The sequence below is a fragment of the Pseudoflavonifractor sp. genome (assembly GCF_050943825.1).
Classification (GTDB): Bacteria; Bacillota; Clostridia; order Oscillospirales; family Oscillospiraceae; genus Pseudoflavonifractor.
This window is the reverse complement of the sequence record NZ_JBMNPX010000021.1, coordinates 1-48,401: the sequence shown is the minus strand read 5'-3', so window position 1 is coordinate 48,401 and position 48,401 is coordinate 1. Positions and strand designations below refer to the sequence as shown.

The 48,401-nt window shown below is 58.6% G+C and carries 44 protein-coding genes, 1 tRNA gene, 1 other RNA gene and 2 riboswitches; of the genes, 13 read left to right on the top strand and 33 right to left on the bottom strand.

Going from position 1 to position 48,401, the window contains the following annotated elements; all coding sequences use genetic code 11:
• Positions 1–329: 329 nt before the first annotated feature.
• Positions 330–602 (bottom strand): translation initiation factor 2, encoded by a 273-nt coding sequence (locus ACOX7T_RS13230; protein WP_433443554.1) that lies wholly within the window; start codon positions 600–602, stop codon positions 330–332.
• Between the two features lie 175 nt (positions 603–777).
• On the opposite strand from ACOX7T_RS13230, the gene sleB reads away from it, so the two are divergent.
• Positions 778–1,452: a spore cortex-lytic enzyme gene (gene sleB, locus ACOX7T_RS13225; protein ID WP_433443551.1), complete on the top strand. Its 675-nt coding sequence runs from the start codon at positions 778–780 to the stop codon at positions 1,450–1,452.
• Between the two features lie 76 nt (positions 1,453–1,528).
• Positions 1,529–1,625: riboswitch (purine riboswitch) on the top strand.
• 95 nt (positions 1,626–1,720) lie between these two features.
• Positions 1,721–2,998, top strand: a complete 1,278-nt coding sequence (locus ACOX7T_RS13220; protein ID WP_433443549.1) for an amidohydrolase family protein — start codon at positions 1,721–1,723, stop codon at positions 2,996–2,998.
• A gap of 47 nt (positions 2,999–3,045) precedes the next feature.
• Here ACOX7T_RS13220 and ACOX7T_RS13215 read toward each other — a convergent pair whose 3' ends face one another.
• The 10 genes from ACOX7T_RS13215 to ACOX7T_RS13170 form a co-directional block, all read right to left on the bottom strand.
• Entirely contained in the window at positions 3,046–4,470 is a 1,425-nt protein-coding gene (locus tag ACOX7T_RS13215; protein WP_433443547.1) for a hypothetical protein, read from the bottom strand.
• Between the two features lie 172 nt (positions 4,471–4,642).
• Entirely contained in the window at positions 4,643–6,808 is a 2,166-nt protein-coding gene (locus ACOX7T_RS13210) for a 5'-nucleotidase C-terminal domain-containing protein (protein ID WP_433443545.1), read from the bottom strand.
• 121 nt (positions 6,809–6,929) lie between these two features.
• Positions 6,930–8,234 (bottom strand): beta-N-acetylhexosaminidase, encoded by a 1,305-nt coding sequence (nagZ, locus tag ACOX7T_RS13205; protein WP_433443543.1) that lies wholly within the window; start codon positions 8,232–8,234, stop codon positions 6,930–6,932.
• 5 nt (positions 8,235–8,239) lie between these two features.
• On the bottom strand, positions 8,240–8,701 hold the full coding sequence (locus ACOX7T_RS13200; protein ID WP_433443540.1) for a PaaI family thioesterase: 462 nt from the start codon (positions 8,699–8,701) through the stop codon (positions 8,240–8,242).
• A 201-nt stretch (positions 8,702–8,902) separates the two neighbouring features.
• Positions 8,903–9,076 carry a DUF4250 domain-containing protein gene (locus tag ACOX7T_RS13195; protein ID WP_433443537.1) on the bottom strand — a complete coding sequence of 58 codons (174 nt, stop codon included), beginning with the start codon at positions 9,074–9,076 and terminating at the stop codon, positions 8,903–8,905.
• Between the two features lie 55 nt (positions 9,077–9,131).
• Positions 9,132–11,804, bottom strand: a complete 2,673-nt coding sequence (alaS, locus tag ACOX7T_RS13190; protein WP_433443536.1) for an alanine--tRNA ligase — start codon at positions 11,802–11,804, stop codon at positions 9,132–9,134.
• A 456-nt stretch (positions 11,805–12,260) separates the two neighbouring features.
• A complete protein-coding gene (locus ACOX7T_RS13185) occupies positions 12,261–13,352 on the bottom strand; it encodes a DUF4340 domain-containing protein (protein ID WP_433443534.1) in 1,092 nt (363 codons plus the stop codon).
• The gene (locus tag ACOX7T_RS13180) at positions 13,352–14,755 is read right to left on the bottom strand and encodes a Gldg family protein (protein WP_433443532.1); all 1,404 of its coding nucleotides are present in this window, start codon (positions 14,753–14,755) and stop codon (positions 13,352–13,354) included. The genes ACOX7T_RS13185 and ACOX7T_RS13180 overlap by 1 nt, the downstream gene beginning before the upstream one ends.
• A 4-nt stretch (positions 14,756–14,759) precedes the next feature.
• Positions 14,760–15,464, bottom strand: a complete 705-nt coding sequence (locus ACOX7T_RS13175) for an ABC transporter permease (protein WP_433443530.1) — start codon at positions 15,462–15,464, stop codon at positions 14,760–14,762.
• Entirely contained in the window at positions 15,461–16,486 is a 1,026-nt protein-coding gene (locus tag ACOX7T_RS13170; protein ID WP_433443528.1) for an ABC transporter ATP-binding protein, read from the bottom strand. The genes ACOX7T_RS13175 and ACOX7T_RS13170 overlap by 4 nt, the downstream gene beginning before the upstream one ends.
• A gap of 374 nt (positions 16,487–16,860) precedes the next feature.
• Here ACOX7T_RS13170 and ACOX7T_RS13165 point away from each other — a divergent pair, with 374 nt between their 5' ends.
• Positions 16,861–19,722 (top strand): S-layer homology domain-containing protein, encoded by a 2,862-nt coding sequence (locus ACOX7T_RS13165; protein WP_433443525.1) that lies wholly within the window; start codon positions 16,861–16,863, stop codon positions 19,720–19,722.
• 79 nt (positions 19,723–19,801) lie between these two features.
• Here ACOX7T_RS13165 and pepT read toward each other — a convergent pair whose 3' ends face one another.
• Complete coding sequence (gene pepT, locus ACOX7T_RS13160; RefSeq protein ID WP_433443559.1) at positions 19,802–21,022, bottom strand: peptidase T; 1,221 nt, start codon at positions 21,020–21,022, stop codon at positions 19,802–19,804.
• A 178-nt stretch (positions 21,023–21,200) separates the two neighbouring features.
• Between pepT and ACOX7T_RS13155 the strand changes: the two genes are divergently transcribed.
• Positions 21,201–22,142, top strand: coding sequence for an alpha/beta hydrolase (locus tag ACOX7T_RS13155; RefSeq protein ID WP_433443522.1), 942 nt, complete (start codon positions 21,201–21,203; stop codon positions 22,140–22,142).
• Between the two features lie 51 nt (positions 22,143–22,193).
• Here ACOX7T_RS13155 and ACOX7T_RS13150 read toward each other — a convergent pair whose 3' ends face one another.
• Entirely contained in the window at positions 22,194–22,475 is a 282-nt protein-coding gene (locus ACOX7T_RS13150; protein WP_433443519.1) for a DUF6506 family protein, read from the bottom strand.
• Between the two features lie 20 nt (positions 22,476–22,495).
• Positions 22,496–23,005 (bottom strand): SLOG family protein, encoded by a 510-nt coding sequence (locus ACOX7T_RS13145; RefSeq protein ID WP_433443516.1) that lies wholly within the window; start codon positions 23,003–23,005, stop codon positions 22,496–22,498.
• Positions 23,006–23,167: 162 nt separating this feature from the next.
• Positions 23,168–23,311, top strand: a riboswitch (FMN riboswitch).
• A gap of 92 nt (positions 23,312–23,403) precedes the next feature.
• Here ACOX7T_RS13145 and ACOX7T_RS13140 point away from each other — a divergent pair.
• Positions 23,404–24,111 carry an ECF transporter S component gene (locus tag ACOX7T_RS13140; RefSeq protein WP_433443513.1) on the top strand — a complete coding sequence of 236 codons (708 nt, stop codon included), beginning with the start codon at positions 23,404–23,406 and terminating at the stop codon, positions 24,109–24,111.
• 297 nt (positions 24,112–24,408) lie between these two features.
• Entirely contained in the window at positions 24,409–25,653 is a 1,245-nt protein-coding gene (gene dinB, locus ACOX7T_RS13135; RefSeq protein WP_433443510.1) for a DNA polymerase IV, read from the top strand.
• A gap of 47 nt (positions 25,654–25,700) precedes the next feature.
• On the opposite strand, the gene ACOX7T_RS13130 is transcribed toward dinB, so the two are convergent.
• The 5 genes from ACOX7T_RS13130 to ffs form a co-directional block, all read right to left on the bottom strand.
• Entirely contained in the window at positions 25,701–26,831 is a 1,131-nt protein-coding gene (locus ACOX7T_RS13130; protein WP_433443557.1) for a DUF362 domain-containing protein, read from the bottom strand.
• The gene (locus ACOX7T_RS13125) at positions 26,831–27,448 is read right to left on the bottom strand and encodes an FUSC family protein (protein WP_433443508.1); all 618 of its coding nucleotides are present in this window, start codon (positions 27,446–27,448) and stop codon (positions 26,831–26,833) included. The genes ACOX7T_RS13130 and ACOX7T_RS13125 overlap by 1 nt, the downstream gene beginning before the upstream one ends.
• A gap of 61 nt (positions 27,449–27,509) precedes the next feature.
• Entirely contained in the window at positions 27,510–27,857 is a 348-nt protein-coding gene (locus ACOX7T_RS13120; RefSeq protein WP_433443506.1) for a YbaB/EbfC family nucleoid-associated protein, read from the bottom strand.
• A 42-nt stretch (positions 27,858–27,899) separates the two neighbouring features.
• The gene (gene dnaX / locus ACOX7T_RS13115; protein WP_433443504.1) at positions 27,900–29,720 is read right to left on the bottom strand and encodes a DNA polymerase III subunit gamma/tau; all 1,821 of its coding nucleotides are present in this window, start codon (positions 29,718–29,720) and stop codon (positions 27,900–27,902) included.
• Positions 29,721–29,819: 99 nt separating this feature from the next.
• Positions 29,820–30,084, bottom strand: an RNA gene (gene ffs, locus ACOX7T_RS13110) — signal recognition particle sRNA large type.
• 402 nt (positions 30,085–30,486) lie between these two features.
• On the opposite strand from ffs, the gene ACOX7T_RS13105 reads away from it, so the two are divergent.
• Positions 30,487–30,562, top strand: a tRNA-Ala gene (locus ACOX7T_RS13105).
• A 46-nt stretch (positions 30,563–30,608) separates the two neighbouring features.
• On the opposite strand, the gene ACOX7T_RS13100 is transcribed toward ACOX7T_RS13105, so the two are convergent.
• From ACOX7T_RS13100 to ACOX7T_RS13080, 5 genes are all read right to left on the bottom strand, one after another.
• Positions 30,609–32,207, bottom strand: a complete 1,599-nt coding sequence (locus ACOX7T_RS13100; RefSeq protein WP_433443502.1) for a recombinase family protein — start codon at positions 32,205–32,207, stop codon at positions 30,609–30,611.
• 117 nt (positions 32,208–32,324) lie between these two features.
• Complete coding sequence (locus ACOX7T_RS13095) at positions 32,325–32,522, bottom strand: hypothetical protein (RefSeq protein WP_433443500.1); 198 nt, start codon at positions 32,520–32,522, stop codon at positions 32,325–32,327.
• Between the two features lie 14 nt (positions 32,523–32,536).
• Positions 32,537–33,904, bottom strand: a complete 1,368-nt coding sequence (locus tag ACOX7T_RS13090) for a relaxase/mobilization nuclease domain-containing protein (protein WP_433443498.1) — start codon at positions 33,902–33,904, stop codon at positions 32,537–32,539.
• A gap of 3 nt (positions 33,905–33,907) precedes the next feature.
• The gene (locus ACOX7T_RS13085) at positions 33,908–34,219 is read right to left on the bottom strand and encodes a plasmid mobilization protein (protein ID WP_433443495.1); all 312 of its coding nucleotides are present in this window, start codon (positions 34,217–34,219) and stop codon (positions 33,908–33,910) included.
• A 201-nt stretch (positions 34,220–34,420) separates the two neighbouring features.
• On the bottom strand, positions 34,421–35,497 hold the full coding sequence (locus tag ACOX7T_RS13080; protein ID WP_433443492.1) for an AAA family ATPase: 1,077 nt from the start codon (positions 35,495–35,497) through the stop codon (positions 34,421–34,423).
• A gap of 122 nt (positions 35,498–35,619) precedes the next feature.
• On the opposite strand from ACOX7T_RS13080, the gene ACOX7T_RS13075 reads away from it, so the two are divergent.
• From ACOX7T_RS13075 to ACOX7T_RS13065, 3 genes are read left to right on the top strand one after another with little or no spacing between them, the layout of a single operon-like run.
• Positions 35,620–36,207, top strand: a complete 588-nt coding sequence (locus ACOX7T_RS13075) for a hypothetical protein (protein WP_433443489.1) — start codon at positions 35,620–35,622, stop codon at positions 36,205–36,207.
• Complete coding sequence (locus ACOX7T_RS13070; RefSeq protein WP_433443486.1) at positions 36,141–38,648, top strand: RNA dependent RNA polymerase; 2,508 nt, start codon at positions 36,141–36,143, stop codon at positions 38,646–38,648. Before ACOX7T_RS13075 ends, ACOX7T_RS13070 begins: the two co-directional genes overlap by 67 nt.
• Positions 38,638–39,510, top strand: coding sequence for a hypothetical protein (locus ACOX7T_RS13065; RefSeq protein ID WP_433443483.1), 873 nt, complete (start codon positions 38,638–38,640; stop codon positions 39,508–39,510). The genes ACOX7T_RS13070 and ACOX7T_RS13065 overlap by 11 nt, the downstream gene beginning before the upstream one ends.
• 8 nt (positions 39,511–39,518) lie before the next feature.
• Here ACOX7T_RS13065 and ACOX7T_RS13060 read toward each other — a convergent pair whose 3' ends face one another.
• The 4 genes from ACOX7T_RS13060 to ACOX7T_RS13045 form a co-directional block, all read right to left on the bottom strand.
• Positions 39,519–39,809, bottom strand: coding sequence for a DUF6809 family protein (locus ACOX7T_RS13060; RefSeq protein WP_433443480.1), 291 nt, complete (start codon positions 39,807–39,809; stop codon positions 39,519–39,521).
• A gap of 198 nt (positions 39,810–40,007) precedes the next feature.
• On the bottom strand, positions 40,008–42,008 hold the full coding sequence (locus tag ACOX7T_RS13055) for a heavy metal translocating P-type ATPase (protein ID WP_433443477.1): 2,001 nt from the start codon (positions 42,006–42,008) through the stop codon (positions 40,008–40,010).
• A 27-nt stretch (positions 42,009–42,035) separates the two neighbouring features.
• The gene (locus ACOX7T_RS13050; protein ID WP_006572275.1) at positions 42,036–42,254 is read right to left on the bottom strand and encodes a cation transporter; all 219 of its coding nucleotides are present in this window, start codon (positions 42,252–42,254) and stop codon (positions 42,036–42,038) included.
• 226 nt (positions 42,255–42,480) lie between these two features.
• A complete protein-coding gene (locus tag ACOX7T_RS13045) occupies positions 42,481–42,828 on the bottom strand; it encodes a winged helix-turn-helix transcriptional regulator (RefSeq protein ID WP_006572276.1) in 348 nt (115 codons plus the stop codon).
• 143 nt (positions 42,829–42,971) lie between these two features.
• On the opposite strand from ACOX7T_RS13045, the gene ACOX7T_RS13040 reads away from it, so the two are divergent.
• Together ACOX7T_RS13040 and ACOX7T_RS13035 are read left to right on the top strand one after the other, a co-directional pair.
• Positions 42,972–43,517 carry a flavodoxin family protein gene (locus ACOX7T_RS13040; RefSeq protein WP_433443474.1) on the top strand — a complete coding sequence of 182 codons (546 nt, stop codon included), beginning with the start codon at positions 42,972–42,974 and terminating at the stop codon, positions 43,515–43,517.
• Positions 43,518–43,531: 14 nt separating this feature from the next.
• Positions 43,532–44,080 (top strand): flavodoxin family protein, encoded by a 549-nt coding sequence (locus tag ACOX7T_RS13035; protein WP_433443472.1) that lies wholly within the window; start codon positions 43,532–43,534, stop codon positions 44,078–44,080.
• A gap of 86 nt (positions 44,081–44,166) precedes the next feature.
• On the opposite strand, the gene ACOX7T_RS13030 is transcribed toward ACOX7T_RS13035, so the two are convergent.
• The 3 genes from ACOX7T_RS13030 to ACOX7T_RS13020 are packed head-to-tail and all read right to left on the bottom strand — an operon-like array spanning position 44,167 to position 46,288.
• Entirely contained in the window at positions 44,167–45,081 is a 915-nt protein-coding gene (locus ACOX7T_RS13030; RefSeq protein ID WP_433443470.1) for a radical SAM mobile pair protein B, read from the bottom strand.
• Positions 45,069–45,758: a radical SAM mobile pair protein A gene (locus ACOX7T_RS13025; RefSeq protein WP_433443468.1), complete on the bottom strand. Its 690-nt coding sequence runs from the start codon at positions 45,756–45,758 to the stop codon at positions 45,069–45,071. Before ACOX7T_RS13025 ends, ACOX7T_RS13030 begins: the two co-directional genes overlap by 13 nt.
• A 26-nt stretch (positions 45,759–45,784) precedes the next feature.
• Complete coding sequence (locus tag ACOX7T_RS13020; RefSeq protein ID WP_433443466.1) at positions 45,785–46,288, bottom strand: flavin reductase family protein; 504 nt, start codon at positions 46,286–46,288, stop codon at positions 45,785–45,787.
• A 150-nt stretch (positions 46,289–46,438) separates the two neighbouring features.
• On the opposite strand from ACOX7T_RS13020, the gene ACOX7T_RS13015 reads away from it, so the two are divergent.
• On the top strand, positions 46,439–46,804 hold the full coding sequence (locus ACOX7T_RS13015; protein WP_006572282.1) for a winged helix-turn-helix transcriptional regulator: 366 nt from the start codon (positions 46,439–46,441) through the stop codon (positions 46,802–46,804).
• An 82-nt stretch (positions 46,805–46,886) separates the two neighbouring features.
• Here ACOX7T_RS13015 and ACOX7T_RS13010 read toward each other — a convergent pair whose 3' ends face one another.
• A complete protein-coding gene (locus ACOX7T_RS13010; RefSeq protein WP_006572284.1) occupies positions 46,887–47,480 on the bottom strand; it encodes a sugar O-acetyltransferase in 594 nt (197 codons plus the stop codon).
• Positions 47,481–47,523: 43 nt separating this feature from the next.
• Positions 47,524–48,401, bottom strand: an 878-nt coding sequence (locus tag ACOX7T_RS13005; protein ID WP_006572285.1) for a patatin family protein, incomplete at its 5' end; no start/stop codon positions are given.

The following is a 48,401-nucleotide window of genomic DNA, read 5'->3' as shown; positions in this document are numbered from 1 at the left end:
CCGCAGTCATACAGCTTGCTTTCACCTTGTTCGAGAAGTTGGACAAAATCAGCGAAACACCAGTGTTTTCAAGGCTTTCTGACCTTGCTCCTATTATAACTTAATCGTCAATGCGTCTTACGATGCCAGTGGCCTTCATAAATAGGATTCCTCCTGCGGTCTTATTTTTCTAAACAGCCCTATTATTTGCAGGTTTCTTTTCCCTATGCGAAGGCAGCCTCTGGTTTCATTTGGAAGTAAAGCGGCGTATCTTCTTTCTTCTACTGCACATTCTCTTTTCATTTCAAGCAGAAAGCGGGAGGGAATTTCCCCTCCCGCTTCTCTTTCCATTATAAAAACAGCGCCAGCACCCAGGCCAGCGTGGCCGCACATGCCCCTGCCAGCCCGTAGACCGGGCCGGGAATTTTTCGCAGCCACCGGCCGGGACCGGTGTTGCGGCGGATGTATCCGTCTGCCACCCGCTGAGCCTCATCCAGTACCTGCTGGGCTGTGACTCCCTGGGCGGCGAACGCCTCCTCCCTGACAATAAAGATGGCCTGCTCAAACAGGCGGCGGTCCGGAGATTTGACCACAATCACCCGGCGGGTAACGCCTTTTACCATACCCTACCATCCTTTCCGGATATCCATTTGATACCTCCAGTATGGCCCGCTTTTTCTTCCACTATTCTCCTCTTACCGTTTTTTCGGAAACCATTTCCTCCGCTTCCCTCCGCATACCCCGCCTTTTTCCGCCGTACAATATAGCCAAACGCGGAACAAGAAATGGGGGATTCTCATGCAGAACCGGCGCAGGCTGGTGCTTTCCCTGGCGGTGCTGTTCGCCGTCAATATTATGGTCATCACCTTCTTCCAGTCGGCGGAGGCCGCCGTTTACCGCCAGGGCTCCACCGGCGACGCGGTGCGCACCATCCAGACCAAGCTGAGCAACTGGGGCTACTTCTCCGGCGCCATTGACGGTATCTACGGCCCCAAGACCGAGGAGGCGGTGAAGTACTTCCAGCGGAAGAACGGCCTCACCGCCGACGGTGTGGTGGGTCCGGCCACCCTCCGGGCCCTGGGCATGTCCACCACCGGCGGGGACTCCCCCGCCTCCAGCCAGTCCAACAGCGTGGACCTGCTGGCCCGGGTCATCTCGGCAGAGGCCCGGGGTGAGCCGTACAGCGGCCAGGTGGCGGTGGGCGCGGTCATCCTCAACCGGGTGGAACATCCCTCCTTCCCTAACACCATCGCCGGGGTGGTGTATCAGCCCGGCGCCTTTACCTGCATGGTGGACGGGCAGTTCAACGAGCCGGTAGCTGACTCGGCCTACCGGGCCGCCCGGGACGCCCTCAACGGCGCCGACCCCAGCGGCGGGGCCATCTACTACTTCAATCCGGACACCTCCACCAGCGCCTGGATCTGGAGCCGCCCTCTCATCACGGTGATCGGAAAACACCGCTTCTGCTCTTAAACGCCCCTTTCCATCATCCAGTACTTGACAAACGCAGCAGTGGGGCATATACTGAATTTGTTCGAGGGTTTCCCCCGATACAACTAAACAGAGAACTTATATAGGCCCAAAATTGGTTGGGCGTCTCTACCGGCTGCCGGAACAGCCGCGCTATAAGTTTCCCGGTTTATCCGGGAATCGGCGTGGATCCGGCGGCTCTTTTTTGCCTGTCCCGGGTCCGCGGCGGTGTGACATTTCTTTTGCGCTCACGCGCAGACAGGAGGTTATGATGAAACAGCGCAGCTTTGCACTCAAGGGCGACCTCTGCTGGAGCAGGGATGCCCGCCATCTCAACACCATGAAGGACGGGTGGCTGGTCTGTGTGGACGGCCGGTCCGCCGGCGTGTTTGAGACCCTGCCGGAGGAGTACGCCAACCTGCCCGTGGAGGACTGGAGCGGCCACCTGGTGATTCCCGGTCTGGTGGACCTCCACGTCCACGCCCCCCAGTACACCTTCCGGGGCCTGGGCATGGACCTGGAGCTGCTGGACTGGCTGGACCAGCACGCCTTCCCCGAGGAGTCCCGGTATACCGACCTGGACTATGCCCGCAAGGCCTATACCAGCTTTGTGGAGGACATGAAGCGGGGCCCCAACACCCGCGCCTGTGTCTTTGCCACCCTCCACGCCCCTGCCACCCTGCTGCTGATGGACCTGCTGGAGCAGTCCGGCCTGGTGGCCATGGTGGGCAAGGTGAACATGGACCGCAACTCCCCCGACACCCTGCGTGAGGAGAGCCCGGAGGCCGCCGAGGAAGTGACCCGTCAGTGGCTGAAGGATGCCGCCGGGCGGTATGAGCGGGTGACTCCCATCATCACCCCCCGCTTCACCCCCTCCTGCACCGACGACCTGATGGACCGGCTGGGCAGGCTGCGGAAGGAATTCGATGTGCCGGTTCAGTCCCATCTGTCTGAGAACCGGGGCGAGGTGGCTCTGGTCCAGGAGCTGTGCCCCTGGTCCAGATTCTACGGCGACGCCTACGACCGCTTCGGCCTCTTCGGCGGCGACCACAACTGTATTATGGCCCACTGCGTCCTGTCCGGCGATGAGGAGATTGCCCTCATGAAGGAGCGGGGTGTCTACGTGGCCCACTGCCCCCAGTCCAATACCAACCTGGCCTCCGGCATCGCGCCGGTGCGCCGCTATCTGGACGAGGGTCTCAACATGGGCCTGGGCAGCGACGTGGCGGGCGGCACCACCCTGTCCATCTTCCGGGCCATGGCGGACGCCATCCAGGTGTCCAAGCTGCGCTGGCGGCTTCAGGACCAGTCCCTGGCCCCCCTCACCGCCCCCGAGGCCTTCTGGCTGGGCACCGCCGGCGGCGGCGCCTTCTTCGGCAAGGTGGGCTCCTTTGCCCCCGGCTATGAGGTGGACGCCGTGGTGCTGGACGACAGCCGCACTGCCCCTGTGCTCCCCCTCTCCGTAGAGGACCGGCTGGAGCGGGCCATCTACCTGTCCGAGGACCGGGATGTGGTCAAGAAGTTTGTCCGGGGCACTGCCCTCTGGTAAGACGCAAAACCGCCCCGCACATATGTGCGGGGCGGTTTCTTGTGTTTTTACAGCCTTTTTCTTCTCCGACGCACCAGAATTACGATGGCCACAACAGGTATCAGAATCACCGCCAGAATGGGCAGCAGGATCGGCAGGTAAAAGACCAGATAAGCCAGGTTGGGCAGCTCTTTTACGGGATGCTCATCAGTGCTGAGGACAAAGACCAGCTCACCTTCCGGCAGGCCCTCCACGGACAGGGTATATCCTTCCTCTCCCTTCTCAAAGCCCTCCAGGCTGCTCTCTGTGATGAAATAGGGTGTATTTATTTTGATATCCAGGGTTCCAAAGCTCTGCCAGGTCTGGGCCGGAGAGAGCAGGTAGGTGTAGGTATAGATGGACGGGTCGTAGTTGGTGTTGATGGAAGGATAGATGGGTGCGGTCACGGTGTTGACCACCCGCTCCCCCGGCTCCACGGTCAGCTCATACTCATACCAGCGCATGAGCACATCGGACAGGTTTTCGTGGATATCGCTGCCGCTGACCACGCCGCAGCTCCACTCGCTCCGGTTCAGATCCTCCACAAAGGCGTTGTACCAGTCCTGCTCCAGCACGCCGGATTCGCTCTTCCAGTCCGCCAGGGCCAGGTCTTTGAAGGTCATCGTGGCGGTGTCCACCAGCTCCACAGAGCCGTCAATCTCCTTCTCACAGGCCCCGTTTTCGTACATCCGCCAGTCCAGCTCCCCTACCGGTTCGCCAAAGCAGTAGACTGTATAGCGCTCCCCGTTTCCCGCCCAGGTATCCGCCAGCACGCCCTCCTCCCGGGTCTTGCCGCCGGTCTGCTCCATCAGCAGCACCCGGGTACGGTCCCGGTCGGCGTTCAGAAGAAATGCGGCGGTGGCAGCGGGATAGGCCTCACTGTCCACGCCGGAGACCTGATAGGTGTATTTCCTCACGGTCAGGTCCGGGGTATAGAAGGGGTCGTCCACATAGCCGTCGTGGAGCAGGGCCATATCCCGCTCCAGGTCAAACTGGTCGTGCTGCTCCGCCAGGGTGTGCCGCAGCCGTTTTTCCACCGCAATACCGTCCACAGTGATGTCGTATTTATCCCCGTCTACCCCACAGACAGCGGTCTCCAGCTGGTCATCGTAGAAATAGCCGTAGTCGGGCACCGCCCCGAAGGGGAACACCAGGGTGGCGGTAACGGTGTAGTCCGCCGGGTTATAGAAGGTGTACTCCGCTGTCACCCGGCCGGTGTAAGCCAGAAATTCCTCCATGGTGTTGTAGTAGTTCCTGGGGAACTCCTGCACCTCAAAGGTCAGCTTCTCCCCCTGTACCTCCAGGGGGCAGGTCTCGTCAGTTACAATGGCCCCCGCCCGGTCTGTCCCCGACCAGTGGGACTGGGCCGAGTTGGCGGAGGCGGTGGGCGCGGTCCAGGCTCCCAGGAGCAGCAGGGCCAGGACTGCCTTCCACAGACGTCTCTTCATGTTCATCACCGGTTCCTTCCCGCCCGCACTCCCGCGGGCGCTCCAAAAGCGGGTTACCTCTTTCCGGTTTCAGCATACCATACCGCCCCGTTTTCCGCAAGAAATGGTCCCATAAAAATGGTCCCGGCGGAAGAATATCTCCCGCCGGGACCATTTTTCGTTCTGTGTTGGAATAGAGTCAGTTCAGAGCGCCGCCGCCCTCCTGGGGATTGAGAATGGTGATGCGGCCGTCCAGGGCAGGGGCGATATTGCCCTGGGCCTTGATGTACTCGCTGACCACGGTGCGGTAGTAGTCGTTGGTGCGGTAGACCAGCTTGCAGCCGGGCAGATCCTGGGCCGCGGTCTCACCGTTGTGCTCGTTGCCGTCGTCGGGGTTAAAGACGTTGAGCATGGTGTAGCCGTCGCCGCCGCCGCACATGAAGTCGTTGCAGGCCAGGGTGTACCAGGCGTCCAGATCCAGGGGGGTGCCGTCCTCAAGGGTCACGGACACGATGCGCTCGCCCGCGGGCTTGGAGCCGTCAAAGGTGTACTTAATGCCGGAGACCTGGGGGAACTTGCCGTTGGTGGTGGGGTAGCCGTCCACGCCGTTCTCCAGGGCGTCCCACACGGTCTGGCCGGTGACCTCCACCAGGGTGACCTTGTTGTCAAAGGGCAGCATGGCGAACACGTCGCCCACGGTCACGTCACCGGCGGTGAGGCCGGCACGGATGCCGCCGCCGTTCTGGATGGCGATGTCGGCGTCGCAGTAGTCACGCAGGGCGTCGGCAGCCAGGTTGCCCAGAGGGCTCTCCTGGGTACGCACCAGGGGGCTGGACCAGGCGATATCAGAGGCGCACTGACCGATGACGACCTCCATCTGGGCGTCCAGATCGGCCTGGTAGTCCTCGATGATGGCCTTGACCTCGGCGTCCTCGGGCACGTCGGAGGAGAGGATGATCTGGTTGAAGGTATAGCCCAGGACCTTGCCGTCCTTCAGGTTCAGGTTGGTCTGGTTGACGCAGGTGCCCACGCCGCCGGGGTTGACCACCACGGTACCCTCGATATTCAGAGGACGGCCGAAGATGTCGTTGCCGCCGCCGACCTCCATATCGATGCCGTCAATCTTGGTGGGTACGGTGTTGTTGCCGCCGTGGAGGTGGGAGAGCAGGATGACCACATCGGACTCAGCGTCCGCCTTGGCCACAACCTCCTGGCCCACTTCCCACTGGTCGTGGAAGTCGATGTCCTGGGTGTTGGCGTAGTGGGTGGTGGCCTTGCTGCCGTCGTCGGTCAGACCCACGATGGCTACCTTCACGCCGCCCACCTCTTTGACGATGTAGGGTTCAAACTGCTCGGGATAGGTGCCGTCCTTCCAGTAGGTGTTGGCGGAGAGCATGGCGTACTCGGCCCGGTCCGCCAGGGAGAGCAGGTTGTCGAAGGAGTAGTCGAAGTCGTGGTTGCCCAGCACGGTGGCGTCATAGCCCTGGGCGTTCATCACGTCCACGCTGGACTTGCCCAGGGAGATGTTGGCCAGGTCGGTGTTGTAGGGGGAGTCGCCGCCGTCGATGATGAGGGTGTTGGGGTTGCGGCGCTCGGCCTCGTCAAAGAGCCAGGCCGCACGGGCGGAGCCGCCCACCTCGATGCTGGAGCCGGAGGGGGTGTAGGGCACCATGTTGCCGTGGATATCGGAGGTAGACATGGTGGTGATGATGGTCAGGTCCTTGGTGGCGGTGTCCAGCAGCAGGGCCGCCTCGCCGCGGGTGATGACCGTGTCGTCCAGGGTCAGGCTCTCGGGCAGCAGGCCGTCCGCCTTGCCCTGGGCCAGGAAGTCCATCTCCTTGTCCGCGCCGTAGACTGCCTTCATCACGGCCAGGGCGAACTCACTGCGGGTCATGGTCTTGTCGCCCTGGAAGGCGCCGTCAATCTGGTCCATCAGACGGGCCTCCAGCACGGTATTGGCCACAGTCTCGGCCCAGGTCCCCATCGCGTCGGGCGCGGCAGGCATGAGCACTGCGTCCAGCGTGGCCACAGTGGTCTCGGTGGAGTAGAATTTCTTGGTGAGGGGCTCGGGCATGGTGCCGTCCTCGTTGGCCTCGGGAGCGGCGGGCTCCATAGAGAACACAGGCACCAGGCAGAAGGCCTCATAGAGCAGGGAGGCAGCGGCGGAGCGGGTCAGGGGCGCCTCGGGGTGATAGGCACCGGTGCCGTCGCCCTTGATGATCCCCTTCTCAGCCAGAGCCTCAATGCTCTGGGCGTAGGGGCCCTCCACGTCGGCCAGGGAGGCCGCCGACACCGGGGCTGCCAGTGTTACGGACATTGCCAGCGCCAGAGACAGGGACAGGATGCGGATGGGATGCTTTTTCATGCTTACATTCCTTCTTTCTCTCGTTTCTCCTTCGGTGCTGCATTATATCAAGGGGCCGGAACCCACTCAACCAAGGGTTCGTAAAAACCGGGTAAAATCCCGTATATCAGCGCTGTATTGTTCAGCCGTTCAGGACGGCGATCTCCTGGTTGAGCGCCTGGAGATCGGGCATCTCAATGGGGTCGTTGGTCAGGCCATAGGCCTGCTTCAGGGAGAGAATGCGGTACACGCTCTGGTCAATCCGCGCCTCGGTCAGGCGGCCGGAGGCAACCGCGTCCAACACTGCCTGCCGGGCCAGGGCCAGATCCCCCTCGTTGTGGCACACCAGCAGCACGTCACACCCGGCCTCCAGAGCCAGGACGGCGGCCTCATCCAGGCCGTAGTTCTCTGTGATGGCGCCCATGGTCAGGTCGTCGGTGAACACCACGCCGTCAAAGCCCAGCTGCTCCCGTAGCAGGCCGGTGACCACCGCCTGGGACAGGGACGCGGGGTGCTCCGGATCAATGGCGGTCATAAGGATATGGGCCACCATGACGGCGGGCACACCCTCCCCTTCCCGGCCCTCAATGGCACTCTGGAAGGGAATGAGCTCGGAGGTGAGCAGCTCATCCACCGTCTTGGACACAGTGGGCAGGCCTACATGGGAGTCCACTGCCGTGTCGCCGTGGCCGGGGAAGTGCTTGACCACCGGGATGACCCCGCCGTCCATCAGGCCGTAGGCCGCCCAGGGCCCCACCGCCTCCACCGCCTCCGCTGTGGTGCCGAAGGCCCGGGTGCCGATGACCGTATTCTCCGGGTTACTCCAGATATCCAGGGAGGGTGCGAAGTCCAGGTTAAAGCCAAAGGCCGCGCACTCGTGGGCCAGCACCTGGCCCAGGGCATAGCCAACCTCGCTGCTGCCGCTCTGGCCGTAGGTGTAGGCATCCTCCAGTGGGCTTACCTCGTCGGGCAGGCGCTCCACAATGCCTCCCTCCTGGTCCACGGAGAAAAACATGGGGATATAATCGCCGTTTTTTGCCCGCAGGTCGTTGACCAGGCTCACCAACTCCTCAGCTGTGCCCACATTGCGGCCGAAGAAAATCAGGCCGCCCACCTTGTAGTCCCGGATAAGGCTGTCCACATAGTCTCCGTCCTCCGTGCCGTAAAATCCGGCAATGAAGAGCTGCCCCACCTTCTCCTCCAGGGTCATATTGGCCATCTGCTCCGCGATGGGGTCGGAGACGGACGTAGATGCAGGCGGCTCACTCTCAGTGGGCAGCACTTCCACAGGCTCGGTGGTCTCAGGTGCAGAGACAGAGGGCATCATGGGCTCCGTCTCGGAGGCTGTAGGTTCTGCTGCCGATACGGGCGGCTGGGCCGGGTCGCCGGTACAGCCGCTCAGAAGCAGCACCGCTGAGAGCGTCAAAAACACTGCAAGCAACCGCACTGTCCTCACTTTTCCGCCCCACTTTCTCCTACACCTTTCTGTGGCCGCATTGCAGCATATGTCCCAGATGCTGTGGCCAGTAGGCCCGTTTTCTCCGAACCTGCCCAAAGTTCAGAAGTCAGGCTAACCAAGCTACGTCCCGCATGAGTAACCCGTGCCCGGATATGAACCCTCCCTGACAGCATCACCGGGCGAAGATAGGTGATCTGCATGGAAACTGTGGGCGTGTATCCCTCTCCTCCTGCGCACCAGCGAGACAAGGTCCCCATAGCAGTATCCATAGCACTGGAAATAATCCCGCCGTGCATCCACCCCATGGAGTTCGCCATCCAGGGTGCCGGCTCCAGCGATACCGTTATCGTTCCCTCCTCCGGGCTGCATTCGTCCAATTCCAGAGCCATCAGACTGCCCATTGCGCCCTTCTGGTTCCGCAGTCTTTCCAGCGCTTCCTGTATTGCTTGTTCCATGGCGTTCTCCTGCCCGGATACCGCCTGTATGGTATTGCCCATAGTCTCCCCCAGTCTTTCCATACGCTGCTCTTTTAAACATTTTGTTGTTTTAATATTTTATCACAATCCGACTGCCTATGGAATTCTTTTATTGTATGTTTTTCATAATCAAGGATACAGTTAAAAAGAGCCCGCCGGAAATCCGACGGGCTCTCTCTTTTATATAAATTGGTTCCGCTGCGGGTCATAGGTATACCCGACAGTTTCCAGCTTTGCCGTTATCTCTCCAGCGTCGGCCTGAAGATCATCGCACAGCGCCTCCAGGCTGGGATACTGGTCCCGCAGCTTGGTGTTGAGATAGCTGAGCAAAATCACGGGGTCCTGAGGCAGCATATGCGGCCCCTCCTTTCCGGTTCACCGGGCTGGGTATTGCGTGGGAGACGCAGGCTTACTGCCCCAGCTTCTCCGCTACCAGGTCGTCCACCTTGGCAAGCGCGTCGTCCAGCTTCAGCACGTCGGTGCCGCCGCCCATGGCGCTGTCAGGCTTGCCACCGCCCTTGCCGCCGCAGATAGCGGTGACGTTCTTGATGATATCGCCGGCCTTGACGCCCTTGGCTACAGCCTCCTTGCCGCACACGGCCAGGAAGGTAATCTTGCCGTCGTTAACAGCGGACAGCACCGCCACCACATTGGGCTGCTTGTCCCGGAGCATGTCACCCATCTGGCGCAGCTTTTGGGCATCACCATTGGGCAGGGTGGCGGTGAGTACCTTCAGGTCGCCCACAGCGTGGCCGCCCATGAGGAAGCGCTCAGTCTCGCCGGCGGCCTCCTTGGCCTTGAACTTCTCCACCATGTGGCGCAGCTCACGCAGCTCGGCGACGGTCTGCTCGGCCTTCTCCCGCAGCTCACCGGGCTTGGCCTTGAGGACCGCAGCGGCCTCAAACAGCTTCTGCTGGTTCTGATTCATAATTTTCAGAGACTGAGCTCCGGTGGTGGCCTCGATACGGCGGACGCCGGAGGCCACAGAGAACTCGCTCTCAATGTGGAACACGCCCACCTTGGCGGTGTTGTCCAGGTGAGTGCCGCCGCAGAACTCCACGGAGTAGCCCTCGCCCATGTCCACCACGCGGACAGTGTCGCCGTACTTCTCGCCGAAGAGGGCGATGGCGCCCTTCTTCTTGGCCTCCTCGATGGGCAGCACGTCGGTGTGGACGTTGTAGCCCTCCAGCACGGCCTCGTTGACCATGGCGCTGACCTGGGAGAGCTCCTCAGCGGTCATGGCGGAGAAGTGGGTGAAGTCGAAGCGGAGACGGTCCTCCTCCACCAGGGAGCCGGCCTGCTGCACGTGGTCGCCCAGCACGGTGCGCAGGGCCTTGTCCAGCAGGTGGGTGGCGGAGTGGGCGCGCATGATGGCCTTGCGCCGCTTCACGTCAATAGCGGCGGACACGGTGTCGCCCAGCTTGATGACGCCGCCGGACAGCTTGCCGTAGTGCATATACTTGCCGCCCTTGTTCTTCTGCACGTCGGTGACCTGGAACTGGGCGTTGCCCATGGTGATGACGCCGTGGTCGGCCACCTGGCCGCCCATCTCAGCGTAGAAGGGGGTCTTGTCCAGCACCACAATGGCCTCCACGCCGGGCATCAGCTCCTCGGCCTGCTCGTTCTCCACCACCAGGGCAACCACCTTGGCGTCGTCGATGGAGGTGTGGTCATAGCCCACGAACTGAGTCTCGGGCACGTCCTTGCCGAACTCCACGCCGGCCCAGCCCAGGTCGCCCAGAGCCTCGCGGGCCTTGCGGGCACGGACCTTCTGCTCCTCCATGAGGGCCTTGAAGCCCTCCTGGTCCACGGTCATACCCTGCTCCTGGACCATCTCGATGGTCAGGTCGATGGGGAAGCCGTAGGTGTCGTACAGCTTGAAGGCGTCGGCGCCGGAGAACACCTTCTCGCCCTTCTCCTTGTGGCCGGAGAGCATGTCGTTAAAAATCTTCAGGCCGCCGTCGATGGTGCGGGCGAAGTTCTCCTCCTCGGTGCGGATGACCTTGGTGATATAGTCCTGGCGCTCCCGCAGCTCGGAGTAGTGGCCCTCGTTCTCGTGGATGACGGTGTCGCACACCTCATAGAGGAAGGGCTCGTTGACGCCCAGCAGCTTGCCGTGGCGGGCGGCCCGGCGGAGCAGACGGCGCAGCACGTAGCCGCGGCCCTCGTTGGAGGGCAGGACGCCGTCGCAGATCATGAAGGTGGCGGAGCGGATGTGGTCGGTGATGACGCGCAGGGACACGTCCTTGGCGGCGGTCTCGCCGTAGTGGGCGTGGGTGATCTCGGACACCTTATTGGTGATGTTCATGACGGTGTCCACGTCGAAGAGGGACGCCACGTCCTGGCACACGCAGGCCAGACGCTCCAGGCCCATGCCGGTGTCGATGTTCTTCTGCTTGAGCTCGGTGTAGTGGTTCTCGCCGTCGTTGTTGAACTGGGAGAACACCACGTTCCAGACCTCGATATACCGGTCGCAGTCGCAGCCCACGGTGCAGCCGGGCTTGCCGCAGCCCCAGCGCTCGCCGCGGTCATAGTAGATCTCGGAGCAGGGGCCGCAGGGGCCGGAACCGTGCTCCCAGAAGTTGTCCTCCTTGCCGAACTTGAAGATGCGCTCGGCGGGGATGCCGATCTCCTCGTGCCAGATGCGGAAGGCCTCGTCATCGGCGGGGGTGGTCTCGTTGCCGGCGAACACGGAGGGATAGAGCCGCTCAGGGTCCAGGCCCACCCACTCGGGGCTGGTCAGGAACTCCCAGGCCCAGTGAATGGCCTCCTTCTTGAAGTAGTCGCCGAAGGAGAAGTTGCCCAGCATCTCGAAGTAGGTGCCGTGGCGGGCGGTGTGGCCGATGTTCTCAATATCGCCGGTGCGGATGCACTTCTGGCAGGTGGTCACACGGTGGCGGGGGGGCTCCTGCTCACCGGTGAAGAAGGGCTTCATGGGCGCCATGCCGGAGTTGATGAGCAGCAGGCTGGCGTCGTTCTGGGGGATGAGGGAGAAGCTGGGCAGGCGCAGATGGCCCTTTGTCTCGAAGAACTTCAGGAACATCTCCCGCAGCTCGTTGAGACCGTACTTTTTGGGTTCCATGGGAATGACCTCCTCTAAAATGTCCGGCGCGGGCTGTCCGCGCCTCTCTCGGGGCAAAACAAAAGCGCTCCACCCCCGTTCACAGGGGCAAAGCGCAGGCTTCGCGGTACCACCCTGATTATGCCGGACTGTGTCCGGCACATCTCATTGCGTCCATAACGCGGACTCACGTCCCGCTCGTCGCGGGCGGCTGGTGAAGTGGCGCGCGGGTCCGTGTCGCGGAGGGCTCTCACCATCCCCTCTCGCTCGTCGCGGCGTGGCCCGCTTGGCTTCGTCATGGCCTTTAGCCTAGTTATTGTATCACAAACTGTCCGTTTGTCAACACCCTTACCGCTCTGTTCTGCCGCTTTTCGCCCCGGTTTGTCCGTATTTTTCCTCCTGCTCAGAGAAATCGTCCACAAAAAGGCGGGCACAGTGGAAAACCGCTGTGCTCGCCTCTGTGGAATCGTATTGGGATTATTTCGCTCCGCTCTCGGTCTCCGCAGGGCTGTCAGTCGTCTCAGCAGCGCTGTCCGTTTCGCCGGAGGTATCCTCCGCCGTCTCAGATTCCGTCTCTTCCGCCTGGGCAGCGGCGTCTGCCTCCGCCTGGCTCTGGGCGGTCAGCAGCCCCAGCAGGTTGTCCGGGGTGGTGGCGTACATCAGATTCAGCTGCTGCGAGCCCTCCAGCTGGGCGTAGTAATAGCCGTTCTCATCGGTGCCGCCCAGAAGCAGGACATAGCTCCCGCCCTCATAGGTCACGGTGATTTTGGTGGCGGCATCGTCCAGCCCGCAGGTGGTCACAGTGTCGTCGCTGGGCTCCCAGTAGGCACAGGAGGTGAAGGCCAGCCCAGCCAGCGCGTCCACGCCGTCCTCCAGATTCTCGTCCTCGCTGTACAGCGCTTCCCCGTCCCGGCTCCAGACATAGGAGGTGGTCTCATTCCCCTCCTCATCGGTACCGGTGACGGTCTCCTTGGTAAACAGGGTAGTGACGCCGCCGGAGGTGATCTCCACCGACTCCACGCTGGACTCGGTGACGGTGGGGATGGTGTCCAGTTCAATCATCTCCATCAGGCCATACTCGGTCTGGTTCATCAGCGCCGCGGCGATGGTGTACACCTGGCTGTCCCCAGCGGGACGGGCGTAGTAGTTGCCGTCCACCTCGCTGCCCACGGTGATCTCCAGGCTCTCCCCGTCAGCAGCAGTGGCGGTAAGGGTCAGGTCAGGGGCGTCCAGACCGTAGGAGCTGTCCTCCTCCGGGTCGGAAATGACCTTGACAGCAGAGAGCTGGGACAGCGTGGTCTCCAGGGCGGTCAGATAGCTCTGGTCCAGAGGGAAGTCGGCGTCGGAGACATCGTGCCACACCCCCTCCTCATCCTTTTCAAAGGACAGGGTCTCCCCCGAACGCTGCCAGGTGAGAGAGGTGATGTCCTCCAGCTTGGCCAGATAGGTCTTGTCGTCCACCACCCGGTCCTCGGCGGTATCGTTCCACCAGCGCAGACCCAGGTAGGCCGCCATGCACACCACCAGCACGCCCACCAGCACATACATCAGCTTGGTCGCCTTGTTCATTACAGTTTCCTCCTGCGCAGCCAGTACACCAGGCCCACAATCAGGGTGAGCAGCGGAATGACGGCGATGAAGAGCAGACTCCAGCTGCCGGCGTTCTGGATGGTATTATAGGTGGTCTCCAGGCTCTTGGCCTCAATGGAGACGTTGTCGATGTCCTCAAAGCCGTCGGTGACCGCGTTCATGAACACGTCCAGGTTGACGCCGTTGGGGATGGTGTTGAGGATGCTCTCGTCCACCAGAGAGGCGGAGGAGATGACGGTGAGCCGTCCGGCGGCGTTTCCATCCTCATCGGTCTTCTCGCACACTGCGCCCAGGAGATAGGTGCCCTGGGTCTGGGTGCCGTCCTCCGTGACGGCCACGCCGGAGGAGGAGGTCTCCAGGAAGGGTGTGACGGTCACGTTGTCGGGCAGGGTCTCCAGCTCGGTCATACCCCGGACGTTAAGCATCAGGGTCAGGTCGTCGTCAGAGAAGCCGCTGGTGATGGAGCTGGAGGAGGAGAGCACCGGCGCGATGGCATAGACGCTGCCCAGCTGGGGGTAGTACCGGGCGGTGTCCGCCACATAGCCGTCGGCCAGGGTCAGGCCGTACTCCGCCATCAGGGTCTCCCAGTTGGGCATCTCCTCCTCGGTCTGGGCCAGGACGAACATCACCTGTCCGCCGCCGTCCAGATACTCCCGGATCAGGGTCAGCTCATCGTCGGTCAGGTCCTTGGACGCGCCGTAGCTGATGAGCAGGCTGCAGTCCTCAGGCACGCTTCCGGTGAGGAGCAGGCTGGTGCTGTCCAGGGTCAGGTTGGCCTTCTCAATGGCGTCGGTGACCTGGGTGGAGAGGGCGGTCTCATCGTGGTTCTCCATGGTGTAGATCACCGTGTCGTTGTCGCCGGTCACATAGTCCACGGCGGAGGTCAGCTGGCCCTCGGCGTCAAACTCGGTCTCGTACATCTGGCCGTACATGTAGTAGTACATCTGGTCATAGACGATGATGTCGTCAAAGGAGATAGCTCTTGCCTTGCCCGTCTCCTCACACCGGACCACCAGGGAGTTGACCGCCGCGTTGTAGCTCTCGGCGGCAGAGGGGTGGGCCACCGGGTCTACCTCGGTGACCGTGATATGGCTGGAGAGAGCGGCGTAGTTGTCCAGGAACTTGGCGATACGCTCGTCCACGTTGCTCTCTTCGGCCAGGACCACAATCTCAACGTCCTTGTCCAGCCCAGCCAGGAACTCCTTGGAGGTGTCGGTGACGGTGTAGAGCTGTTTGTCCGACAGGTCGAACTCCAGCAGATGGGTGGGCAGCTGGCCCACAATCAGGTTGAGGAAAACCACAATGGCCACCACAATGGCGGTGGTGGCTGCCAGGTAACCGCCCTGGCGAAGCTTGCGATGTGTCTTTTTCAAAGCGGTCACCCCCTCAGTTCCAGCGGCGCTTCTGGAGCGCCTGCACGGTCAGAAATACAAAGAGCCCGGCCAGGGTCAGGTAGAGCACCACGCCCCGCACATCAAACACGCTGTAATAGGCGAAGTTGTACAGCACAGAGCTGAAGGAGAACAGTCCCAGCACGTCGGAGAGAACGTCGGGCAGGAACTGCATCAGGCTGTCCCACAGGTAGAGGGTCAGCAGGGCGGCAAAGGTGCCCACAGCGGCGATGATCTGGCTCTCCGTCAGCGCGGAGATGAACATGCCCACCGCCACGAACACACACCCCATCAAGAAAAAGGCAAGGATGGACGCGTAGTCCGACATGAGCTGGGACGTGCCGTTGGCAGCGATGATAAGGGGACAGATGCAGGAGAGAAGCATGGGGATGGCCAGGATGGTCACCATGGCCAGGTACTTGCCCATCACCACGCCGGACACGGATACCGGCGCGGTGAGCAGCAGCTGGTCGGTGCGGCTGCGCCGCTCCTCGGCCATGGAGCGCATGGTGAGCACAGGCACCGCCACCAGCAGCACCACCATCACGTTGACCAGAGTGGTGGAGAAACCGGGGTCCCCGTAGTACAGGTTGTTGGCCATGAAGTAGATACCGATAAAAAAGACCACCACGGCGATAAAGAGATATCCCGTCATGCTGGTGAAATAGGAGCGCAGCTCCCGCTTGTAGATGGCCTTCATTCCGCCTTATCCTCCTCTTCTCCACCGGACGCGGCTTTGTCTGCCCGTGCCTTTTTTCTGGCTCTGGACACCGGTAATTCCTCCCGGATACTGTCATCGGCAGTGAGCTTGAGGAACACATCCTCCAGAGTCATGCCGGCGCTGCGCAGGCCAAGCAGGGCCACGTTTTCCGCCGCGCAAGCCTGAAAAATCTTCTCCCGCAGGTCGCCCTGGCGGCTCTCCACCCGGAAGGTACTCTCCCCCTCCGCCGCGCCGGGCCGGTAGGACACCGCGCCCGTACCGGGCACCTGCCGCAGCAGGTTTCTGCCCGTGGGCTCGTCCGCCTTCAGTGTGACCTCCATGGCAGTGGTGCCGGCCAGCTGACGCTCCAGCTCCTCGGTTGTGCCCGCGGCTACCATCTTCCCGTGGTGGATGATGAGAATCCGGTCACACACCGCCTGCACCTCAGCCAGAATATGGGAACTGAGAATGACCGTATGCTCCTTGGCCAGCTCCCGGATGAGGGTGCGGATTTCAATGATCTGCTTTGGGTCCAGGCCCACGGTGGGCTCATCCAGAACGACAATTTCCGGGTTGCCCAGCAGAGCCTGGGCAATGCCCACCCGCTGCTTATAGCCCTTGGACAGGTTACGGATAAGCCGCCCCGACACATCGGTAATCATGGTATGCTCCATGACCCGCTTTATCTCACCGTTCCGCGCCCTGGCAGGCACCTTCTTCAGCTGGGCAGCAAAACCCAGGTACTCCTTCACCGTCATATCCACATACAAGGGCGGCTGCTCGGGCAGATAACCGATGTGACGGCGGGCCTTCTCCGGCTCGTCGGTCATGCTGTGTCCGTCCACCAGCACCTCGCCCTCTGTGGGGCCCAGATAGCCGGTCATGATGTTCATGGTAGTGGACTTTCCCGCGCCGTTTGGGCCCAGGAAGCCGTACACCTGCCCCCGTTCCACAGTGAAGCTGAGATGGTCCACCGCTGTGTGGCGGCCATAGCGCTTCACCAGGTCGCGTACTTCTATCATGCCATATCCTCCTTTGCTCCGCCGCCCCAAGGCGGCACTCATGCGGAACAGAGCATACCAGCCCAAGCTGAAACCAGGCTGAAATACCGATGAACTTTCTGTTAAGACTGCTTTTTTCTCTCTCATCACTGTTCGCCTGCGGCCACCCTCGCTTTAACCGGTATTATATTTTTCCATTTTGTGTATTTTTGTTTCTTTTGTTCAGTTTCCTGCCGGCTTTTTGTTTGGTAATATTTAAAACGCAGAAAATGTTTTTTAAATTGACTTTATAACTTTTTTCGGTTATAATTTGTAACAGCTTTTTCCAGATGACGGAATCCCAAAGACAGGCGTGTCTACATTTTATATTTTTATCTAAGAAGGAGTTGTTCCCATTGAAGAAGAAACTTGCATCTTCCCTTCTGGCCGGCACTCTGGTGCTGGCTCAGGCCGCTCCTGCCTTTGCCGCCGGTGACACCGCGGGTCACTGGGCGCAGGATGCGCTGGATACCTGGCAGAATTACGGCGTTATCAAAGGCAACGAGGACGGCAACCTCATGCCTGACAGCGGCATCACCCGTGGCGAGATGGCCGTCATGCTGGATCGGGTCATGGCCTATCAGCTCAAGGCCCAGAACACCTTCTCCGACCTGGATCAGAACTGGTACACCGACGCTATTCTGGGCGCCAATGCCGCCGGCATCATCATGGGCATGGGTGACGGCACTGTCCAGCCCGGCGCGTCCATTACCCGTCAGGAGACCGCTGTCATGTTCGCCCGGGTGCTGAATCTGGACACCCAGTCCGCGCCTGATGCCGGTTTCCAGGACCAGGACGCCATCCCCGACTGGGCTGTTGGCGCTGTCAACGCCATGGCTGCTGCCGGGTACATGCAGGGCGGCAACGGTCTGTTCCGCCCCGCCGACACCATCACCCGCGCTGAGGTCGTCACCATTCTGGACAATATCTTCTCCGCCAACTACAACACCTCCGGCGAGTACACCGGCGATGTGGATGGCTCCGCCGTCATCAGCGCTGATGCCGTGACCCTCAAGGATATGCACATTACCGGCGATCTCATTATAGCCGAGGGTGTGGGTGAGGGCCATGTGGAGCTGGACAATGTCACTGTGGACGGCCGTCTGCTGGTCCGCGGCGGCGGTGCCAACTCTATCGTCATCAAGGGCGGTTCCAAGATTACACAGGTTATTGTCTCCCGCCAGGAGGGCAAGGTCCGCGTGGCCGTGGAGGACAGCGCTCAGGTGTCCGTGGTTGTTGTGGATCAGGGCACCGACTCCGTAAAGCTGGAAGGTGAACTGGGCACTGTCAGCGTGGAGGGCGCCGGCGCCGCCGTGGAAATTGCCGGCCAGGTGGACACCGTTAGTGTCACCGAGACGGCTGTCGATTCCACGGTTATCGTGAATAAGGACGCCGCTGTCAACAACGTCACCACTGCTGCTGAAAATGCCACTCTGACCGTGGCCGGCACCGTGGAGGCAGTAACTGTAACCGAGGCCGCTGAAGGCACCTCTATCAAGACAGAAAGCGGTGCCAAGATTGACTCCGTCACTACCTCCGGCAGCAACACTACCGTGGAAGGCGAGGGCACTGTCAGCAAGGTGGAGGCTGCCGAGGGCTCTACCGGCACCACCGTTACCACCGATGGCACCAAGGTCGAGAACAACAGCTCCGAGTCCGTTACCACCGGCAGCGGCACTGTGGAAGCCGGCGACTCCGCCACCACCAAGCCTTCAACCGGCGGCAGCACCTCCGGCGGCGGCGTTGTCCACACCCACAGCTATGTGGACGGCGTCTGCTCCTGCGGCGCCTATGATTCCGCCTGGGCCCAGGTCAACAGCGTGGAGAGCTGGAACGAGGCCGTGGCGGCCGGCAAGAACATTGTTCTGACCGCCGACTTCACCGCTGAGACCCAGCTGGCCCTCTCCGCCGCCCTCACCGTCAACGGCAACGGCAAGACCATCCTCAGCGCCAACAACGCTGAGGACGCCACCGCCTCCGCCGGTATTCTGGTGACTGCCGCCGCGACTATTAAGAATCTGACGGTTTCCGGCCCCAACAACACCACCAGTTGGGATGAGGGCGAGTACGGCATCAAGGTCTACAACGCCACCGGCGTGAAGCTGGAGAACGTGACCGTCACCGCCGCCAACGCCGGCATCCAGGTCAACTCCTCCGAGGTCACCCTGTCCGGCACCATCACTGTTTCCGACAACGAGTGGGGCGGCATCGAGGTGTGCAAGGGCAGCGGCCTCGACAATGGCGGCACGCTGAATATCAACGGCGCCACTGTGGTGTGCAGCGACACCGATGTCCCTGCCATCTGGATTGACGGCACCACTGAAGCGGATGGTGTGGTCATCGGTGCTGACAGCCTGTATACTTATAATACCGGTACCCAGATTTACTATTTCACCGTAATTCCCCAGCTCGCGCAGGCCCGTGTTGGAAATGAGCTGTTTGCCACTCTGGTCAGTGCGGTCGATGCCGTGACCACTTCTGAGGACAAGACCGGCACTGTCACTCTGCTCAAGGACTGCGAAGGCGCTGGCATCGGCCTGTTTAATAAAGATGGCGATGTCGGTGTTAGTCTGACCATTGATTTCGGCGGCCATACCTATACCTGTGTTGGCCCTGCCGTCGGCTCCTCCGGTACAGAGTCCCAGGCCTTCCATCTGGAGCGTGGCAACACTGTGACTCTGAAGGACGGTACTGTTCTCGCCGACTCTGCCGATGTTAAGATGCTTGTTCAGAATTACTGCAACCTGACCCTGGATAGCGTGACCCTGGATGCTACTCAGGGGACCAATTCTGTGAGTTACAACCTGAGCAACAACTTTGGCAGCATTACTATCACCGGAAACACCAACATCATTGCCAAGGATGGACAGTGCGCCTTTGATTTGTACTACTGGCCCAGCAACGGCTACGGCGACGGCGTCTCTGTCACCGTCGATGAGAATATGACTGGTAAAATTGTCGGTAAGATTGAGTATGGAAGTGACACAACCGGAAGCAGCACTGTTGCCGAAAAGGCTCACCTGACCATCGCGGCTGGTGCTTTCGAGATTGAACTCTCTACTTATAACATCGGTGAAGGTGTCACCCCCTCCATCTCCATCACCGGCGGTTCCTTCCAGGTTCCCTCCGAGAGCGCAAAAACAGCCCTTGAGCAGTATGTTTCCGAGAATGCACAAGTGACCATTACGGTTTCTTCCGCCTCTGACGCAGCTGTTTAATTTATCCCTTCGTACATCAGAAGAAAAGGCCGGACCCCGTCGGGGTCCGGCCTTTTAATCGCATTTATTCTGTTATGGCTTACTCTTCCACCGTCACCAGGTTGATGAGCACCTCCACCATCTTCTCCAGGCTCTCCACGGGGATGTACTCGTGGACGCCGTGGAAGTTGACGCCGCCAGTGGACAGGTTGGGACAGGGCAGGCCCATATAGCTCAGCCGGGCGCCGTCGGTGCCGCCCCGGATGGGCACCACCTGGGGCACCACGCCCGCCTTCTCCATGGCCGCCCGGGCCCGGAGGATGAGGTACATGTGGGGCTCAATCTGCTCCTTCATGTTGTAGTAGGAGTCCTTCAGGTAGAGCTCCACGGTGCCCTTGCCGTACTTGCCGTCCAAATAGGCGGCCACCCGGCCCAGGTACTGCTTCCGCTCCTCAAACTTCTCCCGGTCGTGGTCCCGGATGATAAAGTGGAGCTCGGCCTCGGTCTCGTCGCCCTTCATGGCGTTGAGATGATAGAATCCCTCGTAGCCCTCGGTGTGGGCAGGGGTCTCGGCCGGGGGCATCATGTTCATGAACTCAATGGCCATCAACAGGGCGTTCTTCATCTTGTTCTTGGCGGAACCGGGGTGGATGTTCACGCCGTGGAAATAGACACCCGCATTGGCGGCATTGAAGTTCTCGTACTCAATTTCACCCAGCTCGCCGCCGTCCACGGTATAGGCCACGGCTGCGCCGAAGCCCTCCACGTCGAAGTGGTCGGCGCCCTGGCCCACCTCCTCGTCGGGGGTGATGCCCACGGCGATGCGGCCGTGCTTCACCTCAGGATGGGCCGCCAGGTACTCTACGGCGGTGAGAATCTCCGCTACGCCAGCCTTGTCGTCGGCCCCCAGAAGGGTGGTACCGTCGGTGACGATGAGGTGCTGTCCCTTGTACCGGGCCAGGCTCTCAAACTCCGCCTCCCGCATCACAATACCCTTTTCCTCATTGAGGACGATATCGCCGCCCTGGTACTCCACAATCCGGGGCTTCACATTGGCGCCGGAGGCGTCGGGCGAGGTGTCCATATGGGCGATGAGTCCCACGCAGGGCACACCCTCACACCCGGGAGTAGCAGGCAGCCAGGCGTATACATAGCCGTTGTCATCCATGTGGGCATTCTGAAGCCCCATCTGGGACAGCTCGGCAGCCAGGGCCGCGCCCAGAATCTTCTGCTTCTCCGTAGAGGGCACGGTGGTGCTGTTTTCGTCAGACTGGGTATCATAGGCTACATAGCGGAGAAACCGTTCTGCTGCATTCATGATTCAGGCTTCCTTTCTGTATCCGGGCCTCCCGACGGGACAACCTGCCCGGGTTGTATATTGACGAACGTTCCGGTTCAGGATAGACTTGTATCAGAACCACTTTTCTCCCCTGCCCGCCTGTTCTCCGGCGGGATACACAGGGCTGTTATTATTTTATCACATGAGGAGTGAATTTTCTATGGCGAATCTGCGGGAATTTACCTACCCCTCCAGCGATGGCACCCACCAGGTCCACGCGGCTGAGTGGACGCCGGAGAGCGGCGCCCCTCGGGCGGTGCTCCAGCTGGTCCACGGCATCTCGGAATATATCCTGCGGTACGACGGCTTCGCCCGTTTTATGGCCGACCACGGCTTTGTTGTGGTGGGCAACGACCATCTTGGCCACGGCGGCACCGCCACCGGTCCCGAGGAGTACGGCTTCCTGGCCGAGCAGGACGGTTGGACCCATATCACCGACGACGTGCGCATGCTGCGGGTGCTGACCGGCGAGCGGTACGGCGGCCTGCCCTACTTCCTGATGGGGCACTCCATGGGCTCCTTTGTGGCCCGGACCTACCTCATCCGCTGGCCCAATACCCTGGACGGCTGCATCCTCTCGGGCACCGGTCAGGAGCCCGCAGCCACCGTCGCCTTCGGCAAGGGTGTGCTGGCCATGTTTGGTGCCATCCGGGGCTATCACATCCCCTGCAAGTTCTTCAACGACCTGTCCCTGGGGATGTACAACAAGAAGTTTGCCCCCAACCGCACCGGCGCGGACTGGATCTCCCGGGACAACGATGTGGTGGACGCCTATGTGGCCGATCCGCTGTGCTCTTTCCTGCCCACGGCTGGTATGAGCCGGGACATGATGGAGGGCCTGCAGTTCATCGCCGACCCGGACAACCTGGCCAAAATGGACCCGGACACTCCGGTCTACCTCTTCTCCGGTGACCAGGACCCGGTGGGCGCCATGGGCGAGGGCGTGCGGAAGGTCTACGGCTTCTTCCAGGACGCCGGCGTCAAGGATGTGACCATGAAGCTCTATCCCGGCGGACGGCATGAGATGCTCAATGAGATCAACCGGGACGAGGTGTATCAGGACGTGCTCGCCTGGCTGGAAGGCCACATGGCGGAAGAATAAACGACACCGGCGTGCTGCCCATTCAGGCAGCACGCCGGTTTTTGTTATTGCTCAGCCGAACACGGCCTTGAAGAGTCCGTCCTGCTCGGGGAAGTGGACCACGTAGCCCACAGCCAGGGTTCCGCCTGTGGCGTCAATGACCCGGCGGGCTCCCTCCTCGCCGAAGGCGCCGCACAGTTCAATGCAGGCCACACCCTCCGCCTGGAGGGTACGGGCAATCTCACAGGCCTCCTCCACGCTGCTCACGCCGATGATCCGGGTGGCTCCGTTCTGAATCTCCGCCCGGTCTGTCCTGCTGTCGTAGCTCCCCATGACAAGAAATGCGTATTTCATGTTTTTCCTCCCGCAATCCGTTATTCCTGTACTTCCACATTCAAAATCTTCAGCTCCAGGCCCTTTTTCATGGCATAGGACAGGGTGTACATGGTGCCGCCCAGCACACCCCCGTACACGGCGATGATCATGGACGACCGGTCCACCATATACCGGTCCCGCCGCAGCATGCAGCCCTTGTCGTAGTGGTGCTGAACCATAGTCTCATAGTCGCACTGGGCAACCAGCCTGAAGTACCGGTTCCGGTCCCGCTCCTTCCAGCGGGCAGCCTGTTCCTCGCAGGGCAGGGCGGCCTCCACCGTGACGCCGGGCCGCCGATCCCGCAGGGCCAAGGCGGCCTCGCAGAAATAGAAATCTGCGCCCCGGGCCATGCCGCAGATAAAATGGCGCATTCCCCTGTCATAGGCCTCCTCCAGAGCGGCGGTCAGCCGCTCCTTCAGCGCCTGGCAGCGGGGGTCCCACTCGTCGTCACGCCAGGGCAGCTTGTCGGGCCGGTGCCCGGTAAAGCAGCAGGTGGTCTCTCGTTCCATAGCGTTCTCCTCACTGATTCCCTTCGTCTCATTGTGTCCATTCTAGTATATCCCGCGGCCCAAGTCAACGCCATATTCGAACACCAGTGCGAAAACTTTTTTCAAAAAAGACTTGCAATCTGTTTGACACACGCTATAATAGCATTAGGACAACTGAACAGAGAATGTCTTCAGGGCAGGGTGAAAATCCCGATCGGCGGTATAGTCCGCGACCCGCAGCAATGCGGCTGACCCGGTGCAACTCCGGGACCGACAGTGACGCGCATTAGGCTCCAACGCGCGAAGTCTGGATGGAAGAAGATGTGTTAATGCGATGGATGCACCTCCCTCCTCGATTGTATTTAACACCTGAAAGGCATTGCTTTTCAGGTGTTACTTTGCTTTCAGGAGTGGTTTTTATGTCCGTTATGTCCTCTTCCCTTCCCAAGTCCAGCGCCAAGCGGCTGGATGTGCGCACCATTGTCTGCACCGGTATGCTCTGCGCCATCGCCTACGTGGTCATGTTCATCTCCAAGACCATCTTTGCCCCTATCCCTGTGGCTGGCTTTCTCACCTTCGACCTGAAGGACGTGATCATCGCCATCGGTGGCTTCCTGTACGGCCCCCTCAACGCCCTGTGTATCTCTGTGATTACCTCTCTCATCGAGATGGTCACCGTCAGTGAGACCGGCCCCATCGGCCTGCTGATGAATGTGCTGTCCACCATCGCCTTTGTCTGCCCCGCCGCCTTCATCTACAAGCGCCGTCAGACCCTCTCTGCCGCTGTTGCGGGCCTGGTCACCGGCGGCATCCTGATGACCGGCATCATGCTGCTGTGGAACTACCTCATCACCCCCCTGTACATGAATGTTCCCCGTGATGTGGTGGTCGCCATGCTGCCCACCGCTTTCCTCCCCTTCAACCTGGTCAAGGCCCTGATGAACGGCGCTCTCACCATGCTGCTCTACAAGCCCGTGGTCACCGCCCTGCGGAAGGCCCGTCTGGCCCCCGAGCACGAGAGCACCGCTCAGGTCCAGAAGCGCCGCACCATCGGTGTCTCCATCGTGGCCGTTATCCTGCTGGCCACCGCCGTGCTGCTGGGTCTGGTTCTGGCCGGTGTCATCTAATGTATCCCTTCAGCCCCGTCCCTATGTGGACGGGGCTGCTTTTTTGCTCATTTATAGAACATTAGTTTGACTTTTCTCATGCAGAATAGTATACTGATAAATAGAAAGAGGCTATCGATAAACCCTGTGACCCAAGGTTTCGGAGGGAAAGATAGTGTGAAAGAAAACCGTCAGGGTTGTCTTTCGCGTGCAATCAGATCACTTTTTCAAACTTTAAAAGTTTGAAAAAGTGCAGCAGCCTGTCGAAAAGGCTTTTTCGACAGGCTGAGGAAATACGGCATCAAGGGGGTGCGCGCCATGGACCGGACCATACTCCACTGTGACCTCAACAGCTTCTACGCCTCGGTGGAGCTGCTCTCCCTGCCCGAGCTGCGGGAGAGCGGAAAGCCGGTGGCCGTGTGCGGAGACCCCCAATCCCGCCACGGCATCATTCTGGCCAAGAACGAGTCCGCCAAGGCCATGGGCGTAAAAACCGCCGAGACCATCTGGCAGGCCAGGCAGAAGTGCCCCGACCTGGTGCTCCTCCCCGCCCACCGGGACCAATACCGGAAGTACTCCCGCATTGTCAACGCCATCTATGACCGGTTCACCGACCTGGTGGAGCCCTTCTCCATCGACGAGAGCTGGCTGGACATCACCGGCTCCATGCACCTGTGGGGCGGGGACGGGAAAGCCATTGCCGACCGAATCCGGGAGACGGTGAAGGCGGAGACTGGGCTGACGGTGTCGGTGGGGGTATCCTTCAACAAGGTCTTTGCCAAGATGGGCAGCGACTACAAGAAGCCGGACGCCACCACTGTCATCACCCGGGAAAACTTCCGCCAGCTCCTCTGGCCCCTGCCGGTGACCGACCTGCTCTTTGTGGGCGGCGCGGCGGCCAAGGTACTGCGGGGCTACGGCGTCCAGACCATCGGGGACCTGGCCCGGTTTGACCCCCAGGCTCTGGTGACCATTCTGGGCAAGCAGGGCGCCGCCCTCCACAGCTACGCCGCCGGAACGGAGCACGAGCCGGTCATCCCGGCCCGGGACCTGCCGCCCCCCAAGTCGGTGGGCAGCGGACTCACCTTCCGGCGCAACCTGCTGGGGCTGGAGGATGTCCGCGCCGGGCTGTCCGCCCTGTCCGATGAGGTGGCCGCCCGGCTGCGGCGGCACGGCCTCAAATGCACCACGGTGCAGGTCACCATCCGGGACCCCAATTTCCGGGACATCTGCCGCCAGAAGCGGCTGGCCGCCCCCACCTATGTGTCCCGGGACATCTCCGCCGCCGCCCTGGAACTGCTGCTCTCCTCCTGGAACCTGAAGCTGCCCATCCGGGCTCTCACCGTCACCGGTCAGAACCTGGTGGACGAGGCCGACGCGGGAGAGCAGCTGGACCTCTTTGCTGCCGGCGCCGCCCCCCACCGGGACAAGCTGGAGCGGCTGGAGCGGACCATGGACAAAATCCGGGACAAGTACGGCGGAACCGCCATCACCTTCGCCTCCGCGGTTCAGGGCGAGTCGGGCGGCACACAGCGCCAGGATGACGTACCCCCGGTGGACTGAGCAGAAAAAATCCCGTCTGCACAACAAGTGCAGACGGGATTTTCTTTTTACTTCACGGTGATCAGCTCATAGGAGCGGGTGCCCAGGCCGATCTTCTCGGCGTGCTCCAGGCAGGCCTTCCACTCGGAGTCGGGCTCCAGGTTCTTGAAGTGGTCGTGGTGGTCACAGAAGCCGTGGGCGTGCATCTTCTCCTCCAGGTCGGAGCCGGGCAGGGGCTCCTGACGCAGGCAGGCGTCGGCGCAGGCCTGGTCCAGGGCCACCGGGTCAAAGGAGGCGAACATGCCCAGGTCGGGCAGCACGGGCACGTCGTTGCCGCCGTAGCAGTCGCACAGGGGGGACACGTCGATGACCAGGCTGATGTGGAAGTGGGGACGGCCATCCACCACCGCCTTGGCGTACTCAGCCATCTTGTAGTCCAGAATCGCGTTGGTGTTGCTCTCCAGATTTTCAATGGCGTCGAAGTTACAGGCGCCCAGGCAGCGGCCGCAGCCCACGCAGCGGTCGTGGTCAATGCGGGCCTTGCCGTCGGTACCGTCAAAGTCGATGGCGTCCTGGCCGCAGCTCTTGGCGCAGGCGTGGCACTTGCGGCACTTGTCCTCGTGCACCACCGGCTTGCCGGCGTTGTGCTGCTCCATCTTGCCCGCGCGGCTGCCGCAGCCCATACCGATGTTCTTGAGGGCGCCGCCGAAGCCGGTGGCCTCGTGGCCCTTGAAGTGGCTCAGGCTGATGAAGATGTCGGCGTCCATCACGGCCCGGCCGATCTTGGCCTCCTTCACGTACTCGCCGCCCACCACGGGGACAGCCACATCATCGGTGCCCTTCACGCCGTCGCCGATGATGACGTGGCAGCCGGTGGAGAAGGGGGTGAAGCCGTTCTCATAGGCGGCATTCAGATGGTCGTAGGCGTTCTTCCGCTGGCCCACATAGAGGGTGTTGCAGTCGGTGAGGAAGGGCATGCCGCCCAGCTCCTTCACCACGTCGGCCACCACCTTGGCCCAGTTGGGCCGCAGATAGGCCAGGTTGCCCGGCTCGCCGAAGTGCATCTTGATGGCCACCAGCTTCTTCTCAAAGTCAATGTCCCCGATGCCCGCGGTGCGGATCAGCTTCTCCAGCTTGGTCAGCTGGCTCTGGCCGGGCTTGGTGCGCAGGTTGGTAAAGTATACCTTGGCTTTCTCCATCATGATTTCTCCTTTGTCTCACCGCCGGACGGGACAGCCCCGGTTCCTTCTCCGGGCTTAGGTCCCTCCGGCACTTTCCTCTTTCCTTTTCCCAGGGGCTCTTCTCTCCGGTCAGGCAAAAGGCGATTGATTGCCACCGCCACCACAATGCCTACGATGGTCTCCATCACCCGGAACAGGGTGTAAAAATACCGCTCCTGTCCGCCGTGGTTCAAGATCACCACGCACACCAGAATGCTGCCGATGGAGCAGGCCGCCGGACGGTGGATCAGATTACAGATCCACATAGTGAGGATAATTCCAAGGCCAATCATCAGGCCCAGAAAGATGGGCTGGTTCAGCAGGTCGTCCACAAAGAGGATGGCCAGACCGACCAGGCCGCCGATGCAGGTGCCGATGACCCGGGACACGCCCTGCCGCACCGACTGCTCCACTGAGCTCTGCATACAGATGATGGCCGCGATACAGGCGTAGAAGGGCCCCACATCCTGCAGTGGGTCATACTCCCCCACCGGCGTTCTCAGCCAGAAGGGCAGGAAGATGAAATAGCACAGCACCACCGCCACAGCGGTTTTCACCATGCGCATGCCTACGCCCGGAAATTTATTTCTGTCCACAGTTGCCTCCAGACTGCACGGAGGAGACGGGGCTGTCCCCGTCTCCTCCGTATGGATCGGATCAGAACGGCAGGTTCAGTCCGCCGGTAATCTGACGCATATTGTCCGCCATGTCGGTCTCCGCGCTGCGGATGGCCTCGTTCACAGCGGCCACAATCATGTCCTGGAGCATCTCCACGTCCTCCGGGTCTACCGCCTCGGGGTCGATGGTCAGAGACACCAGCTCCCGCTTGCCGGTGACCGTGGCGGAGACCACGCCGCCGCCGGCCTGGGCGCTGTACTCCTTGGCCTCCAGCTCGGCCTGCATCTTCTGCATGTTCTCCTGCATCTTCTGGGCCTGCTTGATCATGTTCATGTTGATGCCGCCGCCCAGTCCGCCCATTCCGGGCCGTCCAAAGCCTTTTGCCATGGTTCATTCTCCTTTCAGCCCGCCCGCCAGGGGCGGAGGCTGTTATTTAATGATGATATTGTCAAACTGCTGCCCAAAGGCCAGCAGGTCGTCCAGCTTGTCGTGGGCCGGAGTGTCTGCCGCGGGAGCCGCCGGAGCGGTGCTCACCGGCGGGGCCTGTCCCACCGTCACTGTCACCCTCATCTGATACCCCAGCCGGGCCGTGGCCGCCTGGGCCACCACGCTGAGGATGCCCGGCTTGTTGATCATGGACCGGGTAAAATCACTCTCGGCATACAGGGTGAGCATACCGTTCTCCACCCTGCCCTGCACCATAGCCGGGTTGGCCAGGAAGGTGTACTCCCCCATGGGGATACGTCCCTTCAGGGAGGCTGCCAGCTCAGGCCAGAAGTCCCCCGCCGGAGCGGTGTGGGCCGGGGAAGGCGTCTGTGCCGGAGTCTGCTGGGCCGGAGCGCCCTGCTGAGGTGCAGGCGCGGCCTGATGGGGCGGTTCCGCCGTCCGCTGAGGCTGGGCCGCCGGTCTGGCGGGCTTCATCACATCTGTGGGATTTACTCGCTCGCCCGGCTCCTCAGGCAGCGGCGGACGCTCCTCCTCCCAGGGAGGACGGTCCTCGCTCCTGGCAGGCGCGGCTGTCTTCCTCGGCTGCTGTGTCGCAGGGGCAGCTGTCTGCTGTACCTGCTGTGCCTGCGCGCTTTGGACCGGCCGGGCGGGGATACCTCCCCCTGCCAGCTGCTCCTCCAGCCGGGTCAGGCGTGCATTCAGTCCCGCCGGGCTGGGGTCCAGGGTCTCATCACACAGCCGGATAAGGCACAGCTCCGCGTCGGTCCGCCGGTTGCCGCTGCGGGACAGGTCGGCACTGGTGGCTTGGAGCTGACTGAGTATCTGGGCCAGCCGGGCCGGGGTCAGCAGCCGGTCCAGGCGGCGGAGGGTGGTCTCATCATATCCTCCAGTCAGGAGAGCTGCCCCGCTCTGGGGGGCGGTCTTGCGAATCAGCAGGTCCCGGGCCAGGGCGGACAGCTCGTTCAGCAGGCTGCCCACGTCCTTTCCGGCGCCGTACAGCCGGGCCAGGGTCTCCAGGGCTCCGGCGGTCTCCCCCTTGGCGATCTGCTCCATCAGGGCAGCGGTCTCCAGGTTGCCCGCCAGGCCCAGGGCGGAGAGCACCTCCGCCTCGCCGATGGTGCCCGAGGGGTTGACGCACTGGTCCAGCAGGGACAGGGCGTCCCGCAGGCCGCCGTCGGCCAGCCGGGCCAGCAGGGCGGCGCCCTCCGCGGTGAGACCGATGCCCTCCTGCTCCGCCACATAGCTCAGCCGCCGGGCGATGTCCCCGGGCAGAATCCGCTTGAAGGCGAACTGCTGGCACCGGGACTTAATGGTAGCCGGCACCTTGTGCAGCTCGGTGGTGGCCAGAATGAACATCAGGTGCTCGGGAGGCTCCTCCAGAATCTTCAGCAGGGCGTTGAAGGCGGCGGTAGACAGCATGTGAACCTCGTCCACGATATACACCCGCTTGCGAACCGCCGCGGGGGTGTACACCGCCTCGTCCCGCAGGGCGCGGACCTGATCCACGCCGTTGTTGGAGGCGGCATCCAGCTCCAGTACGTCAAGGATGGAGCCGTTCTCAATGCCCAGACAGGAGGGGCACTGGTTGCAGGGGTTACCGTCCACCGGGTGCTCACAGTTCACCGCCCGGGCCAGGATTTTGGCGCAGGTGGTCTTGCCGGTGCCCCTGGTGCCGGTAAAGAGGTAAGCATGAGACAGGCGACCGGTGGCCACCTGCCGCTTGAGGGTGTCGGTAATATGGCTCTGGCCCACCACGTCGTCGAAGCTTCTGGGCCGCCACTTGCGGTAGAGCGCCTGATACATCTTCCTCACACCCCTTGTTTTTTGGAATAAAAAAAGAGAGCGAGCGAGCCAAGTCGCTTCGCTCTCCGCACCGCCCTCCGCGTCCGGCGAAAGGCAAGGCCGCACACCGGCCTTTGAAGTCTGTGCTATGCCCGTAACCCTTACAGCCAGCTCGGAAACGGGAATTCCGCGGCACACGAGGCATTCCGTTTAGTGCTGCTCGGTTCCCCGCCTGACACGGTTCGCGGGGCCCCGTTGCGCGGGACCGATTCCTCATCGCCGCTTATAAGGAGCAGACGGCACAGCAGAGATCCGGGGGCCGGGGTTCATCCCCGCTGTAGCGGATTGCGGGTACAGGGCACCGCTATCTCCCCGACTAGTGCGGCCTTGCCTCTGGCCGGACGGAGGCCGTCTGGTCATCGGAAGGCTGATACCGGTTTATCATACATCATTTTTCTCTATTTATCAATATCCACATTTCAAGTTTTTTTATTTGCAGAGAAAAAATTTTCTTGCATTCTGGGAAAAGCATGCTATAATAATATGCGTGTCTGCCGAGCTTTTGTTCAGCAGCCCGCTATATGGGCCTGTAGCTCAGCTGGGAGCGCAAAGGGTTCGGTTTTCTGCCTCATCTATAATTTCATATTGCTTTATTCTTCTGTTCCCCTTTTGGAACTGTTGATTTGGGCCTATAGCTCAGCTGGGAGCGCAAAGGGTTCGGTTTTCTGCCACATCTATAACTTCATATTGATTTATTCTTCTGTTCCGCTTTTGGAACTGTTGATTTGGGCCTATAGCTCAGCTGGGAGAGCGTACGGTTCGCATCCGTAAGGTCGTCGGTTCGATCCCGATTAGGTCCACCACACTCGGGAGATCTCATTTTGAGATCTCCCGAGTTTTTTCATGCTTTCAGGATGCACGATAGTACATACTCTTGTCCCCTTCCGGATGCAGGAAGTCGAAGAACTGTGTGACACTGATTTTGAATTCCACTTCGATTTCAAAGTTCCTCCCGATATTTACCCGCTCAATGAGCTGCCGCAGGATCATCTTCTTTCCCTCGATACTACTCCCCGCATACAGGTCGGCCCAGGACATAATCTTGTCATACTCCTTTTGGACGGCAACGGCAGAGCTCTTCAGATCAGCCGCTTTTTCCTTGGCCTGTTCCAATTCCTGTGCCAGCGCCGCCAGTTTGCTTCGGGTGTCCTCTATCATCTCACCGAGGATGTCCGCTCCAAAACTGCCAGTCCCATTGATGGTCTTGATGATCTCTTTCTTGTAGCTCTCCAGTTCCCGTTCTGCGGCAGTATGGAGGTTCTCCAGATTGGCCACCGAACTGTTTGCCAGTTGGAGTTCTTTCTCCCGCTGCTTTTGAATGAGCTGGCTCCTGGGTGCAGTCTTCATCCGCTCAAAGAGTTGGATGACGATCTTATCAATAATGCCGTCCAGTTTCTCACCGGAGTATCCGGTCTGACCATCACAGTCCTGAGGATGACGGATCTTGTAGTGGCAGGCGTAGCGGATATGGGTTTCCCGTTTGGGCTCACCCTTGGCTCGTCTGCCGCTGCTGGTGGTCAGCACCAGTTTGGAACCACAGTGGGCGCAGTAGACCATCCCGGAGAGCAGCGCCTTCCCCTTGGAGTTAAAGGGCACTTCATTGTGGTGCATTGTCCTGGCCTCCATCAACTCCTGTGCCCGCTCATACAGATCCAGCGGAACAATTTGTAGCTCCGGAAAGATTTCTGAGCGTGTTTCCCCACTGCGCAGGATTCCCACATACATGATGTTCTTCAGCATTTTGATGATGGTGGTATTGGCGAAGTTGGTCCCCTTTCGATTGAGATAGCCGTTGTGATATAACCACCGGGACAACCGCTGTGCGCCGAACCCCTCATAGACATATTTTTCAAAGATGATGCGCACCACCGCAGCTTCATCCGGGTCAACCAGAATCTCGTTGACTTCGTGATTCTTTTTATTGAAGCGCCCCTGCTTTTCCAGGCGGTATCCATAGGGAACGATTCCGCCGCGGAACCTTCCCTCCTGCACGATTTGCGACAGACGGGTCTTTGTGCGGGCAGAGGTTTTGAGGCTCTCGCCAGAGGCCTGCCAGTAACGGATATAGTTCAGCAGTTTGTCGATATGATCATCCATCTTCTGCTGCCCTTCCATTGCGCTCCACACTTCGATTCCGTTACGGATGAACCACTCCACCACGAAGGGCGTCTCATCATCTCTCCGTCCCAGGCGGTCGAACATGAACACCAGCAGGATGTCAAACTTCCGTTCCTCGGCATTCTGACGGATCTCCTGAATCGCGTCGCGGTCAGCAGCAGCCACCTTGAAACCCGAGACACCTTTTTCCGCAAATTCTTTGATGATCGTCCATCCCCGGCTCTCCGCAAATTCACGGCAGTATTGTTTCTGCATCGGGATATCATCTTTTTCTACCTGTCCTTTGGTAGAGACTCGATAGAGGCAATATACTCGCTTGTTTTTTTCCATGATTGCACCTTGTCCTTTCTGGTATAGGACTGCGGTGCATATGGTTTGCTCAGATTAAATTGTCAAGGTTCATATGCACACACAGTATCCCACACCACTGGTAAAAAGTCTACTGAATCAAGCAGGCTTGTTCAGATTTTCAAAGTCCTGCGCCATTAACAGCGTCTGCTCAATTGCAGATACTGTGTCAGGCTGTGTAATGGTATTTTTGAAGCGGAGGGCAACAATCAGTCCGTCCACTTCCATCGTGATATATTCTGTCGGCTCAGAGTATCGGGGATGCTCCCGATCATACATTGCCTGCTGATAACTCATATGATCATCCTCCTTTACATGGTCTGCTGCCAAGTTTGTTCTTCTTCGTGGTCGTCCTCGGCGTGGCCTTGGGCGATTTTCTTTTGCCGTTCCTTCCGAAGGGCTTTGTTGTCGGCGTGGTGGTGCGTGGTGGTGGCGTCCCTCACGGGAGCAGCCCCTTGGCCGCGCTCCAGAGCGTGGCCAAACTGGACCACACCACCCACAGCATCAGCCCAGTCAGCGCCAGGGCCACCAGTCCCAACAGCAGACTGGTCCACGGAATGTCCGGCAGACTCAGTCTGAGCAGCCTGATGCCGGGCAGAGAAAAACGCTTCTCGTTCCGCTTCCCAGCCTGTTCGCTCATCTGCTCCAGATGCTTCACTGCTTTCAGCAGCTCGTCCATCTGCGTCCGGGTCGGGAGCTGCGCCAGCAGTTCGCTGCTCTTCTTCAGATAGCCAGTCTGTCTCTCGGTGTGATACCCCAGCGTGTAGAGGCTGCTCAGCAGATCCTCCCACTCCGCTTTCGTAGGATGGTCTTCGGGAGGCGGTGTCAGCTCCTGCGCCGGAGGCTGCGGCGTGGTCTGTACCATCTGCGCGGGACGATTCTTTTCCAACAGCTCGTCCATAGATAATTTCTTCTCTGATCCTGAATTCATATTCCATATTCTCCTTCAGATATTTCTTCCCGAACAGCAGGCGGTCACGGCACTGCCAGCTGCTGGGTGTGGTGTAGGTGATGTTCCGTCGGGACGCTTCCCAGCGCACCTTGTAGCCCTCGCTCTCCATCAGCACAATAAACTCCTCCCGGCTGGAGGCGTGGCGCATACAGTCGTTGATGATATTCATGAGTTGCAGCTTCTTGCTCTGGCCACGGGCCGCGGTGTGATACTCACCGACCGTCATGGTCTTGGTTTTCTGCTTTCTATCCTTAGGCAGGAACACAGGGAGAGAAAACTCCATGCAGACCTGATCGTTGCGCTGCCGCAGTTCCTGGAGCTGCTCCTTTGCGATGTGCAGTTTCTCTCCCGTGTCGAAGTTGACGGAGTTGATGAGAAAGTGGGAATGAATGTGTTCCCGGTCTGTGTGGGTGCAGACCAGAACTTCATAACCCTCATAGTACTCAGCCAGCTTCAATGCCGCCGCATGGGCAGCGACCGGGTCGACCGCTTCGCCTTTTGGGAAGCTTTGCACCATGTGGTAGAACAGTACGCCGTCGGTTTTGTGATGCAGCCGCTTGGTGGTCATGAAGTCCGCGTAGACAGATTCCGGCTGACAATTGATGCCTGTGACCAACTGTTGACCGTCACACTTGGTTTTCTTGTTCTGCATGGTGTACCGCATCACAGCTCCCATGCATCCGGTGGTCTGTCCTCGCTTGTAGTTAGTGAAGCTGATGATCGCCATTTCTCACCACCGCTTTCGTTCCAGGATCAATCGGACAGCGGCGCAGAGTTCAGAGAATGCCTGGCGTACGCTGTCCAGATTGACTACCGTGACGCGTCCCATGTGCGCCAGGGTGACAAGCTGATTCAGATTTCTGCCGATTGACTTCAGCTCCTTGAGCACTTCTTTCAGTCCATCGACGACCACAACCTGCTTTCCCAGACAGCAGGCTGTCACATAATCGCTCATGGACATCCCGGAGCGTTTCGCCAATTCCTTGATGGCCTCCCGGTCTGCGGATGTCATCCGGGTACTGAACTTGATATCTTTTTTCATGTCGTTTCCTCCAAACCGCAGATAAAGTGGGTCCGGGCTTCTGCCCGGAAATTATGCGGAAGGCGGGCGGCGGCTTTGTCGGTGACCAGACAAACGCGATGCTGGCCACCTCCAAGGAGGTGATTCTCCCGCGCCGAACACCCGCACTCCTTCTTTGGCCACAAGCGGCCCAACACGGCGTTTCTTTTGCCTTGTGGGAGTTTACTCGCCGCACACGGAAACCGCCCGCAAATCGCCGCACAGCGCCCCGACAGGGTCGATAGGGACGATTTCTCCGGCACCCTCCAAATCGACACTATCGGCACGGCGCAGCTCAATCACTCGCTTGCCGTTGCTTCGGCGGATCACTGCAGCAATTCCGTTCTTCCTTAGGGCCTCAACGCTTTGCAGGATCAGCCTTGAAATCTTTTTGGGCGTTATCCCTTCGGACTTATCAGGGTCGATCTTTTCAGAGAGCTCCGTGGGAGTGCCGATAAATATTGTTCTGGTGCTCATAAATGCAGAGAGGAGAACGACGATCCGATCCTCACGCAGCACGGGTTCTTCTCTGCTGTCCGAAACCAACTCCCACACATTTTCCTCGCTGCGGCGAAGCTCCAGCTCCCGGTATTCAATGTCACGGCCAATGCAGGAGAGCTTCGCTCTGCCACTGCCCCGCCGTTCCTCCACCAGCGTGAAACTGGAATCCACCGCACCACTGATGGCGGTGGTCCCGGAGATCCGGTGGAACACATCTTCCGCCTTTTCCTTGCGCAGATGGTGGATGAGCAGGATGGCAATGCCGTGCTTGTCCGCCAGCCGCTTGAGCACAGACAGATCCCGGTAATCATTGGCGTAGGTGGCGTCGTGGATCGGTCGGATCATCTGCAGCGTGTCGATGATAACCAGTACCGTGTCCGGGTGTGCGGCGACAAATGCGTCCACCTGTTCCTCCAACCCTTGGCCGATGAGGGCGCACTCCGTGCAGAAGTGGACGCTGTCTGGTGCGTCCTCAGTGATTTCAAAGAGTCGATTCTGGATGCGGAGGACGGAATCCTCCAGACAGAGGTACAGTGTGGTGCCCTGCTTGGTGGTCATGTTCCAGACCGGTTCTCCCTTGGCAACTGTCACCGCCAGCCATAGAGCAAGCCAGGACTTGCCCACTTTCGGGGAGCCTGCCAGGATGTGCAGGCCCTGAGAGATCAGGGTGTCCACCACAAAATTGGGCGGCTCCAGCGGACGATCCATCAGAGTCCTGCCGTCCACAGTGATGAGGGGATGGTTCATTTTGCTACTCATGTTTGGTACCTCCATTTCAAGAATTTGAATACAAAAAGCTCCCACCTCAAAAGAAGTGGGAGTAGTATTCATTTTGATTTTGAAATGGTTTATGGTAGAATGGAGCAGACGGAGGTGAGCCAATGGCGACCTATCAGATCTACGAACTCTCTGCCCGGGCGGTGATGAGTTATGCCGCGGAGCAAGACGGTGTTTACACCTTTGCTCTGAACCGCAGTGCCACCGAGCACTGCAAGGTACCGGGTGCCAAGCACGAGCAGGACAGCTGCGCTATGTTCCATCAGCTGATGTACCAACTCCACGGGGAGGGTTGGCGGGAGCGTAGCGATGAGAAAGTCACAGCTCTTTCCGATGTGCTGTTCTATATGGACTTCGCCGGGATCTTTGACCGGCGTGGAACCGGAAGGACGCAGCAGGCCCGCCGGGAGAAGGCCAGAGACATGTTCCGCCCCGAGGGGATCACCCTGGACTTCGGCAGCGGTCTACACCGCTATGTGGCCTTTGAGCGCTCCGCCAGCATGAGCCGCCAGTCCCGTCTCTCCTTTATCCGGGCGGAACTGTACGAGCCCATGCGCCAGCGGATCATGCTGAATATGGAGCTGGACCGATGCCAGCTCAGCAAACGCTACCCTGCAATGGTCTCATGTTCTCCAGTGGAACCCGGGTGGACGGCATCCGCATTGACAAAAAACACCGGGTCATCGTCATAGACAATCCAACCAAGAGAGTGGAGCGAGCCCCTGTCATCACCCTGCGGGAAGGAGATGAGCTGGGAACCTTTTACCGGGCAGATACACTGGAAGATCTGGACATCACCTGCTTTGACGGCGTGGGCCTCATCTCCAAAGAGTACGCGGAGATGGTGGACAAGGCCTGCTGCGGCAGCCATACCCACACCTCCTTCCAGATCCGTATGCCCTACATCAAAGGGATGCTCCATCAGGTGGACTTCAAGGACTTCTTGAAGAGAAGCGGTACCCAGAGCATCATAGATATTTGGGGCAAGGCGCACCCTGTCCGCAGTGTGGACATCATCCTCACCCGCAGTCAGTTCAAGGCATACGGCTGGCTGCGGGAGAACGGTATGACCTGGGAGGACTACTGGGACGCCTTTCGGGACTACAACCACGCCCTGTACATCACCAATCTGAGCAAGGTGGAGCCAGAGAAATTGGTGGAGCTCAACTATCAGTTCCTCTCCACCCTCTCCATTCAGCCGGAGGAGTTTCGCCCTAACGACCTGCCGGAGGGCTGGGATCACAGTCCGGAGGATGATCCCCGGCAGTGGCTGACCAAGGCCACCGAGACGGCCTACTATAACTTTCGTGCCAATAAAGCATATCAGCAGGAATACTTTCGCCGGAGCCTGAGCCAACCCAAGGGGAGCCGCGCGCACATCATGGCCCGGGTGCTGGAGAAGAATCCGAAGTTTATTCGGGAATCTATCTATGCGGAACAGCTGGACGGACAGGCCCGGAAGATTCTCCGAGGCTACGCCGTTGGGCGGCTGCTGGTGTCAGGGGACAACCGTTTTCTCTCAGGTGATCTGTTGGAACTGCTGCGGCAGTTAATTGCGCCCCGTGTGTTCCAGCTGCCCGGTGAACGGGACTTCTGCAATCAGGTGCTGGGAGATTTCTTTGCGGAGGACAGTTTCTTTGCGCCCGGCGCGGCCTATGACCATGAGGACAGCTGTACCCTTCTCCGCAATCCCCACATCGCCCGGAACGAGGAATTGCAGCTGTCCGTGTACCCAGAGGGAGACGCACTGCGTCAGCATTACCTGGGCCACCTCACCGATGTGGTCATGGTGTCCGCTGACAGTTTGGCCGCGGAACGGCTGGGCGGCGCGGACTATGACGGCGACCTCATCAAGACCATTGCCGATCCCATCCTGAACCGCTGTGTGAAGCGGAACTATGATTACGATGTCCATCAGCAGCTCTCCAACAACGCCAACCTGCCCCTGCTGAAAATTCCATCCTTATCCGCACCCAAGTCTGACGCCAACGACTGGCAGGCTCGTTTTCAGACGGTGGAGAACACCTTTGCTGCCCGCATTGGACAGATATGCAACGCCGCCCTGGATCGCAGCGTCATCGCCTACAACAACCACGCCGACCCGGAGGAGCGCAAGCGGTGCCGCCGGGATCTGGAGGCCCTGGCCATCTACAGCGGGCTGGAGATCGACGCGGCCAAGACCGGTGTGCGCCCCAATCTGGATGAATTTCTCAGCAGGAAAAGCGTGAAACGCACCCCCTTTCTCCAATACAAGTACCTGGTGGAGCGTGCAGAGGAGCGTAACCGCGCCTGGTATGAGCCCACCCACCGGGAGCGGCTGGAGACCTTCTTTGCCGGGATCGACTGGGACACGGTGGACTCCCCGGTGGAGCGATTGCCCTGGCTGGCCCGCCAGCTGGAGCGCAACACGCCGAAGATTCAGGAGAAACCAGCGAAGGACAGCGAACTATTCACCTTCGCCCAGGAACGAAGCTGGAAGAAACATCTGGACCAAAACATTCTTTCTTCTGTCTCTGCCTTGCTGTGGGACTACGAGCACTGCCTCTCCCGCATCCGGGCCTGCCGCGCCCCTGCCAAGGGACAGCAGCGGAAAACGGATATCGACCGCATTCTCTACGCCAGGGGACAGGAAGAAGTCTACGACAGCGACGAACTGTATGCCTTCTTCCAGCAGTTCTCCCCGGAGCGTATCGCCGCTCTGCGAAAGGAGATTGTGGAACAGCAGTGGCACCTGATGGCAGAAGGACAGAGAGAACCATTTCTGCGGGAGCATCTGCCGGAGGCGGTAGACTACTATGATCTTCTGACCGATTTCCGCCACGGTGGGTTCCGTCTGCTGGGGGATCTGGTCTGTGATATGGACGATCTGGAGGCGGCCCGGGAGCGGAAACAGCTCCGACGCCCAACAGATTCTCCAGCTTTCCAGAAGATGATGGAGGCCTATCTGTCTGCCCCCTTCAGCGGCAACGAGCGGGCCGTGGTGTCTAAGGTCTGCCGCAAGCTGTTGAATAAGATTATCCGTCCCAGCCTGGCGGTACCCTATGTGGTAGCCCTGGGTAAGCGGAACCTGCTGTGGGACCTGCTGCCGGATCACATCGAGGAACATGTTCTGGAGGTGGACCATGCTGAATGAGTGGAAGGAATTTCAGGACTACACCGGTGCGGTAAACTATACCGCCCGGAACAAGCAGGACACCACCTATCTGGGCCGCTTTACCTTCGACACCATTTTGGATTTCGAGGGACTCAACCGGGTGCTGACCATCCTGGCAAGAGGGTTTGCGTTTCATAATGAGGATGGCAGCCCCGCCGAAGCACCCCGGGAACGCATCGACTATGCCAAGCGGGGCCTGTGTGCCTGGTGCAGTGTGCCGGACAGCAAAAAAGCCACGCCCCGGGAGGCGTGGCAGTTCGGCAGTGATTTTAGGAACCTTCATTCGGAATTCCATGGTCTTGTAGATGAAAACGGCAGCGGATGGTTTCACCGCCATGTGCATCGGGTGGTGGCTTTTGTGCGGGAGAATCCAGGGAAGGTATCCAGCAGCGCCCAGAAGAAGTGTGCCGCCATTGAGAAGGGCTTTGACCAGGCCTGGCGGGACAAGGTGATTCAGATGCAGATTCCCCTGTTTGCTCCCACCACCAAGGGGCAGTGGGGCCTGCGGTTTGACAGCTTTCTGGCCCAGGCTCTGGAGCTGGGGCCGCTCCGGACGGAGGAACCGATACTTCCACTCGCATTGGTGGAGCAACTTCGCAGCCTCACGCCTAAGGGCGTTCCGATGGAGATGGTGAAGACGCTGGCGGCCTACTACCTTGCCAATAAGCCGGAGGACTCCGACTGGGTGGTGCTGCCGGTGGCCAACTTTGACGCGTACTTCGGCACCACCAGCTTTGGGCGAAAGTATCTCAAGCAGATTCCAGAGACCATCCTGGAGCGCTCCGAGACTGGCTTTGGACTGTGTCGGTATCGGCTTGGCGACACCCTTGCCATTCAGTAGGGATAGAGTCAGGCATCCATCTCCGCCTTTTCTTCCGAAGATGGATGCCTGTCTATTTCAAAATGATTCAGTTCGTATGCCAATTCCCACGCCAGACGGAATCCGCAGATAAAGCTGTCGACAGAGCGTTGCTCTGCAATTAGATTCTGGGCATCGATAATCCGTAAAACTAACTTCCTTTCTGGTTTTTCCAATCGCTCGATGAGCTGCCGGTGACAGTCATCAATTTCCTGCTCGGTTTCCTCCATAGGCAACGGAGTGTAAAATCTGTCATACAGTAGTTTCAGCGTGTCATTCATGTGCCTCGCCTCCTTATAGCAAGACACAATAGCACAGGTTCGAGGAAATATCCACTATTATATTTTTCAATAATTTAGTTGTCTTAGTCTTCCAAAGGTTCCGATTGATATAATCAGGCTTAATACTCTCTTGTTTTCAAAACCGTCAGCCCCTTGCCATAACCAGAAGTTACATGCCCGGAATTGCGTGTATTGTACTTATAGGTTTTTTACAAAAAGAGCCCGGATCGCATTGAGAACCGCCAGAATCATGACACCTACATCAGCAAAAACCGCCAGCCACATATTTGCAAATCCCAAAGCGACCAACACCAGGCAGAGCAGCTTGATCCCGATGGCCACCACGATGTTCTGATACACTATGCCCAAGCACTTGCGTGAAATTTTGATCGCCTTGGCAATCTGCATGGGATCGTCATCCATCAGAACCACATCTGCAGCCTCGATAGCGGCGTCAGAACCCATGGCACCCATGGCAATACCGATATCGGCGCGGCCCAGCACGGGGGCGTCGTTGATACCGTCCCCCACAAAGGCCAGCTTTTCCTTGCCTCGCTTTCTGGCAAGTAGCTCCTCTACCTTTTCCACTTTGTCAGCTGGGAGCAACTGGCTGTACACCTGATCCACCCCCAGCTCCTCCGCTACCTGATCGGCCACTTGCTTGGCATCCCCGGTGAGCATCACCGTTTTGTATACACCAGCGGACTTCAATGCCTGGATAGCCTGCCTGGAGGTGGGCTTTATCAAGTCGGAGATGACAATGTGCCCGGCATATTGTCCGTCAATCGCCATGTGGATGATGGTTCCCACGCTGTGGCAACTGATGTAAGGAATACCCAGACGATCCATCAGCTTATCATTGCCGGCCGCCACGGTGTGGTCGTCCACCACGGCGGTGACTCCGTTGCCGCTGATTTCCTGGATTTGGGATACCCTGCTGCGGTCGATTTCCTTGCCATAGGCACGCTGCAGGCTCTTGCTGATGGGATGGCTGGAGGCTGACTCCGCCAGCGCAGCATATTCCACCAGTTTGGCGTTTTCAATTTCATTGTGGTGAATTCCGTTGACCTCAAAGACCCCTTGGGTCAGAGTGCCGGTTTTATCAAACACCACAATGCGAGTTTGTGACAGAGATTCCAGATAGTTGGAGCCCTTTACCAATACACCGGCCTTGCTGGCTCCGCCGATGCCGGCAAAGAAGCTCAGGGGAATACTGATGACCAGGGCGCAGGGACAGCTGGCTACCAGAAACGTGAGCGCCCGGTAGATCCAGGTCTCCCAGGCGGGAGATTGTCCCAATCCCAGCATGAGCACCAACGGCGGGAGAATGGCCAGCGCCAGGGCGGCATAGCACACAGCAGGGGTATAGATCCGAGCGAAGCGGGAGATAAAGTCCTCCGACTTGGACTTACGGGAAGAGGCATTTTCCACCAAATCTAGGATTTTAGACACGGTGGACTCCCCAAACGCCTTGGTCGTCTGGATCTTTAACAGCCCGGTCATGTTGATGCATCTACTGATGATGGCATCTCCCGTCTGCACCTCCCGGGGCAGAGATTCTCCGGTCAGGGCGGCGGTATTCAAAGTAGAGGCTCCTTCCACCACCGTGCCGTCGATGGGTACCTTCTCCCCAGGCTGCACCACGATGATGGAGCCGATGTCCACCTCATCCGGATCCACCTGTTCCAGTTTGCCGTCCCGCTCTACATTGGCGTAATCGGGCCGGATGTCCATGAGGTCGCTGATGTTCCGGCGGCTCTTTCCCACAGCGTAGCTTTGGAACCACTCACCCACCTGATAAAACAGCATCACCGCGATGGATTCCAGATAGTCCCCGTTTTCATAGACCGCCAGGGCCAAGGCCCCCAGTGTGGCCACTGCCATCAGAAAGTTTTCATCAAATACCTGACCATTACGGATGCCCTTATAGGCCTTCCGCAGGATATCATAGCCAATGACCAGGTAGTCCACTAAATAGAGAGCCAGCCGCAGCCAACGGCCTGAACTGCCCAGCGAATCAAAGACAGATGTCCCCAAAGACTGGAGGCCCAACAGCAAGACCGTTGCTGCCAGAATGCGCCAGAGCATGACCTTTTGTTTTTTTGTCATACCGCTGCTGGACTTCTGGCCAATGAGCTGCAGCACCGCCGCCAGAAGGGCTACTGCAGCCAGAAGGATATTCACGATCAGTTCCTGCATCGTCTATACTCCTTTCTACCGGTCTCCTCACAGAAAGATCTCGCAGTCAGGCTCTACCTTTTTGCAGGCCTTGACCACGTCCTGCATGACGCCGGCAGGCTCATGACCCTCTTCAAACTCCACGATCATCTTCTGAGTCATAAAGTTTACGGTGGCAGTCTGAACGCCAGGAGTCTTGCGGGCAGCCTCCTCCATCAGGTTGGCACAGTTGGCGCAGTCCACTTCGATCTTGTAAGTCTTTTTCATCTTGAAAACTCCTCTCTGAATTCCTTGCTTTCGCTATTACGATTAAGCAAGTATTTAATTGTAGTGTCATCATAGCCGGTGAACCTCCCGCCGTCAATGTTTCAGGACGATATCCTTCCGTTTGGGCAAACGGTTCTTCTGTTTGGGCAAATAGTGAGTGTTTTCTTAACATATAAAAGGACTGGAGTCATCCATGACAACTCCAGTCCTTTTCTTCAATCTATGGTTACAGTCTGTTTCGCTCTCCCCAGTCGCACATCTGGTCCAGAATGGGAATCAGAGACTTTCCACGCTCAGTGAGACTATACTCCACCTTCGGGGGAATCTGCGGATACTCCTCCCGGTGGACCAGCTGATCTGCCTCCAGTTCCTTCAGTGTGGAACTCAGCGTCTTGTAGGAGATCCCCCCAATATACTTTTTCATCTCGTTGAAGCGAACCACCCCAAAACACATGAGGGTATAGAGAATAGTCATTTTATATTTGCCGCTGATCAGAGATAAAGTATAGCTGAACCCGGTATCGGCCAGATTGGCAGATGAAATGCAGGTTTTATATTCCTTTAACTCGCTCATAAACACTTTCCTTTTCGTAAGTATTAAACCTCTACGCAAGTATCGCACTTTGATGTGCGTACTTGTTCTTTTTCCCATTCTTGCTATGATTGTACTATCAGCAGGTGAGAAAGTCAATTTCTCAAGGACAAGGAGGAAATTTTATGAGTAAGAACATCGTAGTCATTACAGGTAGTCCCCGAAAAAATGGCAACAGCTTTGCCATGACGGATAGTTTCATCCAGGCAGCGGAGGCAAAGGGACACACCGTCACCCGCTTTGACGCAGCCATGATGAAGATCGGCGGCTGCCATGCCTGCGAGACCTGTTTCAAAACTGGGAAGGCCTGCTCCTTTGACGATGACTTCAATATCATCGCACCGGCTATCCTGAAGGCTGATGCCATTGTCTTTACCATGCCCGTCTATTGGTACTCCATTCCCGCCCAGATCAAAGGCGTTATCGACCGGATCTATTCCCTGGTGGTGGGTGGCAAGGACATTGCCGGGAAAGAGTGCGCCCTCATCGCCTGCTGCGAGGAGGAGGATCTGTCTGTACTGGACGGTGTGCGCATCCCCATGGAGCGAACAGCTGCCCTCAACAAGTGGAAGATGGTGGGCGAAGTGCTGATTCCCGGCGTCTTGAACGCAGGCGACATCTACAAGACGGACGGCTGCCGGCAGGCCGCAGAGCTGGTGGATAAGATCTGAAAGGAAGAAAAGGAATGGGCAAGCAGATCGTAATTCTCAATGGCAGTCCCCGGCGAAAAGGAAACACTTCAGCCCTGGTACGCGCCTTTACAGAGGGTGCGGAAAAGGCCGGGCATATCGTCCGGGAATTCTTTTTGAGCGATATGAATATCCACGGCTGTAAGGGCTGCTTCAGTGGACACAGTACAAAAGAATGTCCCTGTATCCAGAGAGACGACATGGATCAGATCTATCCGGCGGTGCGGGAGAGCGATGTGGTCGTATTGGCATCGCCGCTGTATTACTGGAACCTGAGCGGCCAGCTTCGAACAGCCATGGACCGTCTTTTTGCGCTGGAGAAGAACGATGGAAATCTGCTCCGGGGACATGACCGCTTTGGCGTGCTACTGATGGCTGCGGAAGGCCACGATTTTGAAGATGTACAGGCATACTACAGCCACCTAATGAAGCATCTTCGATGGACAGAACTTGGTCATGTTTTGGCCGGCGGAAACGCAGATGTGGGGGATATTGACGGAAAACCTGAGCTTCAGCAGGCTTATGCACTGGGACAATCCATTTGAGATTCCTGCTCTCACGAAACGGCCAAACAAAATATCAAAAGGAAGGCCGGAGCGGTGTTGCTCCGGCCTTCCTTTTGCCTGCGACATCAGGTTCTTTTTCGTTTCCCCGTATTCTCCGACCCCCTGACCTCCTCGTGGTAGAAATAGTCCACAATCACCGGGTGGCCCGGCTCCGCCAGGCCATAGGGCAGTTCGTTATCCACAAAGGGACAGCCATTTTCGATCGCCAGCTGCTCTGCTTGCTGCTCAAGGTCACGGAAATAGCTCCGATCACCCTTTTGATAGATGGCCTGATACAAGTTGATCAAGTGTGGATACTTTTCATGGATGTAGTCTAAAATCTCCTGCTTGAATCCGCCCCGCAGGTTCAGGTTCTCCAGCCAGACCAGGTCGCACTGATTCTTCACTCGATGGAAAATGGCCTTAAAATCCGTGATACCGGGAAATACCGGCGCGATAAAGCAGACCGTACGGATACCCGCGTCGTAGACCTGCTTCATGGCACAAAGCCGTCGCTCAATGCTCACTGCCTTGTCCATATCCCTACGAAAATCCTCATCCAGTGTATTGATGGACCAGGAGACGGTCACCTTTCCCATCTCCCGGAGCAAGTCAATATCCCGCACCACCAGGTCGGACTTGGTACAGATGAGGATCTCCGCCCCGCTGCCTTTCAGCTGCTCTAACAGCTTGCGAGTGTTTTGAAACTGCTCCTCTTGGGGGAGATAGCCGTCGGTCACCGAGCCGATGACCACCCGCTGTCCCCGGTATTTTTGAGAATTTTTGATCTCCGGCCAGTGCTTTACATCCAGAAAGGTCCCCCAGGGCTCGGTGTGCCCGGTAAAGCGCTTCATAAAGGAGGCGTAGCAGTACTTACAGCCGTGAGTGCAGCCCACATAGGGGTTTACGGAGTAGCCTCCTACGGGCAGATTGGATTTGGTCATGATGTTTTTTGTCTCCACATCCCGGATCAGGATATCGTTTTCCATCATTTCTGCCATTTGGCTTGTTCCTCCAGTACCTTATGAAATGCGGTGGGTAATTCCTGTATCATCTGTTCCTCTCCCATAATGGGAAGCAGGTCTTCCTTCATAAAGACCGGGATACCCAGGGTATGGGCTTGGTCGGTCAGGTTCCATACCCACTCCGGCTTGGATACAGATTTTCCTTTTCGGCGTCCAGTTTCAGTTCCGATGACCACCCACTCGATCCCTGTGAAATCCACTGGCCCGATGTCGTCAAACATGGGCTCAAAGGTGGCGTGATAATGTCCGCCGCGGATATGCTCTCGCAGTGCCAGGATCCTGTTCTTTTCCTTACAAGAGGTAACGGTCACGCCGAACCAGGCGTTATCCAGATGGGTAGAGAAATCGATTTCCTCCGGCCGCTTGGTCAGGAACAGATACTGGTGCTGGGGATTGCGCTCCATTTTGGCAAATACCTCATCCCGCCACTCTGCTCTCCAGCCGGAAAAGTCACTCATTCCAGTAAGCAGAAAAATCTGGGGGCGAGTTTTCTCCATAAGCCGCAATTTTCCGGGGAAGTACTCCGCCTTCTCAAAATCATCAATCATATGGAACCGCCGTACATTATTTCTGGCATAACAGTAGCTGCAGCCGATGGTACAGCCAATGACCAGATTCATGTTCTGAATCTGGGATTTGATGCACACCGCCATTGGAATCTCCCCCAGTCATTTCTGCCTTAGCCTTCCACTGCCGGGGCGACTTTTCCAAAGCCATTCCAGGCATAGAGACCCTGTTTGCTCTCGTCACCCAGGAACTTGTCCACCTGGCAGATATGCAGGATATGGTCGCCCACCTCTACAGTCTGCTGTAAAGTAGCTACCATGGCAAGGCGGGTATCCGCAGGAATCTGAATGTCGCTGCCCTCTACGGAGGTCATCTCAATGTGGTTTTCCTCCACCTTGTGGCTGGTGGCACCGGTGGAACTGCCGCAGGCCACCACGGCCTGAGTCAGACTCTCCCCCGGAACGGTCACAATCACCTTGCCGGTTTCCCGCACCCGCTTGCCGGTATGGGACTGCTTGCCGGTGGCAAAGCCGACCATGGGCGGGTTGAAGGACAGGTAGGACACAAAGCAGATGGGGGCCAGGTTCGTGGTGCCGTCCTCATTCTGGGAACAAATCAGGGTCAGGAGATTAGGGGAGGTCAGGACAGTGGCCTCCATGATGTTCAGTTCTTTCATAAATCAATACCTCACTCTCAATTCGTTCTGTCATTGACATCCCATTTTGATGTCGATATAATTATTATACTTAGAAGAAATAACGGTGCAAGTACGCAGATTATTTGTACTTGGTACGAAAAACCATACCGATGGAGAGAGTGCTGCGTTATGAATCAATCCATGACCTATGAGGAATTTCAAGCCCGAGTGGGCAGTGTTATCCTGACCGAAAACGGAAACTGCCCGGTGACCCCGGTGGTTCAGATGCTCCAGGGGAAATGGAAGCTCCAGATCATCTACGAGCTCTGTATCCAGTCTCCCATGCGGTTTGGGGAACTGAAAAAGATGCTCAAACCTATCACAAACACCATGCTCACCAACGCATTGAAAGAGCTGGAGGGGGATGGTCTGGTACACCGGGAGCAGTATAATGAGATCCCGCCCCGAGTAGAGTATTCCCTGACAGAAAAGGGAACGGATTTGCTGCCCATTTTCTACGCCATCTCCCAGTGGGGCATGAAATATATCCCTTGAGCAAGTGGCTTTCCAAGAGTTCTCCAAAACAACAAGAGACGCCGGAATGGTTTGACAATCGGTCAAATCATTCCGGCGTTTTTTAAAAGGAAACGGTACGCAAGTCGAGCTTGTCTGCCTCTGTAACCGGTCTTAAGGGACGGCAGGGCGTTCCTGCGGCAACAACGCCCGCGGGGATGTCCCGGGTCACCACGCTTCCAGCCCCAATGATGGAACCCTTCCCGATGGTGACTCCTCCGCATATCACAGCATTGGCACCAATCCACACATCCTCCTCCAAGGTAATAGGGGCCGATGTGGTAATCGTCTCTGCCCGCTGTTGGGCATCCATGGCGTGGCCCACACAACTGATACATACGCCGGGGGCAATAAAGGCGTTGGCCCCGATATGCACCGGGGAAGTATCCAGAATCACACAGTTATAATTGATAAACGCCAGTCCGTGAGTATGGATATTGAACCCATAATCGCAACGAAACCCAGGCATGACAAAGGTTTTCGGATCACATGTACCAAACAGCTTTTTCAAAATCTCTCTGCGCCGCTCCTCCTGCCCGGGCGGCAGCTGATTATACTCCCAGCACAGCTGCTCGGCATTTTTCTTCAGACTTTGAGGAAGATGAAAGTTATAGACGCTGTACGGAGTGCTGCTTGTCAAAAGTTCCATTGGTTCCATCGTTTGTTTCACATACCTTTCCTCTGCTAATGCTCATTTATGGTCAAATACTCAGAAATTCCAACAAATCGTTTTTCCATGCGGCAAAATCCCGCAACCCCAAATCATATAGGTTTCGTTCCGCATCCTCTTTCATGGAGTAAGTCCCCACGCGGATGGGCTCACTGGCAGCAAAGACAAAGGCAGTCCCATCCCGTTCCAGGGAAAACACATCCTTCCAATTTTCGTTGTACACTACATGGCGACGATCAATAGCATCCACAATGTTGGGGTAACTGCGGCAGGCCCGCCGATACAGCCTGCGCATACCCTGAGGCTTTCGTACATAGTCCCGGTCCTTGGAGAGAATGACCACCAGCTTATCACACCCCTGCTCCAGGGCGCGGCGAACCGGGATGGCATCGGTAAGGCCTCCGTCAAAGTAGGGCACTCCGTTGAGTTCCACCGGATGGCAAGCAACCGGGATGGCACTGGAGGCCATGATCAGGCGGTAATCGTCCTGCGCCATCATCTCCCGCCCATAGTACTCCGGCAATCCTGTCAGCGCGTTTGTGACCACAATCTCGTACTCCGCCGGGTTGTTCATCAGAGCGGGAAAATCCAGAGGATCTTCTCCTTCTTTGCGGGTCAATTCACCATAGATGTACTTCAATCCAAACAGATCTCCGGTTTTCAGCAGGCTTCTCAAACCGAAGTAATTCTGCGAATGAATATGCTCCGTAAAAAAACGAAGATTCCGGCCTCTTTGCCCCGCCAGATAGGAAGCCAGATTGCCAGATCCACCGGATACGCCAATGCAATAATCAAACGTAATCCCTTCGTCCAGAAAGGCATCCAGAATCCCAGCGTTATAGGCGCACTTCATCCCGCCGCCTTCCACCACCAATCCGATCTTTTTCTGCGTGTTCGTTGTCAACATCT

Coding starts and splice junctions, on each gene's coding strand:
- ACOX7T_RS13040 (WP_433443474.1), top strand. CDS start 42,972: ATGAGTAAGAACATCGTAGTCATTACAGGTAGTCCCCGAAAAAATGGC.
- ACOX7T_RS13230 (WP_433443554.1), bottom strand. CDS start 602: ATGGTAAAAGGCGTTACCCGCCGGGTGATTGTGGTCAAATCTCCGGAC.
- dnaX (WP_433443504.1), bottom strand. CDS start 29,720: ATGTATCAGGCGCTCTACCGCAAGTGGCGGCCCAGAAGCTTCGACGAC.
- ACOX7T_RS13120 (WP_433443506.1), bottom strand. CDS start 27,857: ATGGCAAAAGGCTTTGGACGGCCCGGAATGGGCGGACTGGGCGGCGGC.
- ACOX7T_RS13155 (WP_433443522.1), top strand. CDS start 21,201: ATGGCGAATCTGCGGGAATTTACCTACCCCTCCAGCGATGGCACCCAC.
- ACOX7T_RS13150 (WP_433443519.1), bottom strand. CDS start 22,475: ATGAAATACGCATTTCTTGTCATGGGGAGCTACGACAGCAGGACAGAC.
- ACOX7T_RS13060 (WP_433443480.1), bottom strand. CDS start 39,809: ATGAATGACACGCTGAAACTACTGTATGACAGATTTTACACTCCGTTG.
- alaS (WP_433443536.1), bottom strand. CDS start 11,804: ATGGAACCCAAAAAGTACGGTCTCAACGAGCTGCGGGAGATGTTCCTG.
- ACOX7T_RS13215 (WP_433443547.1), bottom strand. CDS start 4,470: ATGAACATGAAGAGACGTCTGTGGAAGGCAGTCCTGGCCCTGCTGCTC.
- ACOX7T_RS13195 (WP_433443537.1), bottom strand. CDS start 9,076: ATGCTGCCTCAGGACCCCGTGATTTTGCTCAGCTATCTCAACACCAAG.
- ACOX7T_RS13200 (WP_433443540.1), bottom strand. CDS start 8,701: ATGGAACAAGCAATACAGGAAGCGCTGGAAAGACTGCGGAACCAGAAG.
- ACOX7T_RS13055 (WP_433443477.1), bottom strand. CDS start 42,008: ATGCAGGAACTGATCGTGAATATCCTTCTGGCTGCAGTAGCCCTTCTG.
- ACOX7T_RS13085 (WP_433443495.1), bottom strand. CDS start 34,219: ATGAAAAAAGATATCAAGTTCAGTACCCGGATGACATCCGCAGACCGG.
- ACOX7T_RS13050 (WP_006572275.1), bottom strand. CDS start 42,254: ATGAAAAAGACTTACAAGATCGAAGTGGACTGCGCCAACTGTGCCAAC.
- ACOX7T_RS13025 (WP_433443468.1), bottom strand. CDS start 45,758: ATGGCGGTGTGCATCAAATCCCAGATTCAGAACATGAATCTGGTCATT.
- ACOX7T_RS13100 (WP_433443502.1), bottom strand. CDS start 32,207: ATGGAAAAAAACAAGCGAGTATATTGCCTCTATCGAGTCTCTACCAAA.
- ACOX7T_RS13045 (WP_006572276.1), bottom strand. CDS start 42,828: ATGAGCGAGTTAAAGGAATATAAAACCTGCATTTCATCTGCCAATCTG.
- ACOX7T_RS13170 (WP_433443528.1), bottom strand. CDS start 16,486: ATGATAGAAGTACGCGACCTGGTGAAGCGCTATGGCCGCCACACAGCG.
- dinB (WP_433443510.1), top strand. CDS start 24,409: ATGGACCGGACCATACTCCACTGTGACCTCAACAGCTTCTACGCCTCG.
- ACOX7T_RS13130 (WP_433443557.1), bottom strand. CDS start 26,831: ATGGAGAAAGCCAAGGTATACTTTACCAACCTGCGCACCAAGCCCGGC.
- ACOX7T_RS13015 (WP_006572282.1), top strand. CDS start 46,439: ATGAATCAATCCATGACCTATGAGGAATTTCAAGCCCGAGTGGGCAGT.
- ACOX7T_RS13035 (WP_433443472.1), top strand. CDS start 43,532: ATGGGCAAGCAGATCGTAATTCTCAATGGCAGTCCCCGGCGAAAAGGA.
- ACOX7T_RS13210 (WP_433443545.1), bottom strand. CDS start 6,808: ATGAAAAAGCATCCCATCCGCATCCTGTCCCTGTCTCTGGCGCTGGCA.
- ACOX7T_RS13030 (WP_433443470.1), bottom strand. CDS start 45,081: ATGGCAGAAATGATGGAAAACGATATCCTGATCCGGGATGTGGAGACA.
- sleB (WP_433443551.1), top strand. CDS start 778: ATGCAGAACCGGCGCAGGCTGGTGCTTTCCCTGGCGGTGCTGTTCGCC.
- ACOX7T_RS13020 (WP_433443466.1), bottom strand. CDS start 46,288: ATGAAAGAACTGAACATCATGGAGGCCACTGTCCTGACCTCCCCTAAT.
- ACOX7T_RS13070 (WP_433443486.1), top strand. CDS start 36,141: ATGTTCTCCAGTGGAACCCGGGTGGACGGCATCCGCATTGACAAAAAA.
- ACOX7T_RS13220 (WP_433443549.1), top strand. CDS start 1,721: ATGAAACAGCGCAGCTTTGCACTCAAGGGCGACCTCTGCTGGAGCAGG.
- ACOX7T_RS13145 (WP_433443516.1), bottom strand. CDS start 23,005: ATGGAACGAGAGACCACCTGCTGCTTTACCGGGCACCGGCCCGACAAG.
- ACOX7T_RS13090 (WP_433443498.1), bottom strand. CDS start 33,904: ATGGCGATCATCAGCTTCACTAACTACAAGCGAGGACAGACCACCGGA.
- ACOX7T_RS13080 (WP_433443492.1), bottom strand. CDS start 35,497: ATGAGTAGCAAAATGAACCATCCCCTCATCACTGTGGACGGCAGGACT.
- ACOX7T_RS13010 (WP_006572284.1), bottom strand. CDS start 47,480: ATGGAACCAATGGAACTTTTGACAAGCAGCACTCCGTACAGCGTCTAT.
- ACOX7T_RS13095 (WP_433443500.1), bottom strand. CDS start 32,522: ATGAGTTATCAGCAGGCAATGTATGATCGGGAGCATCCCCGATACTCT.
- ACOX7T_RS13175 (WP_433443530.1), bottom strand. CDS start 15,464: ATGAAGGCCATCTACAAGCGGGAGCTGCGCTCCTATTTCACCAGCATG.
- ACOX7T_RS13185 (WP_433443534.1), bottom strand. CDS start 13,352: ATGAACAAGGCGACCAAGCTGATGTATGTGCTGGTGGGCGTGCTGGTG.
- ACOX7T_RS13075 (WP_433443489.1), top strand. CDS start 35,620: ATGGCGACCTATCAGATCTACGAACTCTCTGCCCGGGCGGTGATGAGT.
- ACOX7T_RS13140 (WP_433443513.1), top strand. CDS start 23,404: ATGTCCGTTATGTCCTCTTCCCTTCCCAAGTCCAGCGCCAAGCGGCTG.
- ACOX7T_RS13065 (WP_433443483.1), top strand. CDS start 38,638: ATGCTGAATGAGTGGAAGGAATTTCAGGACTACACCGGTGCGGTAAAC.